The sequence below is a fragment of the Rhodococcus sp. IEGM1339 genome (genome assembly GCF_050321925.1).
In the GTDB taxonomy this organism is placed as follows: Bacteria; Actinomycetota; Actinomycetes; order Mycobacteriales; family Mycobacteriaceae; genus Rhodococcus; species Rhodococcus pyridinivorans.
In genome coordinates, this window is sequence record NZ_JBNQFT010000018.1 from 1 (window position 1) to 57671 (window position 57671).

47 protein-coding genes and 1 pseudogene (1 of these 48 running past the window's edge) are annotated in these 57671 nt (G+C 65.2%); 34 read left to right on the top strand and 14 right to left on the bottom strand.

Annotated features, from left to right (window positions below):
• Positions 1–448: cytochrome P450 (locus ACQR3U_RS16185; RefSeq protein ID WP_428692130.1), on the top strand; the 448-nt coding region annotated here is incomplete at its 5' end.
• Between the two features lie 73 nt (positions 449–521).
• Positions 522–1574, top strand: coding sequence for a GAF domain-containing protein (locus ACQR3U_RS16190; protein WP_230810928.1), 1053 nt, complete (start codon positions 522–524; stop codon positions 1572–1574).
• Positions 1575–1790: 216 nt separating this feature from the next.
• Here the strand turns inward: ACQR3U_RS16190 and ACQR3U_RS16195 are convergent, their stop codons facing one another.
• A complete protein-coding gene (locus ACQR3U_RS16195; RefSeq protein ID WP_230810929.1) occupies positions 1791–2237 on the bottom strand; it encodes a helix-turn-helix domain-containing protein in 447 nt (148 codons plus the stop codon).
• Between the two features lie 537 nt (positions 2238–2774).
• Here ACQR3U_RS16195 and ACQR3U_RS16200 point away from each other — a divergent pair.
• From ACQR3U_RS16200 to ACQR3U_RS16265, 14 genes are all read left to right on the top strand, one after another.
• The gene (locus tag ACQR3U_RS16200) at positions 2775–4049 is read left to right on the top strand and encodes an insoluble domain protein (protein ID WP_230810930.1); all 1275 of its coding nucleotides are present in this window, start codon (positions 2775–2777) and stop codon (positions 4047–4049) included.
• A gap of 26 nt (positions 4050–4075) precedes the next feature.
• Positions 4076–4834, top strand: coding sequence for a hypothetical protein (locus ACQR3U_RS16205; RefSeq protein ID WP_230810931.1), 759 nt, complete (start codon positions 4076–4078; stop codon positions 4832–4834).
• A gap of 113 nt (positions 4835–4947) precedes the next feature.
• Positions 4948–6810, top strand: a complete 1863-nt coding sequence (locus tag ACQR3U_RS16210; protein WP_269572354.1) for a cutinase family protein — start codon at positions 4948–4950, stop codon at positions 6808–6810.
• A 154-nt stretch (positions 6811–6964) separates the two neighbouring features.
• Positions 6965–8569, top strand: coding sequence for a peptidoglycan DD-metalloendopeptidase family protein (locus ACQR3U_RS16215; RefSeq protein ID WP_230810933.1), 1605 nt, complete (start codon positions 6965–6967; stop codon positions 8567–8569).
• 135 nt (positions 8570–8704) lie between these two features.
• Entirely contained in the window at positions 8705–9280 is a 576-nt protein-coding gene (locus ACQR3U_RS16220; RefSeq protein WP_230810934.1) for a hypothetical protein, read from the top strand.
• Positions 9277–9876, top strand: coding sequence for a hypothetical protein (locus ACQR3U_RS16225; protein ID WP_230810935.1), 600 nt, complete (start codon positions 9277–9279; stop codon positions 9874–9876). The genes ACQR3U_RS16220 and ACQR3U_RS16225 overlap by 4 nt, the downstream gene beginning before the upstream one ends.
• A gap of 10 nt (positions 9877–9886) precedes the next feature.
• The gene (locus ACQR3U_RS16230; RefSeq protein WP_269065823.1) at positions 9887–11401 is read left to right on the top strand and encodes an AAA family ATPase; all 1515 of its coding nucleotides are present in this window, start codon (positions 9887–9889) and stop codon (positions 11399–11401) included.
• A 106-nt stretch (positions 11402–11507) separates the two neighbouring features.
• Positions 11508–11825, top strand: a complete 318-nt coding sequence (locus ACQR3U_RS16235) for a hypothetical protein (RefSeq protein ID WP_225623901.1) — start codon at positions 11508–11510, stop codon at positions 11823–11825.
• A 33-nt stretch (positions 11826–11858) separates the two neighbouring features.
• Positions 11859–12611: a hypothetical protein gene (locus ACQR3U_RS16240; protein WP_230810936.1), complete on the top strand. Its 753-nt coding sequence runs from the start codon at positions 11859–11861 to the stop codon at positions 12609–12611.
• Between the two features lie 2 nt (positions 12612–12613).
• The gene (locus ACQR3U_RS16245; RefSeq protein WP_230810937.1) at positions 12614–14743 is read left to right on the top strand and encodes a hypothetical protein; all 2130 of its coding nucleotides are present in this window, start codon (positions 12614–12616) and stop codon (positions 14741–14743) included.
• Complete coding sequence (locus ACQR3U_RS16250) at positions 14743–16335, top strand: hypothetical protein (RefSeq protein WP_230810938.1); 1593 nt, start codon at positions 14743–14745, stop codon at positions 16333–16335. Before ACQR3U_RS16245 ends, ACQR3U_RS16250 begins: the two co-directional genes overlap by 1 nt.
• A gap of 155 nt (positions 16336–16490) precedes the next feature.
• The gene (locus ACQR3U_RS16255) at positions 16491–17834 is read left to right on the top strand and encodes an ATP/GTP-binding protein (RefSeq protein WP_033098666.1); all 1344 of its coding nucleotides are present in this window, start codon (positions 16491–16493) and stop codon (positions 17832–17834) included.
• Positions 17831–19642, top strand: a complete 1812-nt coding sequence (locus ACQR3U_RS16260) for a type IV secretory system conjugative DNA transfer family protein (RefSeq protein WP_230810939.1) — start codon at positions 17831–17833, stop codon at positions 19640–19642. Before ACQR3U_RS16255 ends, ACQR3U_RS16260 begins: the two co-directional genes overlap by 4 nt.
• Positions 19639–20259 (top strand): hypothetical protein, encoded by a 621-nt coding sequence (locus tag ACQR3U_RS16265; RefSeq protein ID WP_230810940.1) that lies wholly within the window; start codon positions 19639–19641, stop codon positions 20257–20259. Before ACQR3U_RS16260 ends, ACQR3U_RS16265 begins: the two co-directional genes overlap by 4 nt.
• Before the next feature lie 234 nt (positions 20260–20493).
• Here the strand turns inward: ACQR3U_RS16265 and ACQR3U_RS16270 are convergent, their stop codons facing one another.
• The 4 genes from ACQR3U_RS16270 to mobF all read right to left on the bottom strand — a co-directional run bounded on the left by ACQR3U_RS16270 (position 20494) and on the right by mobF (position 27143).
• Positions 20494–20949, bottom strand: a complete 456-nt coding sequence (locus tag ACQR3U_RS16270) for a hypothetical protein (protein WP_230810941.1) — start codon at positions 20947–20949, stop codon at positions 20494–20496.
• Positions 20950–21168: 219 nt separating this feature from the next.
• Positions 21169–21834, bottom strand: a complete 666-nt coding sequence (locus ACQR3U_RS16275; RefSeq protein ID WP_230810942.1) for a transcriptional regulator — start codon at positions 21832–21834, stop codon at positions 21169–21171.
• Positions 21821–22630: a TIGR04255 family protein gene (locus tag ACQR3U_RS16280; RefSeq protein WP_230810943.1), complete on the bottom strand. Its 810-nt coding sequence runs from the start codon at positions 22628–22630 to the stop codon at positions 21821–21823. Before ACQR3U_RS16280 ends, ACQR3U_RS16275 begins: the two co-directional genes overlap by 14 nt.
• 85 nt (positions 22631–22715) lie before the next feature.
• Entirely contained in the window at positions 22716–27143 is a 4428-nt protein-coding gene (gene mobF, locus ACQR3U_RS16285; RefSeq protein ID WP_230810951.1) for a MobF family relaxase, read from the bottom strand.
• A 229-nt stretch (positions 27144–27372) separates the two neighbouring features.
• Here mobF and ACQR3U_RS16290 point away from each other — a divergent pair, with 229 nt between their 5' ends.
• Both ACQR3U_RS16290 and ACQR3U_RS16295 read left to right on the top strand, forming a co-directional pair.
• On the top strand, positions 27373–27828 hold the full coding sequence (locus ACQR3U_RS16290) for a hypothetical protein (RefSeq protein ID WP_230810944.1): 456 nt from the start codon (positions 27373–27375) through the stop codon (positions 27826–27828).
• A gap of 655 nt (positions 27829–28483) precedes the next feature.
• Positions 28484–28648, top strand: a complete 165-nt coding sequence (locus ACQR3U_RS16295) for a hypothetical protein (protein ID WP_230810945.1) — start codon at positions 28484–28486, stop codon at positions 28646–28648.
• Positions 28649–28876: 228 nt separating this feature from the next.
• Here the strand turns inward: ACQR3U_RS16295 and ACQR3U_RS16300 are convergent, their stop codons facing one another.
• Entirely contained in the window at positions 28877–29881 is a 1005-nt protein-coding gene (locus ACQR3U_RS16300; RefSeq protein WP_230810946.1) for a DUF4192 family protein, read from the bottom strand.
• A 208-nt stretch (positions 29882–30089) separates the two neighbouring features.
• Positions 30090–30479, bottom strand: a complete 390-nt coding sequence (locus tag ACQR3U_RS16305) for a heavy metal-responsive transcriptional regulator (protein WP_007928756.1) — start codon at positions 30477–30479, stop codon at positions 30090–30092.
• 105 nt (positions 30480–30584) lie between these two features.
• Here ACQR3U_RS16305 and merA point away from each other — a divergent pair, with 105 nt between their 5' ends.
• The 4 genes from merA to ACQR3U_RS16325 all read left to right on the top strand — a co-directional run bounded on the left by merA (position 30585) and on the right by ACQR3U_RS16325 (position 35001).
• Positions 30585–31985: a mercury(II) reductase gene (gene merA, locus ACQR3U_RS16310; RefSeq protein WP_017838447.1), complete on the top strand. Its 1401-nt coding sequence runs from the start codon at positions 30585–30587 to the stop codon at positions 31983–31985.
• A gap of 220 nt (positions 31986–32205) precedes the next feature.
• On the top strand, positions 32206–32808 hold the full coding sequence (locus ACQR3U_RS16315) for a recombinase family protein (protein WP_094364518.1): 603 nt from the start codon (positions 32206–32208) through the stop codon (positions 32806–32808).
• Between the two features lies 1 nt (position 32809).
• Entirely contained in the window at positions 32810–34189 is a 1380-nt protein-coding gene (locus ACQR3U_RS16320; RefSeq protein ID WP_163376769.1) for a Mu transposase C-terminal domain-containing protein, read from the top strand.
• 2 nt (positions 34190–34191) lie between these two features.
• Positions 34192–35001 carry an AAA family ATPase gene (locus tag ACQR3U_RS16325; RefSeq protein WP_163376768.1) on the top strand — a complete coding sequence of 270 codons (810 nt, stop codon included), beginning with the start codon at positions 34192–34194 and terminating at the stop codon, positions 34999–35001.
• A 221-nt stretch (positions 35002–35222) separates the two neighbouring features.
• Here the strand turns inward: ACQR3U_RS16325 and ACQR3U_RS16330 are convergent.
• A pseudogene (locus tag ACQR3U_RS16330) lies at positions 35223–35350 on the bottom strand (acyl-CoA desaturase); the annotation flags it as partial.
• A gap of 1684 nt (positions 35351–37034) precedes the next feature.
• Here ACQR3U_RS16330 and ACQR3U_RS16335 point away from each other — a divergent pair.
• On the top strand, positions 37035–37400 hold the full coding sequence (locus tag ACQR3U_RS16335; RefSeq protein ID WP_372477653.1) for a MerR family transcriptional regulator: 366 nt from the start codon (positions 37035–37037) through the stop codon (positions 37398–37400).
• 290 nt (positions 37401–37690) lie between these two features.
• The gene (locus ACQR3U_RS16340) at positions 37691–38143 is read left to right on the top strand and encodes a response regulator (RefSeq protein ID WP_230810890.1); all 453 of its coding nucleotides are present in this window, start codon (positions 37691–37693) and stop codon (positions 38141–38143) included.
• 49 nt (positions 38144–38192) lie between these two features.
• On the opposite strand, the gene ACQR3U_RS16345 is transcribed toward ACQR3U_RS16340, so the two are convergent.
• Positions 38193–38396, bottom strand: coding sequence for a cold-shock protein (locus ACQR3U_RS16345; RefSeq protein WP_230810948.1), 204 nt, complete (start codon positions 38394–38396; stop codon positions 38193–38195).
• 371 nt (positions 38397–38767) lie between these two features.
• Positions 38768–39511: a GAF and ANTAR domain-containing protein gene (locus ACQR3U_RS16350; protein ID WP_230810891.1), complete on the bottom strand. Its 744-nt coding sequence runs from the start codon at positions 39509–39511 to the stop codon at positions 38768–38770.
• 2894 nt (positions 39512–42405) lie between these two features.
• On the opposite strand from ACQR3U_RS16350, the gene ACQR3U_RS16355 reads away from it, so the two are divergent.
• Positions 42406–42867 (top strand): DUF5994 family protein, encoded by a 462-nt coding sequence (locus ACQR3U_RS16355; RefSeq protein WP_230810892.1) that lies wholly within the window; start codon positions 42406–42408, stop codon positions 42865–42867.
• Between the two features lie 294 nt (positions 42868–43161).
• Here ACQR3U_RS16355 and ACQR3U_RS16360 read toward each other — a convergent pair whose 3' ends face one another.
• A complete protein-coding gene (locus ACQR3U_RS16360; protein WP_230810893.1) occupies positions 43162–43398 on the bottom strand; it encodes a hypothetical protein in 237 nt (78 codons plus the stop codon).
• A gap of 773 nt (positions 43399–44171) precedes the next feature.
• Between ACQR3U_RS16360 and ACQR3U_RS16365 the strand changes: the two genes are divergently transcribed.
• The 8 genes from ACQR3U_RS16365 to ACQR3U_RS16400 all read left to right on the top strand — a co-directional run bounded on the left by ACQR3U_RS16365 (position 44172) and on the right by ACQR3U_RS16400 (position 54525).
• Positions 44172–45332 (top strand): tyrosine-type recombinase/integrase, encoded by a 1161-nt coding sequence (locus ACQR3U_RS16365; protein ID WP_269065827.1) that lies wholly within the window; start codon positions 44172–44174, stop codon positions 45330–45332.
• Between the two features lie 177 nt (positions 45333–45509).
• Positions 45510–46634, top strand: coding sequence for a tyrosine-type recombinase/integrase (locus ACQR3U_RS16370; protein WP_230810895.1), 1125 nt, complete (start codon positions 45510–45512; stop codon positions 46632–46634).
• Positions 46634–46960: a helix-turn-helix domain-containing protein gene (locus tag ACQR3U_RS16375; RefSeq protein WP_138846091.1), complete on the top strand. Its 327-nt coding sequence runs from the start codon at positions 46634–46636 to the stop codon at positions 46958–46960. The genes ACQR3U_RS16370 and ACQR3U_RS16375 overlap by 1 nt, the downstream gene beginning before the upstream one ends.
• The gene (locus ACQR3U_RS16380; RefSeq protein WP_230810896.1) at positions 46957–49065 is read left to right on the top strand and encodes a hypothetical protein; all 2109 of its coding nucleotides are present in this window, start codon (positions 46957–46959) and stop codon (positions 49063–49065) included. The genes ACQR3U_RS16375 and ACQR3U_RS16380 overlap by 4 nt, the downstream gene beginning before the upstream one ends.
• Positions 49062–50117, top strand: coding sequence for a hypothetical protein (locus ACQR3U_RS16385; protein ID WP_230810897.1), 1056 nt, complete (start codon positions 49062–49064; stop codon positions 50115–50117). The genes ACQR3U_RS16380 and ACQR3U_RS16385 overlap by 4 nt, the downstream gene beginning before the upstream one ends.
• A 322-nt stretch (positions 50118–50439) precedes the next feature.
• Complete coding sequence (locus ACQR3U_RS16390; protein ID WP_230810898.1) at positions 50440–51132, top strand: hypothetical protein; 693 nt, start codon at positions 50440–50442, stop codon at positions 51130–51132.
• Positions 51125–52246 (top strand): XRE family transcriptional regulator, encoded by a 1122-nt coding sequence (locus ACQR3U_RS16395; RefSeq protein ID WP_230810899.1) that lies wholly within the window; start codon positions 51125–51127, stop codon positions 52244–52246. The genes ACQR3U_RS16390 and ACQR3U_RS16395 overlap by 8 nt, the downstream gene beginning before the upstream one ends.
• 305 nt (positions 52247–52551) lie before the next feature.
• A complete protein-coding gene (locus ACQR3U_RS16400; protein WP_230810900.1) occupies positions 52552–54525 on the top strand; it encodes an ATP-dependent nuclease in 1974 nt (657 codons plus the stop codon).
• 232 nt (positions 54526–54757) lie between these two features.
• Here ACQR3U_RS16400 and ACQR3U_RS16405 read toward each other — a convergent pair whose 3' ends face one another.
• Positions 54758–55798: a DUF4062 domain-containing protein gene (locus tag ACQR3U_RS16405; RefSeq protein WP_230810901.1), complete on the bottom strand. Its 1041-nt coding sequence runs from the start codon at positions 55796–55798 to the stop codon at positions 54758–54760.
• A 651-nt stretch (positions 55799–56449) separates the two neighbouring features.
• Between ACQR3U_RS16405 and ACQR3U_RS16410 the strand changes: the two genes are divergently transcribed.
• Positions 56450–56788 (top strand): hypothetical protein, encoded by a 339-nt coding sequence (locus ACQR3U_RS16410; protein WP_230810902.1) that lies wholly within the window; start codon positions 56450–56452, stop codon positions 56786–56788.
• Between the two features lie 12 nt (positions 56789–56800).
• Here ACQR3U_RS16410 and ACQR3U_RS16415 read toward each other — a convergent pair whose 3' ends face one another.
• Together ACQR3U_RS16415 and ACQR3U_RS16420 are read right to left on the bottom strand one after the other, a co-directional pair.
• Positions 56801–57259 carry a very short patch repair endonuclease gene (locus tag ACQR3U_RS16415; RefSeq protein ID WP_269065818.1) on the bottom strand — a complete coding sequence of 153 codons (459 nt, stop codon included), beginning with the start codon at positions 57257–57259 and terminating at the stop codon, positions 56801–56803.
• Between the two features lie 223 nt (positions 57260–57482).
• Positions 57483–57671, bottom strand: partial view of a DNA cytosine methyltransferase gene (locus ACQR3U_RS16420; RefSeq protein WP_230810903.1) — the 3' end only. It continues 978 nt past the right edge of the window; only the last 189 of its 1167 coding nucleotides appear in the window; its start codon lies beyond the right edge, outside the window; its stop codon occupies positions 57483–57485.

Sequence of the window (57671 nt, forward strand, 5' to 3'; positions counted from 1 at the left end):
CGGGTACGAGCAGGTCGCCAAGCTGCGGTATGTGCGGCGGGTGGTGGACGAGACGCTGCGGTTGTGGCCGGCCGCCCCGGGTTATTTCCGCAAGGTACGTGGTGAGACCACCCTCGGCGGACGGACGCTGCCGAAGGGTTCGTGGGTGTTCGTGCTGTTGCCGCAACTGCACCGCGACCCGCTGTGGGGCGACGATCCCGAGCGGTTCGACCCGGATCGATTCGAGCCCGCGGCCGTGCGCAAACGGCCGGCGCACATCTTCAAACCGTGGGGCACCGGCATCCGGGCGTGCATCGGTCGGCAGTTCGCGTTGCACGAGGCGGTGCTCACGCTCGCGTCGCTGATCCGGCGGTACGACTTCGCTCCGGAACCGGGTTACGAGCTCGACGTGCACGAGGCGATCACTCTCAAACCGCGGGGGTTGAAGGTCAAGCTCTCGCGTCAGTGACGGAGGCGGCCGACAGGTAAGTTCCCCCTGGGCAGCCGTACTGTGCCCACGGTTCGGGGGAGGTTATACGTCAATGGTTCTCAACGAGTGGCATTTGGTCGAGACGTTGGTCGACGGCGAGATGTCCGTTGTCAGCTGCGGCGGCGTAGTCAAGGATTGGGCGTCGGTGACCCGGCATGTTCAGCCGGCCCCGGATCTTCCGGTCACGCGGATCATCGACGAGGTGATCCGCACTCGTCGGCCGGTGTCGATCGATCTGCGCTCGCGTAAGGGGGCGCAGAAGGCGTTTCACATCGAGGCGCTGCCCGTTCTCGGCCCCAGCGGGGATGCGCACGGTGTCCAGGTATGGGTGGGGGAGCCCGGCCGGGTTCCCACCCCACCTCGTATCGCAGCTGGGATTGCGTGGAGTCTCGAGCGGATGGTGATCGGCCAGACGGTCGAAGCCTCGATGATGTCCGGGGTGCTTCCTGAAGAGCACGTTCCGGAGCGAACTCCTGCGGAGTACATCGCCAAGGCGGTGAAGTTCGACGATTCGGCGTCGTTGTTCGAGCTGGGCATCGATCCGGTGCACGGTCGCCGGTGGGAGGCTCCCATGTCGGTTCTGCACGCCGACGGTCGGGTGATGCGCTGGTACTGCTGGGGCAAGGGCCGTACTGATCCGGGCAACGTGGGATTGCGGCTGCTGTGGCACGACGTCTCCGATACGACGTCACCGGAGTTGCCGACGTTGAGCGAGCTGGGAATGCAGGAGATGCTCCGGTCAGCGGGGGTCTACACCGGCGTCTTCGCCGCCGACCTCGCCGTTCTGACGATGTGGCTGCCGGATGCTCCACCGTGGGTATTCTGGCGAAACATCAAGGGCGGAAACGAAATCGTGCATCCCGACGATCGGTATGTGCTGGCCGATGCGCTGGCAACGTTTTGCTCGGGGGATACCGCGCCTCGGTGTGTCGCTGCTCGTCTGCGTTCGGAATCTGGCTGGCGGGCAGCTGAATTGTCGATCAGCCCGTATCCCGGTCCTCTCAGCGACCGCCTGGTGCTCGTTCAGATTTCAACGATTGCCGACGAATTCGATGCGGCCACAGAGGATGTGCAGGGATCCGATCGGGGGGTGCGAGGCGGGTAGGTTGGTCCCGGACTATCGGCCGTGATCTGATAGTTTGTCTTCCGCGTCCCCGCCCGTGGGGATTTCCCGGGGCTTGTCCACTCGGCCTCGGATGTAGCACAGCCGGTTTCGGCCGCTTCCGCATGTCCGCGTGAGGCAGGCTGCTATCTCCGCGGGGGGAGCTCAGACGTGGTTATCCGTATTTGTCGTGCGTCGACACACAGTGTGTCGCGCGTGTCAGACGGGTGTGCCCGGCGGTCGGGTTCGGGCCCGTTCGTAGGCGGCGCGGACCTCGGCTGTGTCCACTCCCAGAGCTCGAGCCAGTCGTTCGGCTACCGTCTCTCGCAGCGAGGTTTCCCCCAGCTCGAGGCTGCTGAGCGAGGCCGTGGAAATGCCTGCTTGCAGCGCCAGCTGGGGCTGGGTCAGGCCGGCCTGGACGCGCAGATCGCCCAGATACCGGTCGTGCGGGGATATCCGCACCAGCTCGGACATCGGAACGTCGAGGGCGGCAGCGACACGGGCCAGACGGTCCACCTGCGGGGTCGCCTGCCCGGACTCCCAAGCTCGCACGGCCGCCACGCTCACTTCGGCGAACCTCGCCAGGTCACCACGGGTGTAACCCTTCTCCATCCGCAGATCGATCAACCTCTCCCGGTCGAATCCCCGAAGAGGCCGTCTCGTCATGCCCGAAACCTTTCCACGAGCCATAACACTGCCCTACAGGAATGGCTTGCGTCATCTTCCACTGGAATAAATTTTGCTGTAATGTTCCGGAATAGAGTTTCAATGAAGGGTTTTGCAGCGAAGGAGGTAACGATCGGCTGAGCCGAGGGAAGCGTCTGGCCGGCAACCAGCGCGAGCCACGGTGAGGCCACCGGAAAAAGGGAAAACCCCGGACACGTGTCAGTGATTGGCGTCGGTGTCACGTATCCGGGGTTGAACCACCTACGTACCAACCCGTCCGGGCTGACTACGCAAGCTCGGGCACCAGGTCACTGCGGACGAGAGCCCACTTCCTTGTCGGGCGCTGCTGTTCTGGCGTTACTCGACTGTGCGCGCCAGCAGCAGCGTTCCCGCACCTAGTCGGCGCTACCGACACGTGCACAAGCGGACTACCTCCCTGTGGTGACCACCCGATCTTCTCGGCCCTGACGGATCTCTTTCTCGCTCAGGTCCTTCACGCATTCGGGACTCGATTCATTCGCAGGAAAGGCGATGTACATGTCCGTATCCAACGAAGATCAGCTGGTTTCCGGCACCGGCAGGCACCGGCGCCGCCGAACGACCAGTGCGGTGCTCAGCACCGCGACTCTGGCGCCGGCGGCAGCAGGGTTGCTCCTTGCCTTTGCGCCGACGGCAGCAGCAGCGCCGACCGGCGACTCCGGCGGCGGGCAGGCAGGGATCACGTCCCCGCCGCAGTCCGGTGGTGGGCAGGCGGGCATCACCTCCACGCCCCCCTCGACTTCTGCTCCTGCACCCTCGGCCCCTGATCCGCAGCCCGCCGAGAACTTCTGGGTAGCGCCTCCGGCCGAGTACAACCGCGGCACCCGCGCCTACAACCCGCAGACCGGCGGCGGTGTGTCGATGGCGCAGTACAACGGCTATTCGGGCGGCGACAACTCCGGCTACTCCGGTTACAGCGTTCCTGCTCCGCAGGCGCCGGTCGTGGTGGAAGGCCCGACCCTGCCGATCGAGGCTCCGGTCAACAAGATGCGTTTCGGCCGGGTGATCTTCGACCAGCCGAACTGGGTCTCGGACGTCGATGCCGACAAGACCAACCGCACGACCGCAGTGGTCGAGGCGATGGTCACCGACTACCACCGGTCGACCGGCATGGAGACCGAAGAGGCCGAAAAGATCGCCTCGGCCCAGGTTGCAGGCACGGCCGTAGGTGCAGCGACCGGCTTCGGCACCGGCTGCCTCGCGGCTGGTGTCCCGACCGCACTGGCAGTGAGCACGGTCGCGGGCATCGTCGGGGCTGGAGCAGGCACGATGGTGCCTCTGCCGATTCCGGGGGTTGCTTCCGTGACCTCGGGCGTTGCCGCTACCGCCGCTGGTGCGGCGGCCGGATTCGGAGTCGGATGCGCGGTCGGTGGTGGACTGGGCGCACTCGGCGGCGGTCTGGCCGGGTACGGGGTCGGCACGGCTTACGGCGCGGGCGAGGATGCCACGCCGATCGAAACCGAGGTGCCCGACATCGAGGCCGAACAGGTCACAGAACAGGTCGACACCACGCTCGCGCAGTGGTCAGAGGATCCCATCGGTGCGGCTGCGGTCGACGCTGTGCAGACCTTCGCCACCGAGACCGCACCTGCAATCGATGAGCAGGTCCGCGACTTCGTTCAGGCACAGCCCGGCGGTGAGCAGGTCATCGAGCAGGTCGACCAGGCACTCGACTCGTTCTTCACCGACGCGACGCCGGGGCTGGCATCGCGCCTGGTCAGCGAGGCGGTCGGTCTGGGTCTCGGCGCGCCCGCTCCGGCAGTCGACGCCTGAGTCCAGTCGAAGAGGGAGACGAACCGATGAAGCGGAACGACCGAGCGGGCTCACCTCGGGTGTTCGATGCGACCGCACCTCGCACCCGCATGGTTCGGGAGTCGGTGCCGGTGCCGGTGTCGGTACCGGTGGCCGAAGAGCGCTTTTCCTCCGGGAGAACCGCGTCCGCCCGTGAGTCGGCGTCTCGAGTGGTCGCGGCGGCCGATGCCGGTCGCCGCGCCACTCACCCGACCACGCAGGTGACCGCGCGCCGCCCTGTCGGGAAGGGACTGACCTATGCCGGTCTCGGCCTCGCGGCCGTGGTCGTCGTGGGACTGGCCGGCTGGGGCATCACCGCTCTCGTCGGCGGCGGTGACGACGACGCGGACTTCGGTGGCCTGGTCCCGGACACCGCAACCGCTGCGCCGACCGCGGCAGCGGCAGCGGCAGCGGCAGCGGCAGATGATCCGTGCTCCCCTGGCGAGGGTGACCAACTCTCCGGCGAAGGGGTGATCGCGGCGCTCGAACACCGCTATTACCTGCTGCGTTCGGGTGAGTCGGTGCGGGAGTTGATGGCCCCTGATGCACCGTTGCCCGACGCGGCAATGATCCAGCAGGGCATCGACACCGTGCCGCTGGGGACCACGCACTGCCTCGAGGTCACGGCCATCGGGCCGAACACCTACAGCGCGCAGATCACCGAGGTCCGCCCGGATCGGCGCAACGAGTTCAAACAGCGCATCACAACGACCACGGCCGAGGACGGCCGAGTGATGATCCGCTCCATCGAAGAGGTCGGGTCATGAGGAAAGCAAGTCTCGCTCTGGCAGCGGCAGCAGTGCTTACCGCGGCCGCGGTAAGCACACCGACGGTTGCTCATGCAGCGGAAACGAATGTGTGTGCGCGCACGATCGCGCTGATGATTCCCGGCACGACGGAAACGTCCGCTCATGCTGATCCGACCGTGCCGACGGGCATGCTCGCGGCGGTCGGTGACGCACTCGAGCAACGGTTCGGCAAGAACCTCGACGTGGTGTACGTGCCGTATCCGGGCGAGGCGTTCTTCAACGGCACGTCCTATGCCGAATCGAAGTCGCGGGGCGACAAAGCGGCAGCGGAGTTGATGGAGCGGTGCCCGTCGTCGACGTACCTCATCGCCGGGTACAGCCAGGGCGCGCAGATCGGCAACGATCTGGCCGTCAACATCGGCCACGGTCTCGGCCCCGTCACTCCGCAGCAGGTCAAGGCGGTGATTCTGCTCGCCAATCCGAAGCGGGGCACCGAGGGCGCAACGTTGATCGGCCCGCCCCTGAGCGGTCAGGGCATCGCGGGGCCGGCCCCGGAAGGGTTCGGCAAGCTCGCGGGCAAGGTGTTCGACATCTGCCACCCGGACGATGCGTACTGCAACACCGATGGTCAGTCGACGCCGTTCCTGGCGTCTCTGGGCCGGATCATCGCCAATCCGCCGGGAGCGGTCGATGTCTCTGCCGAACTCGCCTCGACTGCATCACCCCAGACTCCGACGATCACCGGCACGTCGACAGTGGCGCAATCCTCCCTGGTCGATGAGCTGTCCTCACCGGGGACCTGGCGCAACGCGGATCTGTCGGCGGTGTTCGGGGCAGCCTCGCAACTGGCCGAGTCGGTGTCTTCGCTCGAGGCCGCTGGTCCGACGTCGACCACCTCAGCGGCGAACATCGCCCGCATGACGCAGCAGGCGCGGCTGGTGTCGGAGACTTTGACGCCGGTCGACCAGGCGCGACAGTGGATCGACAGCAATCCGGGCGCGCGTGAGACGTTCACCTCAGCTCCCGAGGGATCGCCGGAGGCGACCACGGCGGGCGTGCTCGACATGCTCGAGCAGGTCGATGTCCCGGCGGTGTTGTCGGCCGCCGAAGCGGTGACCGGGGTGAGCACGGCCTTGCTCAAGTCACGGGCCTCGGGGGAGTCGGTCGATGTGTCGACGCTGGCAGGGTCGGCAGATGCGCTGGTCGCGGGTCTGTCGCCGTTGGCGGCCTCGGGTCCGGTGGAGTTGCGGACAGCAACGCAGGTGCTTTCGGTAGCCAAGCCGACGACGATCATCAATCAACTGCTGGGCGTCGTCTCCGGCGTGACCTCGGTCGACTATCCGGCGGTGGCGGCCGGGTTGCAGCAGCTTCCGATCAAGATTGCCACCGGCGATGTGCACGGGGCGCACGCGGTCGCGGGCGATCTGAACAATCAGCTCTCCCCGCTGGTGAAGATGGCTGCCGGGGTGGATTTCAAGACACTCTCACGGCTGGTGGCGATGGTTCCGGACCCGTCCGGCACGGCCGCAATCGCCGCGCTGGTGCTTGATCTGCTCGGCAACGTCGATGTGATCCGCTTGGCCCGCAATGTCGGCGAGATTCAGGAAATCGCCTGGTCGGTGGCCGAAAGCGGGAACGTGCTCGAGCTGTCTCGGCTGATGCCGGTGGCGGTGGATCTGGCGCAGGTGGCTCTCGGCGTGCTCACCCCGGGCCAGAAGATGAGTCCCGATCAACTGCACGATGCGGGCGATCCGATCGGCTCGCTGATGTCGGTGCAGGCACAGGACAGTGATCTGGCCGGCCTGGGCCAGTCGGTGATGACGCTGGCGAGCAGTGACAGTGCGGCCGAGCTGGGGCAGCTGGTGGCCGAAGGATTCACCGCGGCGAGTTTCTACGCCTCGAATTCGCACATTGCGTATCCGAGCTGGTCCCCGGATGGGAGGGACAACGCGATCGACACGATGGTGAAGGTTTTCGCCAAGGCGATCGGCTGAGGCCGGTCGGTCCTGGTCAGCGGGTGGTGCCGCTTCCAGGACCAGGAGCCTTCCACTAACACGGCATCCGACCTCGGGCGGGCGGATGCGAAGTCACTCACGTGCATGGCCTGGGCGGGCTAGCGACAAGCACTCATGCAAAGGGGGTGAGAACGTGGCTTCTTCGACGACGAAAACTACGCTGGCAGCCAGCGTCGTGGCCCTGATGGGTGCGCTGGTGATGTGCGGCAGCGACAATCCCGATCCGGACAACTGCCTGCCGACGCAGGGACCGTCCCGGTCACCGAACAGCCTGCGTGCTGCCACCGGCAAGAAGGTGCAGCCGATGGTCACCGGCACCTACACGTTCACCTCTGGTTTCGGCCCGCGCTGGGGTACCTCGCACAACGGCATCGACCTGGCGGCGCCGATCGGTACGCCCTTCTATGCACCGATCGACGGAATCGTTGTTGCAGCAGGAGATTCCGGCGCGAGCGATGAGAACGGTTTCGACAACTGGATCATCGTCGACTCGGCCACCGCGGACGGGTCGACCATCTCGACGGTCTACGGGCACATGTTCCCGGACGGTGTTCTCGTCTCCGTCGGTGACGAGGTGCGCGCCGGGGATCTGATCGGCCTGGTCGGCAACGCCGGAGGTTCGACCGGACCGCACCTGCATTTCGAGGTCTGGCCCGGGGGCCGACTAGACGGCGGATCTCCGATCGACCCGATGCCGTGGCTGGCCGATGCGTCTGAACTCGACGCCCCGCAACAGCGTCCGACCTCGCCGAATGTGCAGCTGGTCGCGGCCGAGACTCCGCTCGGTGCCGGTTGCACCGGCCTGACGCGCCCCGGCGGACGCTCCCTCGCGCCGGGATCGGTCCCCGAGGAGTTCCGGGAGTGGATCGTCAAGGCGGCTCAGACCTGCGAGGCGATCGACGCTCCTTTGCTGGCCTCCCAGCTCTACGCCGAGAACCAGTTCCGCTACGGTCCCTCCTCGCCGGTGTCTCCGGCGGGGGCACGCGGGCCGGGGCAGTTCATGCCCGCAACCTGGGCCTCGATCGGCCAGGACTACGACGGTGACGGCGTGGCCGACGTGAATTCCATCGGTGATTCGGTGATGGCGATGGCCGCCTACGACTGCCAGATGTGGGAGCAGACGCAGCAGTGGCTCCGCGAGGGAAAAGTCTCAGGTGACGGCACCGAGTTGATGCTCTCGGCCTACAACTGCGGGCCGGGCAACACACTCGCTTCCGGCGGGGTGTGCGGCAACGCGGAGACCACGAGCTACGTCCGCAATATCCTGGCCGGCCGCGCTGACTTCGCCGGTGTCGACCAGCCTCGGCCGCCGTCGGTGAGTGGTTCGCGGGTGGTCGATGCAGCACTTGGATGGCTGGGCACCGATTACGCCTGGGGTGGCGGGGATGCCACCGGACCGACTCGCGGCATCGCCGATGGCGGTGTCGCCGATGAGCACGGCGACCACAACAAGGTCGGCTTCGACTGCTCGGGCCTGGTCGTGTACGCGGTGGCGCAGGCAACGGACGGAAGAATCGTTCTGCCACACCAGGACTCCGCTCAGGTCAACGATCCTCGAGGGACGCCTGTAACCGAGGCGGCGGACTTGCAACCCGGAGACATCGTGCAGCCCTACCCCGGCCTCGTGTGGATCTGGATGGGGGACAACAAAGTTGTCGAAGCGCCCCAGTCCGGAGAGAAGGTCCGGATCACCGAATGGACGCCCCCGAAACATGTCAGAGCCGTCCGATTTAATTGATGCACAACGGATTCCATACGCCAGAACATCGGAAACGATGACACACCAGGAAGGGAACATCACACCGTGAGTGAAGAGTGGGACAAGGCGGAATCGGCCGTCCGCACCCTCGGATCGACCCGGACAGTCCAGGCGATGACGGCCTCGGACCTGCGGGCTTGGGCTGCGGAGAACAACCTGATGACGCGCACCCAGTGGCCGAAGATCAAGCGCGAGCTCTACAAGCAGTTCGATGTGGACTACGACGCCCTGCGAGAACGCGAGCAGCGTGAACGGGCCGAAAAGCTGGCCGCAGCCGCCGCGTCGGCTCCGGTGGTGTCTTTGGCCTCGGCCGGCGACGAACGTGGCTCGTTCGCCGTCGTCGGCGATGCCGACACCAGCGATGTCGCCTGGTACGGATCGTTCCACAAGGACGATCGGATCTTCCGGCCCGGCGATCAGGACTCGGCGGATGAGGCCAGCGCCGGTAAAGCCGTGTTCCTCGCTGCGAAAGTCCGCGACCACCTCGAGGTCGAGGCGGTTCGGTTGCGTCTGCGGGTGAGCAGTGAACGCATCGACGGGGTGAAACTGGCCGATCTCGCGGCGAAAAAGCAGGTCATTCTTGATCTCGAGGTGACGCCGACCGGCAATCCGGCCGAGCAGTGGTGCCTCGAACCGGGCTACGGCGAATGGCGGGCGATCCGCCTGTCGGATCTGGTGGTGGCCGAATGATCCGCCGACTGGCACTGATCGGTGTCCTCGCCGGAGCCCTAACGGTGGCCGGATGCAGCTCCGAGACCGACCAGGATCAGACCACTACGAACTCGTCGGCACAGCCGTCGTCGACGGAGGCATGGCCTCCCACCGAACCGGCTGCGCCCATCGAGCAGTCCACCCCCGTTCCGGCGGCACCGAGTGTGGACACTTCCGATCCGGGCGAACTCGGCCGCACGGTCGTCGAGACCTGGTTCTCCTATGACACCCGTACCGACACCAATCGCAACGACGCGCCGGTGCGGGCCGCCGATCTGGGCGTGCTGACCGGCGAACTCGACGCGCAGGTCCGCGCCGATGTGCAGATCCCGGTCAAGGCCAGCGGTGAGTGGGCACAGTGGGCGTCGCAGGGCGCGACGGTCACCGCCGTGGCGGTGGAGGTCCCCAACCAAGGACAGGCCAATACCGCGACGAAGTATCACGGCATGTACGAGGTGACCAGCACGGTCACCGATTCCAGCGGCACCGAGATCGGCACAGACGTGCAGTACGTCGCCGTGGTGCTGACCGACAACGGCGACGGATGGCGCGTTTCGTCCGTCACCACCCTGTGAGGTGAGCGTGATGGCTGACATCGCTGACTACAACCACGAACCGACCATCGACCCGCGTCGGCTGCGGCTACGCCCGAACCGTCCCGCTGTCGAACCCGAACCGGCCCCGGCTCCTGAGCCTGTAACCGAGGACATCGCCGATCCGTACGGGGTCGGAGTAGATGCTCTCGCGGCCGTCGACGAGCCGATCGCGCCGACAGCAATGCCGTCTACCGGGCACGGCGCACTGTTCGACGAGGCCGCCTCACCGGCACTTTCTCAGCCTGCTCAGTGGGGTTGGCGGGGTCGGATCAATGCAGCTCTGGGAACGAAACTGGCCCCGAAAGCGGCATCGGCAGAGACCGGCCACCGGGCGGCGGTCGAAGCGATCCAGCGAACGCTGCCGGGTTCGGGCACGGTCGCTGTGGTCAACACCAAGGGCGGAGCCGGCAAAACTCCGACGTCGATTGCGCTGGCAGCGATGCTCGGTAAGCATCGCGGCCGCGGGGTCGTGGCAGTGGATATGAGCGAGGCCGGCGGCACCCTCGGCATTCGCGCAGCGCGCACCGCACCCATCGAACGCACGGTGTGGGATGTCCTCGACAACGCATCGCGGCTGATGTCGGCCGACGTCGAGGCGGGGGAGCTGGCGGCGTATCTGCGGCTCCAGCCCACCCACGACGAGATCCTGGCCGGGGACACCGATTCTTCCTACGACGACATGCTCGGCGAGGACGAGTGCGCGGCGTTGGGCGCGGTGCTTCGTCGCCATCGCGACCTGTTGATTATCGACACAGCCACCACTCCGCAGGCCGGGGCATGGCAGTGGGCGGTGCGCCACGCCGACGTGCTGGTGGTGCCGCTGCCGATGCGCCGGGACATGGCGCAGCACGCCTACGCGATGCTCGACGGCCTCCGTAAGCGGGGGTTCGAGCATCTGGTGCGCTCTGCGATCGTGCTGCTGTGCGCGACACCGGGGTCCGATCCGAACCTCGAAACTGCGATTGTCGACGAGTTCGACTCTCTCGGTGTGCAGACCTACGTTCGGGTCCCATTCGAGCCGGTCTTCGCCACCGGTGAGCGGATCACGCTCGAGGCGTTGTCGCAGAGTTCGATCATCGCGTGGACGAATGTCGCGGCGATGGTGACCGATGCGCTAGCCGAGGCCATCGTCGAGCGGCAGGCCGGACTCCGGCAACAGGGAGTACCGGCTCCGGCGGTCGCCCCGGAACCGGCTCCGCCGACATTCGCGGCGGACGTTCCGAGCTTCGTAGCGCCCCAGCCGGCCCCGGCTCCCGAGTCGGTTCCCGCAGCTGAGCCGCCCCCGGCCCCGGTAGTGGAACCCGCTGCCGCTCCTGCTGACCGGGTGCCTGAGACGGACCCGGCCAGGGACCTGCCCCTGGACTACCGGCCCACCGCCGAGGCGGCGGAAGCGGCCCCCGAACCGGACGCCTCGAGCGAATCCGCTGCTGAGGTGCACCATCCGCCGGCCCCGGCCCGACGGCCGCAACCACCGAAGCCGTCGAGCTTCGATCCCTACGCCTGACCTTCTGTGTGAAAGGACCCCTGTGATGTCTCGCAATACCTCGATGCGGTCGCTACCTCGTAGTGTGGCCCGTGCTGCGTCCCTGCTGTCGGCCACGATCGGCACGGTGTTGCTCACCGCCGGTACCGCCTCGGCTCAGACCGACAATCCACTCGACGGAATCTCCCCTGATCTGGGGGTGTTCGGTCCTACGTTCCAGAGCACCTGGTCGCGGATTGCGGGCGGTATCTGGGGTGCGGTCCTGGCGGTATCCGCAGTCAACCTGATCATTTCGCTCTACAAGATCCGTAAGGCTCGCGCCGGGGGCTACCAGAGCGAATTGAGCGATTCGATGGATTCGGCCAAGACCGCTGGTGTGGCGTTCGGTTGCGTGGCCGGAGCCGGGATCATCGTCGGCGCCATCTTGTTCGTCGTCAACGGCTGATAGCCGATCTACCAGCACTGTTAGGAGAATCAGATGGCACCAGATTTCAGCTCGATCAAGCCGGGCTCCCAGCAATCGCCCTCGGCAACAGCAGCACCGACGCCGACATCCTCGGCGAAGACGGCAGAGACCAAAGGATGGAAGGCAGCGTTCGACAGACTGCCCTCATGGTTCAAGTACGGCCTGGTGATCCTGCTCGTGGTGACGATCCTCGGGATCATTCTCGCGGGGCTGGACGGCGGTAGCTCGGAGTCCGACACGGTGCGGACCGGGCACGGTCCCAACTCGATCACCAACGGGATTCCGCATGGCTATGACCGCACCGAAGCCGGAGCACAGACCGCAGCAACGAACTTCGTGCAGGCCGCAAACCAGGTCTCTCTCGGTCGAATCTCTGCCGAGGAAGCCAAATCGGCCCTCGTCGGTAGCAATGCCAGCGATGTGCTGCTGGCAGTCCTTGACGAGAGCGTAACTCAGGCCGAGGGCACGGTGATGAACGTCCTTCCCGCCCTGGTCAACGTCACGGACTACTCGGATGACCGTGCGGTGGTGTCGGTGTGGGCAGTCTCGGCGAGCCAGAACGATCTGAGCGGCACGGGCAAGGTCAGCGTCCTTACTGTCTGGTCCACGACCACGGTGACCTTGGAGTGGGAGAACGGGGATTGGAAGGCCGTGGATTGGACGTTCCGGTCCGGTCCCGAGCCCGAAGAGGTCTCGTTCCCCGAAGGGGATTCCACTCTCGCCGAGTTCGGCGCGAACGGCCTCTACACCTTCTTCGTGGAGTAATCATGCGATCCCTTGTCCGTACTTTGCTTGCGGTGCTGCTGGCGGTGCTCGCGTTGGCCTCGAGTGCGACGCCTGCGTGGGCGCAGCCGCTCAGTGGCGCTGCCGAAGGGTGGCCTGCTGGGATGCCAGACGAGCTCAAGGAGTTCTTTCCCGGTCACCCGGAGTTCGAGGCGGCCGGGTGGTCGACCGATCCGGCGTGTGCGGACAAGGGTGGCGACTTCGGGCAGTACCTCGCGCAGTACCTCCGCTTCGACCAGCAAATTCTCTACTGGGCGTCCCCTGTGACGCAGCGAATCGCGCAGTACGCCGAACTGATGGGTGTTTCAGAGGATGAAGCGAAGCAAGCGGTGCTCGATGGCAAGGCTCCGACCACCTGGCCGGCATCCTTCCCTGGTGGCGACCCGGAGTTCTCGCCCTCGGCCAAGGTATGCGCTGCGGATCTGGCGAAGTGGTCGGAGCCCAGCGGGAACCACTGGGGATTTACCTGGGCGGCAGCACCCGACGCCGGTTCGATCGCAGTGATGAAGCAACAGAAGTGGGTCGATAACCTGCCGGACGACATTTTCGAGAATCCGTGCAGCGATCACGAGATGCTTTGCAACAGGGCTTATTTCCTCGACTGCGACAAGGGCACCAACATCAGCGAGATCAACCAGTGCCGGGGCTGGAACGCACAGGTCGGAGCGATGTTCGGTGGCATCTGGAACTGGAAAGAGCAGAACAAGGACTTCGCTGACCGGTTCCTTGATCTCGCCAGAGTCGGTGGTGTGGTCCTCAAGGCCGCCACGCCGCTTCAGATCCAGCTCGGCGTCGGCCTCGGTATGGCGGCCGTGGACAAGGCCGGTGATGTGGTCGCGTTCATCGCTGATCCGGGCAGCGTGATCGACGACTGGGCCAACAGCACCAAGGAAAGCGCGGTATCGCTGACCACCTCGGTCCTTGAGGGCTTGGCGAACATCCACGAGTTCAACCCGCGGGATGAAGGTTTCCTGCGGTGGTACGCGGTCAGTTGTGGAATCGGGGTGTTCGTCATGTCGATCACCGCACTGTTCACGATCTACCGAACCTCCGCACAGAAATCGACACGAATGGAACTGGCGCACAGCCTGATCGGGTACGCCCCGTTGGGTGTGCTGTCGATGATGTTCGCCCCGGCCGCCGCCGAAATGTTGGTCCAGCTCTCGCACGCGCTGACCACCTCCCTGTCCGGACTGCTCAAGCAGGACTTGGAGCAGGCGGTGGTGTCAGTATCGGCAATGCTTGGAGGCATCACGAGCGACACCGTCGTCGGTGGCTCTCTGACTGGCATCGTGTTCTTCGGGTTGTTGTTTCTCGGGTCGCTGGCGTTGTTCTTCGGCATGTTGATGCACGCCGCTGCCTTGCCGATCCTCGCCGGCCTGACAGGTGTCGCGTTCGGATTGTGGGTGCATCCGAACCTGCGGAAGAAGGCGATGCGCCCGATCTTCGTATTCATCTCGATCGTGTTTTCCAAGCCGGTGATCTTCCTCGGTCTGGGGTTCTTGGCCACGGTGCTGATCGACAGCAGCGCCGGGGCTTACGTCGACGGTGACCTCGCATCGCTTGGCGCCTTGGCGATGTCGGCGGTGTGCATCGGACTGGTCGGACTCGCTCCGTGGTCGCTGCTCAAGTACGCCCCGTTCATGCCGTCCAGTGAAGATTCGGAAGGCTTCGGCGATACCGGATCGGCGACCGGACAAGGGCTGGGCGGCACTTTGCAGACCGCGCAGATGGCAATGATGGCCCGCGGCGGTGGTGGCGGGGGTGAGGTCGCTGCGGCCCGCTCCGCAGGGGCGGCACACTCCCATCCTGTCGGCGGAGGGGGTGTTGGTGGGGGAGTGGCCTCCACCTCGAACGGGTCGACGTCCCATAGTTCCGCCGGGTCGACCTCCCACCAGCACTCGGGCGTTACCGCAGGTCATAGCGGTGGGGGGCGCGGTGGGGCGAGCACTCGCAAGCTCATGGGGGCAGCCAAGGGCATCTCCGGAACGGTCGCATCGGCCGGGGTGGGAGCGGCTGTCGTGGCCGGGACCGTGGGCGGCGCAGCGCTGAACAAGGCAGCCCAGGCGGCACAGAACGCTCCTGAACGAGCCGACAACATGGGAGATCAGTGATGAGTGACAGTGAGCAGCGCACCTCGATCCTCGGCTCGGAAATCGCTCGCCGAGGACTGATCCCCGTTCCCGAACCGGTGCTGTTCGCCTATGCAGCGGCGCTGATGCTCTCGATGTTCCTGTTCGTCTTCTTCGGATCGACGATCTGGACACTGGCCGGTGTCCTTGCGGTGGTGGGCGGCACGCTGTGGGCGACGACCGACATCAACGGTCGCCGGTCTTGGGCGGGGGAGAAACTGCACCGGATCCGGGATCGGCGGCGGCGAAAGCACGGTGAACACGTCTACCGGGCGCCCGGTGATGAGTTGTACGGGGTGCTCGGAGCCGATCCGGGCTGGGAGTTCCCGGTGCCGCTCGGAGATGTCGCTCCGCTGGATCTGACCGATACAGGTCTCGATGACATGTTCATCCTCGAGCACCGGACGCCTGGTGACAACAACTACTACTCGGTGGTGCTGTCGATTCAAGGGCTCGCCGAAGGACTCCGCGGCGCGGAGGAATGGGCGGTGACCTCGCAGGCGTTCTCGCGCACGCTGGCCTCGTTCGCGCGCCGATCCTCACTGCTTCGAGGGCTGGAGATGGTGCACCGCTCGGTGCCGGCCGATCTGACTCCGCACGTGGCGTGGATGGAATCGGTGGTGCGTGCGAATCCTCATGCACACCGGGTGATGCCTGCGGTCGAGTCCTACGGCCAGCTCATCGACGGTCTGGCCCCGGAGTCGGAAGAGCATCGTTGCTACGCCACGCTGATCTTCCCGAAGTCGGTCGAGTTGCTGTCGGCGGCCGGAGCGGTCGCCAAGCGTAAGGGCGTAGGGACGAAGGCCGGTATCGGCCAGGTCATCGTCGAGGAGACCATGCGGGCGGTCGGCGCGCTGACCTCGGCCCGGCTCGGGCAGGTGCAGGTGCTCGGCCAACAGCGTGCCTGTGCGGTGTTCCGCTCGATGCTCGATCCGTCCTACGCACTCGACGCCCACCGGGGCGCGAACTGGGGCAACTGCTGGCCGTCGTATGTCGGCGGAGACCTGTCGACACGGGTGTCCGACCGATGGGATACCCGAGTCGGGTTGATCCGACCCGGTTCGATCGAACCGATCCCGCTGCACGCTGAATGGCTCTCGCCGCTGTTGACCGGCGTCGACCCGGACCCCGGCGATCCTGTTGAGGGGCTTCCGGCCCAGCCCACAATCCGCACGGTGAAGGTGCGGATGGATTTCGTCGATGCAGTCAAAGCGCGCCAGGTGGCACGCAAGGACGCGACCGAGGATGCAGCACGCCAGTACAAGGAGCGAAAGAAGGGCCAGGTCACCGACGGTGCATCGGAGGTCATGGCGTCGGCGTCGCTGCGTCGCCGCGAAGACCTCAAGCCGGGATCGGGACACCACGGGGTGATCTGGTCGATGGCAGTGTCGGTCACCGCACCGGATGAGGATGCGGTGATGCGGGCGTGTGCGCGGCTCGAGCAGGCCGCCGACCAAGCCGCCATCAAAGAGTTCACCTGGTTCGACGACAGCCACGATGTCGCGCAATTCCTTACTCTGCCGCTCGGCCGTGGACTCGCGGCCACCAAGTACACCCGGGCCAAGGGGGTCTGATGCCGTCACTACGCAGCCGCAAAAAGGGCGCTGCGCCTGCGCCGACCGCTCCGGAGGTAGATCAGGCGGACACGCCGGTGGTTCCTCGTCGGCGTCCGCCGAAGCGCAACAAGTGGCTCGACCGGTGGGGATGGTACGAGCCACGCCCGGAAGGGGTGTGGTCGACAACTCGCCAGGCCGAAGCGCTGAATCTGGCGACCACCCGCAAGAACGTGCGGCACGAAGGTCTCGTGTCGGGGCGGAACCTGATGTCGAATGCGCTGGTCATCACCGATCCGTTCGCGTTGTACGGAAGTGAGATTGAGAACATCAACGTCGCGGTGGTCGGTGACATCGGCAAGGCGAAGTCCTCACTGATCAAGACCACCCTGGGACTGCGGCAGATCGCGGCCGGCCGTCAGGTCGTGGTGATCGACAAGAAGCGTCAGGGTGATCGCGGTGGTGAGTACACCGAGCTCGCCAAGTCGCTGGGGGTGCCGTCGATCAGGTTCAAGACCGGCGGTGACGGTGCGCGGTTGAACATCATGGACCCGGCGATTTCGTCGTCGGTGACCACTTCCGGTGGCATCGTGCCGGCCGGTCAAGAAGTGCTGATTGCCGCGGTACTCGAGGACACCATGCAGCGGACGTTGGTGCAGACGGAGATCGCGGCGCTGAACCTGGCGCTGAGACTGGTCAACGAACGTGCCCGCAGCGAGGGCACCGAGCCGATCCTGCGTGATGTCGCCGATCTGCTGCTATCCACGCCGGAGGAAGCGACAGTCACCTTCGGTGAGGTGTGGGAGAAGGAAGCGTGCCGGTGGGGTCGTGATCCGGGCCTGGCGCTGCGGCAGCTCTGCGAAGGAGATCTGCGAGGGTTGGTCGATCAGCCGACCTCGGCCGATGTCCGTCATGCGCTCGACCATCCGCTCGTGCACTTCGACGTGTCCGAACTGCCCAACAAGGGACCGGCGCTGCGGGTGGTGATGACGGTCATCAATACGTGGCTGTCGAATGTTCTCGCCGCTCGCGCATCCGAGCACAAGCAGACCATTCTCATCGTCGAGGAAGGCTGGCACATCGCGGAAGGCTCGACCGGGAGGGTTTTCCGCGACAACATGAAGCTCTCTCGCGGCCTGGGCCTGTCCACGGTCTCAGCGTTCCACCACATCGCCGATCTACCTGCGGATTCTCCGGCCAGGGCGTTGATGCAGGAAGCCGGGATCGTGTTCCTGTACGGACAGGATCGGGTGGACGATGCCGAGCAGACGGTTCGCATGTACCACCTGCCCGAATACTGCGTCGATCTGCTGATGTCGATGCACAAGGGGCAGTGCCTGGTGGTGATGGGCAAGTCCGATCCGGTGCTGATGAAGCACGAGCGGTCCCCGCTCGAGATCACCCTCACCGACACCGATGAGGTCATTCGGGGTGAGGCGAGCACGCTGGTCGGGCAGACCCGGCTCCCGGACACTCTCGATGCCGAGGAACTGGCCGAGCTGGTGGGGGCGGTGCAGTGAACGAGCGGGGTCAGCAGCGGCCGACACAGCCGGTGATTCCGGTCGGTACCGGCCTGGTGGTCGTGGTGATCGGCGGGGTCCTGTGGACGGTGTACGCCGGGGGCGCGGCTGCGGGCCTGGTGACCGGGGCGGGTCCGGTGTTCCCGGAAGGGCTGTACGGCACGTTGTCGGTGTTGCGGGCGTTGGTGCTCACGCCGGGCGACCCGACGGTGGGCTGGCCCGAGGACTCGCGGCCGGGCTCGGCGATCGCGGTGTGGGTGTGCCTGATCGCAGCGATGCTGGCCTATATCGCCGTCGTGCTCGTGATTGACGGGAAAGTTTCGGCACGTCAACGCGCTAAGCGCACGCGCCAAGAAGGGTTTGCGGACCGGGCGGAGCTGCGGCAGCGCGGCCTCGATCGTAAGAGCGCAGTGAAAGCCGCGAAGACGAATCGGGCGAGCTTGGGTGATACTCCGGCCCGCAAGATCGACGCGCATCAGGTGGCGACCCGGATCGGCACGCTCTACGGCGAGCATGGCAAAGATGCCGAGGTGTTCGTCCAGTACCGGGACGGCACGCTCGTCGAGGGTCCCACCGGATCGGGCAAGAGCTGGCGGTTGGCTTGGCAGCGGATCGTCGAGTCGGTCGGGTTCGTGCTGGCCACGACCACCAAACCTGATCTGCTGTGGTCGACGGTGGGGCAACGCTTGGCGTCCGGCCCGGTCGAGGTGTTCGACCCCGAGGGCATCACGCGGTGGCCGACGCCGATGCGGTGGTCCCTGCTGGCCGGCTGCGATGACCCGGACACGGCGATCCGGCGTGCCGATGCGCTGGTGCAGGCTGTTCCCCTCGGCGATACCAAGAACAGTGGGTACTTCTCGACGAACGCAGCGAAGTACCTGCGGTGCTGTCTGTATGCGGCCGCGGTGTCCGGTGGGGATGTGACCACCTTCTATCGCTGGGCGATGCAGCGGCAGGTGCCGAAGGTCAAGGAGATTCTGGACCGGGACCTGCCGACGTGGAGCGTGGAGTATTCGCAGCTCGGCGGCTCGGGATCGGATTCGGTCGACGATGTGATGTCGACGGTCTCGACGCTGCTCGATCCCCTCGCCTCACCGAAGCTGATGGCGGCAGTCAACGTCACCGCCGACGAGTCGGTGAACCTCGCGCAACTCATCCGCGACGGCGGGACGCTGTATCTGATCTCCGAAGGCTCCTACGGCTCGAGTGCACCGATCGTCACGGCGTTGGCGGCGGAGGCATATTACCTGGCCAAAGAGATTTCGCGGGAGTACCCGGAGGAGAGAATCGACCCTCCGGTGCGGTTCGTTCTCGATGAGGTCAACAATGTCGCGCCCATCCCGGATCTGCCCGACAAGGTCTCCGACAGCGCCGGGCGAGGAATCTCGATCTGGGCGTTCTGCCACGGTCAGGAGCAGAACATCCGGCGATGGGGTCCGAGCGCGGGGAAGATGTTCACGACGAACTCGCCTGTGCGGATCATCCTGCCCGGCCTCGGTGATGTGAACGAGCTCGAGCAGATCTCCCGATTGACCGGTGAACGCGAACAGTGGTGGTCTCCGACGCAGGCTCCTCGGCAGACGAAGGTGATGACCGCTCCGGAGATTCGCGGAATGCCTGCTGACCAGGCATTGATGATCTACCGGGGTGCGGCGCCGGCGCGGGTTCATCTCCCGCTGGTGTGGGACATTCCGCACTGGAAAAAGCGGGTGCTCGACTCTCGAGAGGTCTACAACTGGGTCTGCGAGACGAGGGAGCTGCCCGATTGGGCCTGGTCCCGCACGGGCGGGGAAGTGGTGCTCGGATGAGCAAGTACACGCCGGGCCGGCTGTCGTGGCGGCATCTCGACCAGGAACAAGCACAACAGTTGTGGGACGAGTTGATCGACTGGGTGGAGTGGTTTCGCGGCTGCTACCGGCTCACCGATCGGATCAAGGGCTGCTGGTATCGGCACCCGAAGATGGTCGAGGAACTGACGGCGGCGATGTCGGCGCACAAGGTCGCCTACGAACAGCTCGGCGACGGTCAGGTGCATTCGTGGTCGCCGGGAAGCTGGCACTACCAGGTCTACCAACCGCTTCTGCAACGCCTGGCGGCCAACTCCGACGAGTTCGGCGACTGTATCGACGGGCGCTGCGAACCGCCGACCGTGCAGGTCACGCTGCTCGAGGGGGCGCGGGAGTGGATCGCGGCGGACATCGCGGCACGGCCGACCCCGATCGCGGCGGCGGTCGCCGCGACCGGATCGCTCCCGGACTCGGGCGACGGGGCGGGGCCGGCGGTGATCGACGCTGCGCGGATGGTCGACCTGATCGACACGGGTGATGCCGAACCGGTCGATCTTGATGACGAGTTCGGACCGGTCTCGTATGACGGCCACGTCTGGGAGTGGTCCGATGATACGGAGGGATACGTGCAGACCTAGAGACTGCCGGGGAACACCACCAAGCCGGACTCACCACCCGGCCGTTCCTCGGTGTGGTGGCCTGGCCACGGCAGTGCCCGCCCAGGCGCCGCGGCCCGCCACCGCGAACAACACGGAGTCGACCTGAAACCGATTAGGTCGACTCCGTGTTGCCATCGAGCTAACTGCGCGGAGCTCAGGCTTCGTGGATGGTTGCGTTGCAAACGTCGTGTGCCCTCCAACTCAGAAAAGTAACTACTGCTCGGAGTTGAGTGCAGTTATTTTTTTCAGTTTCTTCAGGTATTCTCGCATTTCACGCCTTACTCCGCTGGCCGACTGAGTATTTTTTAGTTTATCCTGCTTGCTTGGATTACCGTCTCGAATCCATTTGTCGAACTCCAGGAGTGCATCTTCTTTCGCAGGAAACTCCCCCATCCAGTCCTCTAGCAACTCCGCCTCATTGAATGGGCCGAACGTTTGATCATCATAGGTCGACGTTTTAATTGCAACTCGAGTGTTATGGTAAACCCATCGTTGCAAAAGTAGGTTGACGCCCAACTGAGAAAGGGTGGCCACACGAATTTCAGGATCTAGCGAGTCGGAATCTACAACCTGAACATTTATAAATTTTGCAACGTAGTTTTTGCCATCGCCAAATAGATCAGGTAAAGGCATTTCCGTGTACGCCTGCTTAGTCCATTTGCTTCTCACTACCCCTTCCTCGACCTCCACGACGAGCAAACGAGGATGTAGGTATGCCCCTCGACGAAGGGCGCAGGGATGCTGAACGAGCATTAAGAGACCTTCAGGGTGCTCGAAGACATCGCCCGTGAACACTGGACGAAGCGGTTCTACTTCGTCCCCTCTCGCCATATACAAGTCATCATACGATGGCGGCGTCTCCAGAAACTCGTCTTCGGACATTAGCGGTTATTGGCCTCTCGGTCGGATTCCCACGTCGCCATCAGCGTCGATGAAGGTCTCAAAATGATCGTCCACCAACTCGGTGCGCCACCGCGGGTTGAACTCGTTAAGGACATCCTCCGCCGTTGCTCCAACGCTCCCGGTTTCGCTTCGAGCAAGCTCAATCACTAGGTCATACCGGCCGCCGACCAGGAGATCCATTCGAGAAAGCGCAACCCTTTCTTGAATCGGCATCTCCAACCATGAAACAGGCTCCTTAATGAAGCAAACTTCTAAAATATCGACCATTGCCCGAAGCTTTGCGATCTTCAGCCTATTTTCACCACTGATGCCCTCACCACGACGCCACTTATTTACAGCGGGAACACTGACACCCAGAACAGCCGCCACACTTCGCCACGAAAATCCAAGATCCGCAAGATCCTCAAGAGTGTCCCGCGGGGATTCCTTTGCATGCGCTTTTGCACGCTGATCAAGATCAAGTAGCAGGACGTCGCGCCGACTATTTTGAATAGACTGGCCAAGCCCCGCCCAGTTTCGGTAGTTTTGATCGGTCGCATCCACAAGACGACCAATAGACGAGGTCGCCTGGGAACGCGTCTGGGGTAGATCAGCTAGCTTGAACCGATCATCGCCGCCCGTAGCAATGGACTTGAAGTCAGTCTGAGCCATTGAGGACCTCCTCTCGAAGCTTATCCGTGATGAGTTCTTCAAACATTTTCTTGATCGGAGAATGAAGCTCTTCGGATACATTTAAAATGTGGGACGGATCGAATTCAGGAATTTTCCCCTCCGGCTCCACCCACGCCGCGTCACTGTCTATCAGGAAGAACTGCCCGTCTCGTGGAGGCTCCTGGGGTCTACGCAAGTTATCTGAAGATTGGACTACGGCTCCCGTACCTATCCCACACCTAAGGGTGAAGGTCATCCCGGGACTAGGCATCTGAAACTGGAAGACACTTTGTTGTTCCTGAAGCCTCAACCCTAAGGACTCTACCTGTTTCCGAGGACCCAGAAGGTCTGATATTACCCAGTCCGACCAGTCGAGCACTCCGTTACTATGTGGAACTCTCACTTCATCCACATACCGGAGCCCAATGCGTTCTATGCCATCCACCGGAGCGAACTCCTGCCGAGCAAACAGTGCACGTTCGGCGACTTGCTTAAACCACTCCCAGCCGAGGTAGTCGGTCGTTTCAATGGCGACTCCGTCCGGGCGGTACGTCACTGCGGTATGCACGTCACGCGAGACGAACTTCGGCAAAATGGATTCCTTGGCGCCGATTGGCTGTCCATTCGGTGCTATTTCGAACCCCATGGTGCGCTCGACCCGCTCAATAGGGGTGTAGTCCCGCAGCGCCTCCTTGATGAGGGGAAGTGCGGGCGCAGGGAGCTCAGAGACAGGGTGTCGCACCTCAAGAAGGACCACAGCGATAGGTGGGTGACGGTACACAGCAGAGGTGGTCATAACCCCAGCTTAGCGGACCTCTAAACCGAAGCTGATACCAGATCTATAACCATTCGTGGGACCTAGTTTCACACCGTAGTCCACGCTAGATGCGACGGCCCGGCTGTTGAGCATGATCAACCTGTGGTTCGTACCCCTGTGGTTGTGACGAAAGAGGACTAGACCGCCTCCGGTCCTCGTGCAACTGGAGCAGGTCGATGCGTCTGCGTTCGACATGGTTCCAGTCGAGCGCAGCTCGGCGGTCCTTGGGCCGGCCTCCGGTGAGGGTGTCCTCGTCGGTGATGTGGTGGGTGCTGCGATAGGCAACGGCGTCCGCGATGGTGGTCCTCCACAGGGCAGCGTGATCGGGCTCGTCGGGGCAGGCGCCGAGGTTCGAGTGCGCCCAGATCGGTGCGGTGTCGTCGGTGAGCTGGTCGCGGTAGTCGCGGTGGAGTGCGGCGACGGCCTGGTAGTCCTCGCGGATCGTGGCGGCGAGTTCGGGGTCGATGGTGTCGGCGTCGGACACGGGCGCGGCGACCCATTCGGGTGCGTCGGGGTTCGCGAAGTCTCGGCCGTCGGCGGCGATGCGGTCGAGTTCGGTGAGGAGCACGGTCGCTGGGGCGGTGGCTCCGGCCCGCTCTGCCAGATCGGCGACGACTTCTTCGATGTTCGCTCCGCTGAGGCGGTGGAGGTGTTCGATGCGTCCGGCGATGGTCTGGGCGCGTTCGTCGTCGGTCTGCAACGCGAGCGTGGGCAGGTGCTTGGCGATGGTCTCTTCGTGCTCGGTGAGCCATGCGGTGTTGCGGCGGGCTATCAGTTCGGTCAGGGGCTTGGCCATGTCGGAACGCAGCGCGGCTGCGGTGGTGTCGACGCCGTTTGCGGTCAGGCGTTCGTGATGCCAGGTGAGCAGGTTGGTCGGGTCGACGCCGGCTTGGGAGGCGCGGTGGAGTTGGCGGGCGAGCAGTCGTGCGGAGGATTCCTCGGCGATGCGGGCACCGAGTTCTTCGCCGAGTGCAGCGGTGGCGAGGGTGCGAACTCTCTGTGTTTCGAGGAGTGCGGAGGTGTCGCGGTAGCGGCGGATGACCTCGCCGATGCCGGTGTCTGCGGCCGCGGCGCGGTCGGTGGTCTCGGTGTAGCGGCGGGCGCATTCGACCGCGGAGTCGTGCATTTCCGCGTCGGTGTGGAGGGGGTCGCGGATCGGTAGCGGCGGCAATGTCGGGTGTTCAGTGAACTGGCCGACGATGGCGCGGGTGCGGTGGGCGAGGACCGATCCGATGTCTTTCGCTCCGGCGAGGGGGCCTTCGGCGAGGGCGTGTCCGAGGAGTGTGCGGGTGCTGTGGCCGTGGTCGTGGGCATCGGCGAGGACCTGGCGGAGCTGTGCCCATCCTTCGGTGCCTTCGATTGTGGCGGCGATGTGTTCGGGGAGGGTGCGGCGCATCTCGGTCTCGAGTGCGTCGTCGCGGAGGCGGCGTTGGGCGGCCAGATATGCCTCGCGCAGCCGTTCCGGGTCGGTGGCGTGGGCGGCTTGTTCGGCGAGTTCTTCGGTGGCGGTGCGGTGGCCGTTGTCGGTGGCGACGACAGTTTCGAGGATCATCCGGCCGGTGGAGACGTTCTTGTCTTCGAGGTGCGGACGCTCGGTGTCGAGGTTGACGGGTACGTCGACCGGGACGTAGATCCGGTTGTCGGTGCGGGCGCGGGTGACGGCCACATACAGCCCGGAGCGGTCCATGTCGGGGGTGATGATGGCGTGGGCGGTGTCGACGGTGACGCCCTGGGCGCGGTGCACTGTGGAGGCGTAGCCGAGTTGCACGTGGGTGCTGATGTAGTCGGCCGGCAGGGTGATGACGCCGCCGTGTTCGAGGTGCCGGACGGTCAGTGCGCCGCGCTCGGAGATGACATCGAGCACTTCCCACAGGTCGCCGTTTCGCACGAACGCTCCGGCTTTCTTTCCGCCGGAGGGGTTCAGATCGCGGCGGTTGCTGCGGGTGAGCACGATATCGCCGCGGCCTGCGGTGAGTTCGTCGGCGAGGGCGACGGTGGTGGATCCGTCGCTGGTTCCGTCGTGGCGGCGTACGGCCTGGACTTGGATGTTCGCTGCCGTGACGTCCTCGCGGGTGGGCAGCATGACGATGGATTCTTTGCCGTCGGCGAGGTCGTGGAGGTAGTTCTCGACGGCCTGGCCGATCATTTCTTCGCGCGTTCCTTCGCGCACGAGATCGCGTTCGTAGATCAGGTCCAGGCCGGTGGAGTCACCGGATCGCAGCAGCATCGAGTTCTCGGCTTGGGCGGTGTCGTTGCCGAATCGGACTACGGTGTCGAGTTCGGGCGCGTCGGTGTTTTGCGCCAGATAGCGCAGCATTCCGCCGGTTTCCACAGCGTCGAGCTGGGCCGGGTCACCGAGCAGGCGGACGACTGCGCCACGTCCCTTGGCGATCTCGACGACGGCGGCGAGGTCGAGGGTGGAGGCGAGGGATGCTTCGTCGACGAGCAGCATCGTGCCTGGTTCGATGTCGATGCCGGCCGGAAGTGTGCCGGGGCGACTGCCGACGAGACCGCGCCAGGGGTAGGTCAGGGAGGCCAGGGTCAGGCCGGTGACGCCGACTTCTTCGCCGAGTGTTTCGGCGGCGACTGCGGAGGGTGCGAGGGCTATGACGCGACGGCCTTCGCTCTGCCATGCCTGCACGACGGCTTTCATGCTGGTGGTCTTGCCTGTTCCTGCGGGTCCGACACCGACGGCCAGCAGTGCCCCGGATTGCAGGAAGTGCTCGGTCAAGGTGCGCTGGCCGGCGTTGAGGTTGCGCCCGGTTTCGGCGCGCATCGTCTCGTACACCTCGTGGATCGAGGCGGTGCGGGCGGTGAAGACGGTGGGTTCGCTGGTGGCCGATACCAGCATCGTTTCGGCGTCGAGGATGCGCTGGGAGCTGTGTTTGTGGCTGCCGTGGTGGGACAGAACGAAGTCGCCGTTACGTCGGCGCAGACGCCTTGGGATCGCCGGCAGCTCGACTCGTGGGGTGGTGACCGACACTTCCACGACACGGTTGGTGAGTCGATCGACTGCCGTCCGGTAGGTGTCGAGGTCGGGGAACGTCTCACCGCCGAGGTGGGCCTGGACTGCGGAGACGATGTGTGGCAGTTGCCAGCGCGAGCGCTTGGATTCGAGCTTGGTGATCACGGCTCGGGCGTCGTCGTCGAGACTTCGATGCTGCGGCGTCGGTGCGTGATCGGCGGCGAAGGCGTCGCGGACGAGCTGGTCGACGGCCTCGTTGCCGCCGAGGATTTCGGCGGCCTTCTCGCGCCATCCTGCGCGCATCTCGGCGAGTGATTTGGCGTCGGCCTTGCCTTCGCGGGTGTCGAGGGTTGCTTGTTGATAGAGCTGATACATCGTCTTGGCGTCGGGCATCCGCTGGTACTTGGCGCGGTATTCGGCCACGAGTTCGTCGCGGCGGGCCTCGATTGCGCTGCGGCGGGAGCTGAACTTCTCGAGCATGTTGCGGGGGATGGCGGCCAGTTCGACGACGGGTTGCTTGCCCTGCTCGATCTCGCGGTGGGTCAGCTCGAGGCCGAGTTCGGTGCTCAGGCGCTGCATCACTTCGGCGTTGAATCGCTGCGAGGCGGCGACGGCGAAGCGGAACATGGTCGATCCGTCGACGGCTCGCCACTTGCCGTCTTCGGCGGCCTGGGTCTTGATCGACACGACGGCGTGGGTGTGCAGGTTGGGGTCACCGCAGCGGGAATCGAAGTGCTTGTAGAGGGTGGCAACGAAACCGTTGGTGTCGATCTGCTCCTCGCCGTTGCGGCCGACGCGGGTGAAGCAGGCGTTCTCTTCTAGCCACCGGAGGGTGTCTTTCACCGTGGCATCGACGATGCGCTCGATCTCGATGCGCGTTTCGTTCGGTGCCAGTGCCCACAGGCTCGACACGCTCTTGGGCGGTGTGAAAACCAGGTCGTGGCCGGCTACCGGGTGGCGGACTTTGCCCTTCTCGTGGGCGATCCAGTTCCGCAATTCGGCCTCGTTCGCGACTGGCCGGCCGTGCTTGTCCTGGAACATTCCTCCGGCGATGCGGTCGAGGATCGCAGCGGATTCGTCCAGGCTCGGGGCGTGTCCGTGGGTGTCGGTGTACTCGGCGATTTCGGCCGCGTGTCGATCGAGCAGCTCGACGTTGTTCTTAAAGGTCGGGAACTTCCGTCCGAGTCGAGCGAGCCGGATTGCATCCTCGGAGGGGACGCCCCGGTCGATAAGTTCGGCGATCAGGGCGTCGGCGTTCGGGTGGAGACCTTCGCCGAACAGGGACTTCATTTGCGCCTCGCTGACGACATCGCCGACGGAGATCAGGTCGGCGTTCTCAACGTGGATGTCGTCGAGAAGGTCGTTCAAACCGTCGACGCCGGAGCCGAACCATTCGCCGGGTGGTGTGCCATGCGCGGTGTAGTAGTCGGTCAGTTCTGCTCCACGTTCACGCTCGCGGTCGGCTGTGGCGACCTGACGTGTCAGGTACTCGTAGCCGTCCGCTGCGTGCAGGACGTGGAGGGTCATCACGGGCTCGATCTTAGCGGTACGAATGTGCAGGTTGGGAGCGGGATTCCCGAATGTCAGTAAAACTGCAAGAGGTGTGTCCCCTTCCTTCTGTTTCTGAAACCCCGGATACGGTGCGGGGTGGATCGGTGTAGCCGGCGGTCGCAGCCGCTCCGGCGAAGCGACCGGGTTTGGTCGGGCTGCTGGTTTAGACTCGGCGTGAGTTGTTGTAGACGGGAAGGGTGTCGCAGTGAGTGGTTCGGGGGATGCGGTGCACAACGAGACGAAGGTGATCTCGTCGCGCAGTCAGGCACGGTCGAAGTTGTCGGAACGGCGCGCTGAATTGCTCAAGCGGATCAGCGACAACCAGCGCGACCTCGAGCGCGCGTTGGCGTCGCTGGAGAAGGTGGACAAGGCCGCAGTTCGTCGTGATGCGGCGATCGCCAAGGCGAACGAGGAGTTCGAGAAGAAGAAGGCTGCGGCCGAACTCGCGGCGGGCAGGTCGCTGGCGCAGGTTGCTGGACGTGGCGAGACCGCGACCTCGATCTCCGAACTCGTCGATCTGGACGTGGCGATGGTGCGCCGGTTGGTGAAGCTGGCCGAAGAGAACAACGACTCGACGCCTCCCGCACAAGGATCGAGCAAGGGCGGCAGTGAGGCGAAGGAACCGACACCCGACGTGCCGGTAGCTGCTTCCGGCTCCTGATCGGGCAGCAAGCACCGGCGCGAGATCAGAGACGGAGCCACTGTGCGGTGGGAGCCAGGAGACGAGATCGAACGGACTCGCTTCTTCCAGCGCATGGTGTACGGATCGGACTTGGATTCTTGTCACCTCTGGGTCGGTGCGCTCGGTGACGACGGCTACGGACCGGTTCTGGATAGCTCGAGGCGGTCATCAGATCGTGGTGCGACTGCACCGTTACGCGCTCGCTGTGAGCTGGAACGTGGCCTCGACGACGACGAAGTGGCGATGCACCGGCGTTGTGACAACCCGCTGTGCGTCAACACGGGCGACGGTGATTCCTTCGCTGCCCATGTAGTGCTCGCGTCGGCCGCTGAGAACATGGCGGACATGGGGCGTAAGGGTCGCGGCGGGGGGCTGGCGGTTGTGGTTCGGTGCCGACCGCGCCGAACGTGCTCGACGCTCACGAGCGGTGCGCGATGCGGTGTTGCGATATGACTGGGATCAGCACGCGATTGAGACAGCCCTGTACGACGGGGTGCAAGGAACGCTGTGGTAGTTGGTAGGCGATCGTCTTCTGGTGTGTCGAGGCGGTTGGTTCGGTCACGGTGGGTATTCGATGATGAGAGTTGACCGTTGCACGCGAGTCGGGGCGGTTTCGGAGACGTTAGGGGTTCTTATGCAGCGCAGTGAAGCGGAAGTGGCCTTGCTCGGTGCCGTGCTTGAGGTGATGCCGATTTCGGATCTGGCCCTCGATGCGGCGGTCGCCGGCATATCGGTGTTGGACGTACCCCGCACTCGGGGCATCGACATCTGCTTCTCGGATAAGCCGGACATTCTCTGACGGCTCGCCTGAATCGCACCGTGACGATGCACGGTCGTCGCACTGCGGTTGGGTGTCGTCCCGGCACGGTGGCGCGGATCCGTGCGCGGGCTGCGGGAGAAGTCGGGCGAAGGGCTCGATGCCCTGAGATCGGCCCTGCGCGCTGCGGAGGTGCGGGCGGGTTCGTTGGTGAGTTGGAGATTGGGCGAGGCCCCGCACCGGTCGGTGCGGGGCATCGTGGTGTGTTTGTCAGTCCTCGGGGCTGAATCCGAATTCGGGGAGGACGTTTCGACCGGCATCGAGGACTTCTTGCACTCCCTTGGCGTGCAGGCCGTGGTCGACGACTTGGCGGATGAGAAGAGCGAGCTTGGGGATCTGGGTCTCGTGGGCTACTCCGTTCTCGATGGCGCCGAGGGCGACGGCGGCGCGGACTCCGTAGCCGTGTGCGTAGGCGACGGCGGCGAGGACGGACAGGATCGTAAAGCGGGCGTAGCCGGAGGTCTTGCGGGCGGCGTCGGTCAGGATGGCGACGGCGGCGACGTTGCGGGAGAAGTACAGGGCCACGTCGCGGGCGCGGGGGTTGTCGGTGAGGGTGATCGCGACGGCGACGGCTTCGGGATAGGTCAGCTCGCGGGGTGCTTCGATGGCGTCGCGCAGCGTCTCGAGGTTCGCGGCGTCGGTGATTTCGGGAGCCTGGGCGCGGGCCTGGCGCGCGTCCCACTGGCGCTCGAACAACACTCCGAGGTCTTCGGCGGGTGCGAGTTCGGCGGCGAGGGCGTCGCGGCTGGGGGCAATGGGTGCGCGGCCGTCGATGACTCCGAGGACAGCAACGGTGCTCGTGAGGATGTCGCCGAGTTCGCCGGATTCGGCGCTGGGGAAGTTGAAGAAGGTCTCACCGGCGGTGTACTCGGGCAGGACGGCGGCGATGGGCACGGCCAGACCGAGTATGTAGGCGTGGCGGGTGGCGGCGAGAAGGGTTTCCTCTGCGGTGTCGCCGTTGGGGTGGATGCTGACCAGCGCGGCGATGGTGGCGTTGAAGTCGGCGGATTCGGCGGCGGCCATGAGCTTGTCGAGAGCGACAACGGCGGTGGCGTTGTCGTGGTCGAGACGGGCGAAGGGGCCGGTCGTTCCCTGGGGATCGATCAGGGCGATGACGAGGGATTCGTTCGGGACCATGCCGAGGAAGGCGGGGATGCCTTCGATGAACTGGGCGGTGTTGAGGCGGGTAACGGGGGCGTTCTCGTTGTTGTTCATGCCTCTAGTTTACATCTGTTTTGATGCTTTTTCGATGTTTTTTTGGTGTTGTTCCGGTGCTTTTCTGGTGATGCTGGTCACACGTTTTTAGGCTCTGACCTGTGGTTCTTCGGGTGTATCGGTGTGGCTTTCGCCGTTATATGGCGGGGTTCTGTCGACGCTCTGTGGCGGCATCTGCTCATGGCGATACACGCGAGCACCGGTCTGGTCACAGATAGCGGCAGACGGTCGTGGTGTCGCATTTGGTGGGGTCGCTGGTGGTGGCACTGTGGTGAAGGTGCGCGACGGTGTGTCGCAGTGCTTGCAGGTCGGCGATTTGGCGGTCCAGGTCGCCCAGGTGGGCTTCGAGCAGGGCGTGCACGTGCTGGCAGGGTGCGACTCCGGCGTCGCGGATGTCGAGGATCTCGCGAATCTGGGCCAGGGTGAGCCCAGCGGTGCGGCCGCGGCGAACGAAGTCCAGGCGCGCCAGGGCCGCAGGGGTGTAGTCGCGGTATCCGTTGGCGGTGCGCTCAGGCGCAGGTAGTAGGCCAGCTTCTTCGTAGAAGCGCAGCGTCTTGGTTGTGGTGCCGCTGGCCACGGCCAACTCACCGATGCGCACAGTGGCCCCTTTCTCGGCTCTCGTCCATGTTCGCCTTGACCTTCCCCTGCGCTGGAACGTCCACTATGGACGCTGAAGAGGGGTCACGCGAAGGAAGGTGGGCAAATGGGTGTGGACTACGACGTCGATCTGGCCGTGATCGGCTCAGGAGGCGCGGCGATGTCCGCCGCCATCGCGGCCAGCCAGGCCGGTAAGAGCGTCGTGCTGGTTGAGCGCGGTGTTCTGGGCGGGACGTGCGTGAACATCGGCTGCGTGCCGTCCAAGACGCTCCTGGCGGCCGCCGGGGCCCGGCACGCCGCGCTCACCAATCCCTTCAAAGGTGCCCCAACGTCAGCCGCACCGGTGAACCTCGGCGATCTGGTGGCCCAGAAGGACGCACTCATCGAGCGCCTGCGTGATGCGAAGTACGCCGATGTGGCCGCTGCCTACGGCTTCCAGGTCCGCCCAGGCCAGGCCAGCTTCCTGGACGGGGACACCCTGGCCGTCGACGGCCAGGCGCTGCGGGCCCGGGCCTATCTGGTCGCCACCGGTGCCACCCCCGCCATCCCGGAGGTGGTCGGTCTCGACTCTGTGGACCGGCTGACGTCCACCACCGCGATGCAGCTGACCGAGCTGCCTGAGTCCCTGGTCGTTATCGGTGGCGGGTACGTCGGGATGGAGCAGGCCCAGCTGTTCGCTCACCTCGGCACCCGGGTCTCTGTGGTCGGGCGTCTGGCGCCGCACGCCGAGCCGGAGCTGGCCCAGAGACTTCGGGAAGTCTTCACCGACGACGGCATCACCGTGGTCGAAGAGCGCGCGACCACTGTGGCCCGCGAACCAGGCCCCGCAGGAGAGGTGGTGGTGACCACGGACTCGGGCGAACAGGTGCGCGGCGCGCAGGTCCTGGTGGCCACCGGACGCCTGCCCCGCACCGACGGCCTGAACCTGGCCGCTGCCGGTGTGGACGTGGACGAGCGCGGCTTCGTCGTGGTCGACCAGACCCAGCGCACCTCCAACCCGCGCGTCTGGGCCGCCGGTGACGTCTCGGGGGCTCCCCAGTACGTCTACGCCGCCGCCGCCGGCGGTCGGGCCGCCGCGCTCAACGCCCTGACCGAGGACAGGTACCCGCCGGCAGCTCGGGTCGACTACGCCGGCTTTCCTGCGGTCGTGTTCACCCGGCCCCAGCTGGCCTCGGCGGGGTTGACCGAGGACGAGGCCCTCACCCGAGGACACGCGTGCGACTGCCGCGTCCTGGACCTGTCCGATGTCCCCCGGGCGCTCGTCCAGCACGACACCCGCGGGGCGGTGAAGCTCGTCGCCGACGCCGTGAGCGGCAAGGTTCTGGGCGTGCACGCTCTGGCGGACGGGGCCGGGGAGATCATGCTGGCGGCCACCTACGCCATCAAAAGCGGCATGACCGTCGACGATCTGGCCGACACCTGGGCGCCGTACCTGACCATGAGCGAAAGCCTGCGCATCGTGGCCGGCCTCTTCCGAAACCAGATGCCGACGTCATGCTGCGCCTGAAACCCGCGGCCCCAGCGGGGTGGACGAGGGCTCCCGCGGCGGCCCGCCTGGCGCCGTGAATGTGCCTTAAAAACCTACAGTCTTATGAGACACCAGGCGGGGACCGGACGCCGAGACCGCTTCATGGGCCGATGGGCACCTTCTGCCTCTCGCGAAGTCGTCTCACCGTGAACTGTCGCAGGGTGGTGCTCGGTAGGGGTTTGTGAGTCATAATCATGTCATGAGGCTCTTGGGGTACACCCGCGTGAGCACTGCGAGTCAGGACGCGCAGTTGCAGTTGGATGCACTCGTGGATTCCGGGGTGCAGAAGCGGGATGTGTTCGCGGATGTGACCTCGGGTAGCCGGACCGCGATCGAACGCCCGGGGATGAAGCGCCTGTTGGACTATGCCGAGTCCGGCGACACGGTCGTGGTGTGGCGCATCGACCGGCTCGGCCGATCCTTGATCGATGTCCTCAACACCGTGAACCTGATGCGCGACAAGGGCGTAAAGATCAAGTCGCTTTCGGACGGCATCGACCCGGAGACCACTTCCGGCCGGTTAATGCTGGGCATGCTGGCCACGCTGGCCGAGTACGAGCGCGAGCTGATCACCGAGCGAGTCAATGCCGGCATCGCTGCGGCGAAGCAGAGCGGTACCCGGTTCGGTCGGCCGCCTGTTGACCCGGCGGTGATTGCGGAGAAACTCGACATCGCTCGGGACGCCCGCGCCAAGGGTCGCACCGCCGAGGAAGCCGCCCGATTGGTCGGATGGTCTCGCGCCACGCTGTACCGGCACCAACAGGCTGCCCGCGACCGCGACATGGTCTCCCAGCAGGTGTGACATGGACGGGCCGCAGCGGTGGCGAATCCTCCGGCTTCACGTCGAGGACGGCATCTCGCTGACGACCCTGGCCCGTGACACCGGCACCGGGCTGCGGACACTGCAACGCTGGCACCAGCTTTACAAGACCGGCGGCATCGCGGCGTTGGAGCCGCGGCCACGACGCGACACGGGATCTCGACGCACTCCGGCGGAACTGGTCACGTTTCTCGAGCACCTCGCGCTGACCCGCCCACGCCCGAGCACCGCTGCATTGCACCGGCTCACCACGGCCGAAGCGGGTCGCTTGGGGCTGACGGCCCCGAGCTATGCCACGGTCCGCGCCATCGTCCACGCTTTGGACCCGGCCCTGGTGACGCTTGCTCTGGAGGGGCCGGCAGCATATCGGGACCGCTATGAACTGGTGTTCCGCCATCGCGCCGAACGGCCGAATGTGACGTGGCAAGCCGATCACACCGAACTCGACATCCTCATCACCGGCGCCAGCGGCACCCCCGACCGGCCCTGGCTGACGGTGGTGATGGACGACTACTCCCGCGCGGTCTGCGGGTACATGGTCTTCACCGGGGCGCCATCGGCGATGAACACCGCGCTGGTGCTACGACAGGCGATCTGGCGCAAGACCGAACCGGCCTGGGCGATGTGCGGACTACCCGACGTCCTCTATATCGATCACGGCAGCGACTTCACCAGCCGCCACCTCGAGTACACCGCGGTCTCACTGAAAATCCGCCTCATCTTCTCCACCGTCGGTCGCCCGCAAGGCCGAGGCAAGATCGAGCGGTTCTTCGGCACAGTCAACACCGAGCTCCTGGCCACCCTGCCCGGACATCTGGCACCAGGGGCCAAGACACCTCCATCTCTGGATCTACCTGCGCTCGATCAGGCGATCGCCGGTTTCATCGCCACCTACAACGAGCGGACCCACCGGGAGATCGGGACGAGCCCGAAGAAGGCGTGGATCGGTGACGGGTGGTTGCCACGCATGCCCGAATCCCTCGATGAACTCGACGGACTGCTGCTGACGGTGCCCAAGCACCGCACCGTGCAGCGTGACGGCATCCACTTCCAAGGCCGGCGCTACCTCGCGCCAACTCTGGCACCGTTCGTTGGCCGCCCGGTGACGATCCGCTACGACCCGCGTGACATCTCCGAGGTTCGCGTATACGACCGCGACACCTTCCTCTGCGTGGCCATCGATGAGGCGCACCCGAACCAACGGGTAAGCCTGCAAGAAGTCGAGACCGCACGCCGAGCCCGCCGGCGCCAACTGCGCAAAGACATCAACGACCGCATCCCGCGTATCGCCGATCGGGCCGAACCGCGCACCGCCGCCCCCGGAGCGCGGCCAACCAAGCTGCGCACCTACGAAGAGGACTAAGGATGGCCAAGGACTTCATCATCACCAAGGAACATCGCCGGTTCACCGAGTTCGCCACCGCGGTACGCAAGGAACGCACCATCGGCATCTGTCACGGCGACGCCGGCATCGGCAAGACCCAATCGGCACGCCGATACGCCCACTGGGACACCGTGGAACCGTTCATCACCGAATGGGGGCCGCGCACCGAAGACGACGCCAAGCTTTATGCAACTGCGAACCGGTGCCGGACCGTGTTCTACACCCCCGAGGTGCTCCCCAGGCCCAAAATCCTCATGCACGAGATCGCGCACCTGCAGACAAAGCTCGGCATCTGCATCGACGAACACCAGCGCAACATCGGCAAAGTCACCGGCGCCCACTCAGGTCACACCAACAAGTGGGTCGAGCTGCTCATCATCGATGAAGCCGAACGACTGGCCCCGACCGCACTCGAACTCCTCCGTGATGAACACGACCGCTACGACCTGGCGATCATCCTCATCGGCATGCCTGGCATTGACCAGCGGTTTCGCCACTACCCTCAGCTCTACAGCCGCCTCGGATTTTCACACCGATACCGGGCACTAGGACGCGAGGAACTGCTCTTCGTCCTCGATCGCCATTGGAAACGCCTCGGCCGCACTCTTGACCCAGACGACTTCACCGACGCTCAAGCGATCGCCGCGATCGAACGCATCACCCGGGGCAACTTCCGCCTCCTCGAACGCCTCTTCCCTCAGATCGCCCGAGTGCTCAAGATCAACCAACTCGAGACCATCACCGACGACGTCATAGAATCCGCCGCCAGCATCCTCGTGATCGGAAACTAACGCCCCCAAGCGATCACAGAAAACCGCCGCAAAGCACTCAAACCCACAGACACGATCGAGTGCCGGACCGTTTCGGGGTGTGCTGTTTGAGGATTGGCCGGAGGAATCGAACTCGTTCCGAAAACGGTCGTTTATGGAACGGCCCTTAACCGGTTGGATGATGGGCAGCTGTGATCTTTGGCGATAAATGGCAGCTTTTTCCCAGGGCTAGAAGACGGTGCTATGTACCGAGCGTCACGGATGCCGCGGGATTGTTCGACGTCGCGTCGGATCTCGTCCGGTTCCCGCCCGAGACGTCGATGTCGGCATCGGTGAGATGAGCGAACTCGTTGATATCGGTGATGGCCACCGAGGGTCCTCCGTAGGAAAGATAGGTTCACCGGCACCAACTATCGGCGCAGGTTACTGGCTAGATACAAGGTTCCGGAACCTTGGCATCGGTCGCGGTGCGACCGAACCGACAAGGACCTGCCGGTGCAGCGCGTCGAACACCCGCCTTGACCAGATGGTGACGCGGCGATGCTCGGTCGGACCGCTGACCCGAGCGACAGTGGCCGGTGCCGCCAGGCGCAGCCCGTGGGTGGGCACGTAGACCACGGGTGAACACCACCTGATCATCGAGCGCTGCTCGGCCGCACCCTGTAGCCGAGCGCGGAATCGGGCAGTAGCGGTTCGACGCGAACCCCATCCCCAGTGTTCCGTATGTGCGCAGCTCTTAGGCTGATTCGGCTTTGGGGAGTAGAATTCCGATGTGACCGACCTTCGGAGAAGCCTGGCTTCTCCTCACCCGGTATCGCCAGGTGAGTACGGAGGCCGGTCACCTGCATTCCGCGGGGTGCCCTGTACACGCCGGTGACTGTGTATCAGCATGTCGCGTTCCCGAAGCGACCGCGCTGGCCAGGGCACTTTCGGTGTTGGCGGGTTTCTCCAGGTCGATGATCCGTCGCGCGTCCCCTCGTGCCGCATGCCATCGCGGCCTCACCTGAGCGGCCCGGAAAACCACGAACACTATATCGGCCAGCTGCCACGGTACGAGGTCGAGACGAGCGGTGACCACGTTGTCTGGTGGCGACTGTCGGCGACCATAGGCTTGAGTCGACCGCGTTTTTGTTGCCGAGGGCGGTGTTACGTGGTGCGCTGACCCGCCGGATCGTCGGTCGCCAGCGGTCTTTCCCTTAAGGGTCTGCGCCCGAATCTTGTTCGAGAGCAAGGTGATCGCTCTAGGAATGCCGTTGCATTTGCGCCATCGCACCTTCCTGAAGGACTGGACGACGACCCACAGAGAATGTGGCAGTCGGAGCGCGATGCGGTGACGAAGTCGGGGCTGGGCCTGCAGGAAGGTGCATTGGGTCCTGCCCTCGGGATGTCATCGAAAAGCACTGTGTGCGCCGTCTACCGGGTGGCGTCGGCATCGACCACGCACACGCACTCCGACCGCTCGGCCTGAAGTCCGCCGCGTACCGACGCTCGAGACTCCCACACCCCCCAGAAATTCATGCCTGAGCTCGAAACCGTTCGGGGATCGCTTCCAGCTCTGCCGTTTGCTCGGGGTCGGGAGTCGCGGAGCACCGTTGCGGCGCACCCCACTCAGTGCGAATTCTGCAGCCGAAACTATAGATATTCGGAAGGATGTGTTGTAACTTATCTTCCGTACAGGAGAGAAGGTCCAGGAGACGGGGCAGAGGACGAACTGCCCGCATGAATGTGTGAACTGTTGCGGGGCGGGACACGTCGAAGATGTGACGATCGACTCGGCGTTGTCCCGCCCCTGCCGGACACATCGACACCGGCGCGGTGTCGGACCGGGACGGTGCCGAGGTGGGCTGTCCCGGATCGGGGAGGAGCTACGACCAGGAGGTGGTGCACGGTCAGTTGTCATTCGAACGCGTCCCGTCGACCGCGGCCGGACGCTATGACGCAGGCCGATCCGTGCCTGTGAAGTTCCTTGTAGATGAACATCCGTTCCAGGCCCCGGCGCCGCGCAGGCGCCGGGGCCTTCGTCCGCCGATCGGGAAGGCCTGCTCGTACCGTCTGTGACTTCGCATCAGCACCGCCCGCACGACAACCTCGACGATGAGGACTTCCCGGCCTACAGCATGGGACGCGCCGCCGAACTGCTCGGCGTCACCCCCGCATTCCTCCGGAGCCTGGACACTGCCGAACTCATCATCCCGACGCGATCGCCGGGCGGGCACCGCCGCTACTCCCGCTACCAGCTACGTCTGGCCGCCCGCGCCCGCGAACTGATCGATCAGGGCACCGCACTCGAGGCGGCCTGCCGCATCATCATCCTCGAAGACCAACTCGCCGACGCCCAGCGCATCAACGCCGAACTGCGCCGAGCACACCGACACCCGACGACCGGGCAGGGCGCCCCACCCGAGAACACCACCGAGTAACCGCCTCGATCCGGACCTCGTCACCCGGCGTGGGTTATCGGCGCCCGCAAGGGTTATCCCCCGGGTGGCCGGCCGGTGGTGACTGCCAGCGACCCCCGGCCGGTCAGGTACTGCCGGTTCAGCAGCGCAGCCGGCAGTACCGCCCAGACGACGTCGCCGCCGTGCCCATCGGCCGCGCCCCCGCGAAGCCATCCCCGAGCCGGGCACCGGCACGGGGGAGTCAAGGGGGCACCGGCGTAGCGTCGAACGGGTTCGAAGACTATGCACTCTGAATCCCGGGAGAACGCACGATGACCGACTTTGCGCAGCCCGTCGTCGTTCTGCTCGTCGAGGACGACCCCGCCGACGAACTGTTGACCGCCGAAGCCCTGGGCGAGCACAAGATCACCAACCGTGTGCATGTGGTGCGGGACGGGTATCAGGCTCTGCGCTTTCTGCACCGGCACGGCCCGTACAGCGAGGCGCCCCGCCCGGATCTGATCCTCCTCGATGTGCACCTGCCCCGGTCCAGCGGAATCGAGGTGTTGGACCGGATCCGGCTCGATCCGGATCTGCGGGACATTCCCGTGGTGATGCTCACCGCCTCGGTCGCCGAGGAAGATCTTCTGCGCAGCCGCCGGCTGCCGGCCGACGCCTACATCGTCAAACCGGTCGATCTTGCGCAACTTGCTGCGGTGGTCCGCCGCATCGACGACTTCTTCTTCCAGGTCGTCCACGCCCCCACCTCCGCTGATCACCGCTGATCACCGCTGAGACAGCGGAATCGAGCAGAGCGGCGCTTCGGGTCGTCACTCACAGCCGACGTACCCGGCGGGCGTGGCGCCCTTTCGGGCCCACACCCACGTCGAATTGCACCTCGTGGCCGTCCTGGAAGACGGGGACGTTGCTGCATTCGATGTCGGTGTGCTCGACGAACAGGTCGCCGCCGCCGTCGTCGGGAGCGATGAAACCGAAGCCCTTCTCACCGTTGAACCACTTGATCACCCCGCGTGCCACCGCCACCCCGCCCTTCCTCGATACCACCGAGGTCGATGCCTGATTGTGTCATCGCTCGGTTCGATGAGCGGTGGCATTCGACGAGGACGCGAGGACCTTCAGCACGGCAGGGCCGCCGCGAGGGCGGGGCGGGACCGATTCTCCGGGTCAGTCGCAGGGTGGTCCCTGGATGTAACGCTAGAGGCGAAAGTCCATATGTGTTTGTCGGCAGTCCCCGCTTTTCTCCCTCCTCGGAGTGACGGGGCCGCTCGGTCCGCGCATTCCTCCCCCGTGTGCGTGGATCGGCGGGAAGCCCGGTGGTGCACACCCGGGGTTTCCGCGCCGCTGTCGGCGGTGCTGCGGACCGCCGACCGGTCGCTTTCGCGAAACGATCAGGGATTGTGGGCGCGGCCGTGCCGCTCGAGCATGGTGCGGGCCAGGTCGGCGACTTTGAGGTTCATCTGCTGGGAGGTGCGGCGCAGTGCGTCGAAGGCCTCGTCGGCGGTCATCTTCTCCAGTCCCATCAGCAGCCCGACGGCGGTGCCGATCTCGCGGTTGCTGAGCAGCCCGGCCCGCAAAGACGCGATGTCCTGATCACGGCTGACCGCGGTCGCGGTCACCGACGCGAAGGCAGCAAGCACACCGGCCTGGGCGGCGGCCTCGGTGGTGAACGCGCCCGCAGTGGTGGAGAACAGGTTCAGGGCACCGACCTTGTGCTGGTCGATGGCCAACCGGAAACCCATCACTGCGCGCACCGGGGTGGTCTCGACCACCGCGCGGGCGAGTTCGGGCCACTGGGAGGCGGTGCGCAGATCGGCGTCGATCTGCGGGATGTTCTCGATGATCGCATCGACGCACGGGCCCTGTCCGAGCCGCCGCTCCAATGCGTCGATGCCGGCGGCGATGTCATCGGTGGCGGCGACGGTGACGTACTGTCCGCGCTGCTGCAACATCACGCTGGCGTGGTCACAGCCCGGCACCAGCAGGGTAGCGGCGACGCAGATCGCCGCATACACCTCGCTCGCATCGGAGCCGCTGTACAAGATCTCGGCCAGCGCGGAGAACACCGTGGCCGGATCCGCCCGGGTCGGCTCGGGGATCAACGGGAACTCGGCCACCGCGTCCTTGTCGGTCATCACATAAGGATTTCACGCCCCAGATGGCAGCCGGCACCGGGGATTACCCGCACGGTAACCACCACGAACTTGAAGGCGCCCACCGGAGCGTCCATCCGCAGTACGGACGGTGCCATCACTGTCCTACCGCAGATGCGGCACGACCCGGGAGCTGCCGCATGGCACGCCCATCCGGCATTGCGCCCCTGCTCGCGATCGTCGTCGAGCGGCGGCGGGACCTTACGTGGGTCACGTTCGGATGATGCGGCCGAGGTAAGAGCGCCGATCACCGACTCCGCGATCTACCCGATGATCAGCCAGGGAACCCAATTCACGGGAGAGACGATGATCCGAACCGAAGCAGGCTTACCGAATGGTAAGTAGGACCCATGGCTTCACCCGGCCGGGAGCACATCCGCCGAGGATAGTGGCACCGTCAGCTGCGCTGCTGAACCGACGGCACCCTCACCGTGCCGACCCAGGAGCCGACGACGACTCCACGCTACGCCTCTGCCCGGGTGTTCTATTCCCAGCGTCGCCGAGCCGCAGTGCGATCAGTGCCTTCCGGCGGGTACGGACGATCCGGCGTCCCGTGAGGGAATGGCACCCGCGCGATGCTCGCGCATCACTCTGGGGCGGAGCCGATGCGAACCCGGAGTTTGTTTACTCCTGCAAATCCGGACGCATACTCGAATAACCCCTTCCCCAAGGGTGGATGACCGGCCGACACTGGCGTCCAGGAAGGGTCGGCCGGTGGGCACGGTCGGATCCTACAGAAAGTCCACTTCTGCGGGGTTCGCCCGGCTCGACTCCCGGACGCGGCCCCGTCTGGCTGTGCCCACTTCTGAGCCGGGGGAACGCTGGGAGGAGGGTCCTACCTGGCACGAAGGCCAGAATCCGACACGTCCCCGAGGAACCGGTGTCCTGCGCCATTCGACCTGAGGCACGAAGAGGCCACTGACCAGCAGTGCCTCAACAAGGTGGCAAAGCGGCGCCGTGGCGTTTCTGCCACATTGGTGAGGCAAGTCCTTGGCCGGCTCTCGGGACATATGCTGCTCGACGGGCACAGGCGCTCGCGTGACCAACGATCCCTGGCGATCGTGAGGCGTTGCGCAACGGTTACGACGAAGACGCACTGCTGCATGCCAAGAACCAACCCCGGTGACCGGCAAAGCACATTCTTCGAGGACCAGAATGCGCAGCACGGCATCGACAATTGCACACGTACGCAGCATCGCGGGCACTACGGTGCTCACCACGCCGCGGCGGAACGATGCCGCTGTCCCAGTCGTTCCTATCGATGTATTGCAGATCCGATCGATGTATTACAGATCCGACCCTTTTTGTCTGCGCGTAGCCCGATAAACTGATCGGCACCACCGGCACCCCCTGCGCGGTGGTCGAGACCCCGCCGACGTGGCTTCCGCCCGGCCGGTGGGGTTTCTCGTCGATGTGAACACACAGCTATCGCTGGGGTCGGAATGGTGGGACGCTGGACAGAGCCGGATCGGATGCGCCCCGCAGGGGGCTGCGCAGCCGTTCCGGTCACCACTGGCAGATTCGTTCGATGACAGAAGAACGCGTACGTTTCGGTTCCACCGCGAAGGGGGCACACGGTCGGTACCCAGGCCGGTCTATCCGGAGAGCTCAGCTCGGGGAGGCATCGCCAGTTCAACCCAGCAGCTGGCGATGCCGTCTTCGCACTCGTGCACCCGCACCGGCCTCCTCGAAACCTGAAAAGCGAACGTGAACTGCCGCGTCCATTCCGACCAGGACGATGAGCAACAGCACCGTGCGAGCTTTTCCGCGAATTCAGGAGATCATGGCTCACTGCTGCACGTGGTCTCGGCTGATCGGCGAGGCTTCCACGACAGAGGATTCGCTCGTACCACTCTCCTTGGTGGTGGGCACCGATGCAGTTCGGAGTCGGAGCCCGTTCCACGGAAGTCCCGATGGATCCGGAGATGTTCCACCGACGAGGAGAGACCATGAGTTTGGCGTACTACACCCTTCCCGACGGTCGTGAAGCCGGCTACGGAGTCGCCGCCGAGTGCGACGATTCCCAGTGCCATCAGCTGATCGACCGTGGGCGCGGGTATCTGTGCGGGGACAATCCCCTCGGGCGTAAGGAGGACGACGAAGCGGGGTGCGGCAACTACTTCTGCCTCGTGCATCTGCCCGACCACCGGTGCCCGGTGCCGGGATGCGATATGCCCTGCGATGACGCGTTGCCGTGTTCGCTGGTGCGTGGTCACGATCGGCCGCACCGGAACACCACCGCCCGGCCAGGCACGCGTACGCGTCGACGCTCACCCCCGAGACGCCCGTGACCACCTCACACACCGGCGCTTGTCCCACCTCGATACCTGGGGGCGGTGCCCACACACCGGATCGGAGAATTCGGCGGGCCGCATCCAGCGCCGAGACGGCCGTCGCAGGCGCGGGCCGTCGGCCGTCGCTACGGTCATTCCGCCGGTGGCGTCGTCCCGGGACGGGCAGGTCCCACCGAGGGATGCGACCTGGCCGGCTCTCCTGCAGGCCGACGCCGCGCCTTGGCGGTCTGTGCGCTGGCCGCCACGTGGGCTCTCTCGCGGTGTGCCAGGGCCACGGTGTGCCGATTGCCGACCACGTGACTGTGGGAACAGTAGGCTGGAGGTGCCGGGGCCTGAAGTGCGAGACCATGCCCGGTCTCGTCGGCGCCGTCGACATGAGCAGGCCGCCCTGCGGCCCAGTCAGGAGCGTCGCGATGACGCTGCACCACACCCGGATCCGCTCGGATCGCTCCTTTTCTCGTCTTCCCGCCGGACCTCGGCGACTGCGCGGTGATTGCCGCGAGTACCAGGTCCGGTGGACAGCCGCCACGGACCTCGGATGCCGGCACCGGCCTCCATCCGGACCCGACACGAGGGTATGACATGAGCAGACTTCCGCGGCGCCTGTTCACCAACGGTGACCTGGGGCTTTTTCACGCCGCCGCCGACGGTGGACAGCCCTTCGACGTGCCGACCCGCACGGTGCGGCTGCTTCTGCGCGACCCCGACGAGCACTCCGCCGGCGTCGACGGCGCCTGGTGGCCGCGGGGCGACAATGTCACCGCCGAACTCCACAACCTGGTCTCCGCACTGACCTCCCGCCTGGGACGAACCGAACGGATCGCCTTCGACTGGAATGCCCTGAGCATCTCCCAGCGAGGTATCGATCCTCCGGACGGTCTCGACTTCGTCGGACCGGCACCGGATCAGCCACACAACCAGATGTACGTTTTCGGCCGAGACGGAACCTGCCTCCGGTTGTTGATCATCGAGCCCATGCTCGATGCCGACCGAGCGTACGAAGACATGCAGAAGGCCGTGGCACCGAATACCGAACAAGTCTGAGCAACCTAGTTGTTCGGGTCATCGACAGACCCTCGCGGTGCTGCCGTGTCACCACGACAGGCCTGAATGTGCGTAGCTTTCATCCGGTCCCACCAGTTCCCAGCAGAGGATCACACCCGCACACCGAAGACCACCGGGGGATTCGGACCCGCGACGAACCCATCCGCCTCCAGGCGAGGATCTGCACAACTGAAGGAAAGGCGCCGGACGATACCCATGCTCCCCATGATCGAGGCAGTGCTGCGGACCCACTACCGCCTCCTCCGAGTCCCGCTGGCGGTATTCGAGCAACACCTATCTCGTCCTGCCGGGCAGGGCTCTGCCGTGCATTCGGCCTGCCGACAAGTACTGATCACGTGTGACCGCACGGCCGCGCACGTTCTGCGTGACGGGACGGCCGGCCATGCCGCCGACTGGGCCGAACAGCGCCACACCGCCGACCGCCACGCTCACGCCCGGAAACAACACGACCGAGACCTGCGGGACGCAGCAGTACTCGACGAGCACCGCCGTCGATTCCTCGACAGCCACTACCAGGCTGGACACACCTCGCCACCGGCCCATTCATCGAAGACACCACCGAAAGCCGCCGACGGTAGCGTTGAACAACGATGATCCATGATATTCGGATGTGCGCTCCGGGGGCCTCCCGCGCCGAGAACCGCCAAACGATCTGAAGGAATGCGCAGACGAGGGGATCTCCCGTCACGAGATACGGGCAGTGCACCTCATCCTAAAATCCACAAATAGGCTGTAGGTTCTCGCCCAACTTGTCAGTCGGGCAGCGCGTGGACCTGCGGCGTTCCAATTTCGTGTCCGTCAGTGATTCTCGCGAACTTGTCGGAGGCCTCAGGAATTCCGACCCCGTCTCGCTGCGCGCCTGCCCTGAACTGGGGAAACGCGGAGATGAGGGCGTCCTACCTGAGAGGCCGCGCAAGAATGTCAGCGGTAAGCAGCATGGAGATGTCACCAACCGACGACATATACGTTCGACATCTCCCCAGCTCAACCACCGACCCCTGCCCCGGACGCTGCTGACATTCCGTGCGGCCTGCTGCTGACATTGAGTGACGTTTCGCCAGGTCGACCTGCTGGCAATTTCGTGCGGCCTCTCACCTACACCGCTGAGCGAAACCGCACGATAAGGCGACCCGATCCCTTGTCACTCACGGTTTGTGTGAAGTCAGTGATGATAATTGTCATTAGCGCACCATCTCGCCCGAAACCCCTGTTGAGCGCGTTTTCCGGTGGAAACCTGTCCGGGCAGGGCGGTAGGCTCTGGTTTCGTGCCCGACGACCTGCTGATGCGCCATCCGGACCCCTCCGACGCCTCTGTGTCGACCGCCGCGGAGCCCGCCACGCCGTCCGTGCCGGCTCTGTCGGTCGAGACGATCACGCAGGTGGCCGGGACGGCGGCGCGGTCGCGGTCCGAGTCGACCCGCCGCAACTACGCCGCCGACTGGGACCGGTTCACCGCCTGGTGCCAGCGCGAAGGGCATGTGGCGTTGCCGGCGCATCCGCTCACCGTCGCCGCCTACCTCCTCAAGGCCGCCGCCACGGTGACGGAGGCGGGGGAGCGGGCCTACTCCCCGGCCACCCTGGCCCGCTGGGTCGCCGGCATCGGCTACCACCACCGCCGCGCCGGCCATCCCGCCCCCGGGGCGGACGAGATCGTGGCCGCGACCTTGTCCGGGATCCGCCGCGACTACGCGGCGGCGGGACAGCGGCCGCGCACCCCGCGGGCACCGCTGCTCACCGCCGACATCGTCACCATCATCGACAAGGCACGCGCCGACTGCGACGGCTGGGCCGCCGAGGTCCTCGAACGCCGCGACAGTGCCATCCTGCTGCTCGGCTTCGCCGGGGCGTTCCGCCGCAGCGAACTCGTCGCCCTCACCTGCAGCGACGTGTCCGTGCACCGGCTCGACGGGCTGCACATCAAACTCCGCAAATCGAAGACCGATCAGGAGGGGCGGGGGAGTATCCGGGCGCTGCCGTTCACCCACTCGCATGCGAGTTGCCCGCCGTGTGCGTGGCTGCGGTGGGCGCAGATCGTCGCCGCCTCCGACTCCGGGGGCCGCCCCGCCGTCATCCGGCTGCTCCGCACCGCCGAACCGTTCGAGACGCACGTGTGCCGCGGATCGCGGCCGCGCATGGTGCCGAGCTCGCCGTGGTTGCGGTCGATCCGCAAGAACGGCAACCTCTCCGACACCGCCCTGTCGGGCGCGGCGGTGCACAAGGCGATCCGCCGCCGCGCCGAACAGGCCGGCTACGACCCCGAGACCGTCCAGCAGCTCGGTGGGCATTCATTGCGGGCCGGATTCGTCACCCAGGCCTTCCGCAACGGCGCGAGTGCGCACGCGATCATGCGCCAGACCGGGCACAGCACCCCCGCCATGCTCGAGACCTACGCCCGCGAACACGCCCCGCTCATCGGCAACGCCGTCACGAATCTCGGACTGTGACCGCGAAACCGGGCGGAATTGCATCGGATGCAACACTGCGCAAGTGGGGGAGAAGTGCTCGACGTGCGGCGAAGGGGGCGTGCCCGTGCGTCGAGTATCCGGCCTGCGTGGGCCGTGACCTGGCAGAACACCTCGTTTCGGCCACGCAATTCAACAATGTTGTGTTCAATGCAACATATGGAGTCGGTGGTCGATCCGCCCGGTGCGGCGCATCTGGTGCTGGCCGATGCGGTGGTGCACCTGGATCCGCAGCAGGCGGTATTCGAGGCGATGCTCGCCGGGTGGCAGCGACAGCAACGCACCCGGTTTCTGAGCGAGTCCGGCACGATCGGTCCGCGGGTGGCGGTGGTGCGGCGAATGGCCGAGTTCACCAATTCGTATCCGTGGCAGTGGGAACCGGCCGACGGGGAAGATTTCATCACGCATCTGCGTTCGGAACTGCGGGCGCGACCGATCGTGGTGTCCACGGCGCGCAGCTACGAGATGGCGATCGCGTTGTTCGTCGAGTACGTCACCGATCGTCGGTACGGGTGGCCTGCGGTGTGCGAGCAACGGTTCTCGCAGGTGCCACAGCGAATCTTCCATGAAGGCAACACCATCGCGCATGTCGCCGACGTCGAGGGACAGCCGGGGCGGCGCCCGTTGACCTACGACGAGGTCCAAGCATTGTTCGATGCCGCCGACGCCCGGGTGGGACAGATCCGCGGGCGGGGTCGCAAGGGGGCGCTGACGGCGCTGCGGGACGCGGCGCTGCTCAAGACCGTGTACGCCTACGGCCTGCGCCGCCGGGAGGCGTACGGGCTGGACCTGGCGGATCGGCGGCACAGTCCCACCGCGGCGCAGTACGGCCGCTACGGGGCGTGGTTCGTGCGCTGGGGTAAAGCGTCGAAGGGTGGTCCGCCCAAGCGTCGCACCGTGATCACGGTGCCGGAGATGGACTGGATCGTCGAGGTGCTCGAGCACTGGGTCACCGAGGTGCGTCCGTTGCTGCATCCGGGTCCGCTGGCAGCGGTGTGGGTCAACGAACGGGCCGGGCGGATGTCGATGCGCAGCATCAACGAGGCCTTCGCCTCGGCTCGGCAGGCGGCCGGGTTGCCGACCGAGTTGGATCTGCACTGTCTGCGTCATTCCTACGTCACTCATCTGGTCGAGTTCGATTACCCGGAACGGTTCGTCTCCGAGCAGGTCGGGCACCGCTACGCGTCGACGACGGCGCTCTACACGGGGGTCTCGGACGAGTACCGGCGCCGGCTGATCCGGCGCGCCTTGCAGGACCGTACCGAACTGTGGGAGCAGCGCTGATGATCAAGAAGATGGGCTACCGCTGGAATCTGCGCCGACGCATGGCCGAGCAGGACATGTTCGCCACCACCGACCTGGTGCCGCTGTTGGCCGAGCGTGGCATCCACCTCTCGCGCGAGCAGGTCTACCGGCTGGTCACCGCACCCCCACAGCGACTGTCGATGGACACCCTCGCCGCCCTGTGCGACATCCTCGCCTGCACCCCGAACGATCTGATCGAGATCGATGTGGTCAACACCCCCGTCGCCAAGACCGGCGGCCCGGCCGAACGAGTTGCCCCGCCGCAGGTTCGGCGCACCACCATCCGTCGGCCGAGGTCGACATGACCGCCGCCCGGGCCCGCCGGGAACGGCGGCAGACGGTGCTCGACCGGGCCGCTGCCCGGCTCTGCGCGATGGTGCCCGACCTCGACCCCACCGCCGCTGCGCGATTCGTCGAGCGTGCCACCGCCGCGCACACCCTGCGACGCCTCGAGACGCACCTGGCCGAGCATCCGCACGCGCTGATCTCCGGGTCGTCGGACGCGCCCCTCGCGGTGCAACGGCTGGCCGGGTTGCTGGCCGACGCCGGCCACACCACAGTCGTCGTCCCCGGCTGCCTGCGCTGCGGTCGGCTCGTGCTGTTGCCGCACCTCGTCGACGGCGGCCGAGTCTGCGACAACTGCCGCCGCTTCTACCATCGCGCACCCTGCGGACGTTGCGGGCACGATCGCCCGATCGCCACCCACACCGACCGTGGTGATCCCTTGTGCCGCTCGTGCATCCCCTGCAGGCGCGAACCCTGCGGCACCTGCGGACGGGTGCTGCGGGTGCAGACTCGGCGCGCCGACGGCGCCGCGGTGTGCCCCAACTGCTATCGCACCCCGCAGCGGCGCTGTTGTCGCTGCGAGCACACCGCCTCGACCTACGCCCACACCGCTGACGGTCCGATCTGCAAGTCCTGCTACCGCCGGCCTCTGCGCCGTTGCGGCGCCTGTGGTGAGCAGCGACGCATCGACCGCCGCGCCACGGCAACCAGCCCGGATCTCTGCATCCGCTGCCGGACCCGACGCCTGCGGTCGTGCACCGTCTGCGGCACCGCGTATCCGGCCCATCCACGTGCGCAGCATCCGGTGTGTTTGCCGTGCCGGGACGCCGGCCACATCCTCGAACCCGAGCTGACCGAATCACCCGGCCGGGTCCGTCGGCGTCGAGATGAAACCGGCCACGACGCCCTGATCACCACCCTGCACGCTGTGATCGCCGATCCGCAGCGGGGCATCGCCGCTCAACTCACCGTGCTCGACGAGGTTTTCCGCACGGTGCCCAACCCCGAGATCACCCGGTATTGGCTGCGCCGCCGGCGTGGCGGTGCTGCTCTGCTGCACCAGATAGCCCTACGCGCTCACGACGAACCGATCACCCATCAGCTGCTCGACAGCGTCCCCCACAGCGCAGCCCTACCCCGGTTGCGCGATTTGTTCGTCCACGCCGGGATCCTGCCCGACCGCACCGACCTGATCGAACGGATCGGACCCTGGCTCGACGAGATCCTCGAGCGCCACCCCGCCCACCACGGTGAACTGGTGCGCCCCTTCGCGCATTGGCACGTGTTACGGCGAGCCCGCCGCCGCGCTCGAAACCGCCCGGTCACCGACAGTGCCGCCGCCTACGCTCGCAGCCAGATCTCCCTCGCCCTGGACTTTCTGTCCTGGCTCGACGAACACGACACCACCTTGACCACCGTCACCCAAGCCGACCTCGATCGCTGGCTCGACGGCGGCAGTCGCTACCGATACTTCCTGGCCAACTTCATCACCTGGGCGACCACCCACCACCGGTGCACCGACCTGGTCGTGCCGAACCCTCACAGCGGCGAACCATCACACATCCTCGCCGACGACGACCGCTGGGCAATGCTCGCTCGCTGTCTGCACGACGAGACGCTGCCCCTGCACGTGCGAGCAAGCGGCGCGCTGGTACTGCTCTACGGACGTACCATCACCAGCATCGCCGATCTCACCACCAGCGACATCATCGATACCGATACCGATGCCTACCTCCGAATCGGCAACGGCACCGTCCCGCTCCCTCCAGCCCTCGCCACGCTCGTGCACAGTCTCGCCGACGACGCCGATGGCCGTGCCCCCTTCCCGCGTCCCGGCGATACGACCCGCTTCCTCTTCCATGGAAGAAGGATCGGCAAGCCCACCACACCGAAAGTGCTGGCCCGCAACCTTCGAACCTGTGGGATCGACCCCCGGCCCGCTCGACACGCAGCCCGAGCTGCCTGGGCCCGGGAGATCCCCGCCCCCATCGCCGCGGACGTGCTCGGCATCCACATCACCACCGCCACCCGATGGGCGGGCCGCACACGACGGGACTGGACCCACTACCTTGCCATCCGAACCGACACCGCAGGACACACCCATGACCACCCCGGGAAGACATGACGAATACCGCATCCACCGAATACCGTCACTCCGCCAGTCTGACCAGCACCGCCCGAGAAGCTACTCGCCACAACGATGTTCACGATGCCGACCTGGGCCTGTGGATCCCAATCCGCTACCGCCACGACTGGGCGCTGTTCGCCGACTGGTGCGCCGCCGCCGACCACCGGCCGATTCCCGCCACGCCCGACACCCTGGCGCTGTTCCTGCATGAGCATCCCGCCGCGACTTCGACGCAGCGGCGCCGGCTCTCGGCGATCAACGCCGTCCACACCGGGCACGGCTACCCAGCCCCGGGGCGGACCGAGACGGTGCGCCGGCACCTCGACACCACCCGTGCTTCGCGTGTCGAGCGGCTCGGACAACTACTGCTGCAGCGCGCCGCGGAGCTGCCCACCACCGGCTGGCCCAGCGGACTGTTCGGCCGCCGCGACGCCCTGCTGCTGGTCCTCGCCGCCACCGGCATGACCTTCACCGACCTCACCCGCCTGCGCCGCCGCGACCTCCGCCTCGACAGCGACACCCTGGTGGTCACCACCCGCGCTGGTGAACGCTTCCGTCTCGCACCGGATCCCGAGACCGGGGACAACCCCGCCGCCGCGATCTATCAGCGCTGGGCGCAGATCCAGGCGTTCCTCGACCAGCACCCCGGCACGCATCTGCTGCGCCATCACCTCACCGAAGCAACGACGGTCGTCGCCGACCCGCTCGATGCGGAACAGGCCCGCCAACCGCTGTTGTGTCCGATCGACCGCTGGGGCCACCTCCCACACGCGCAATCGATGACGCCGCAGTCGGTGTCGGTGCTGGTGCGGGCACACCTGTCCGGGCGGGCCCCGGTACGGAAGGCTCTTCCCGTTCCCCCGCAGGGCGACATCGGTGCGTTGGTCGAGTCCGACGTCATCCTCGATTCCGGCTACTACGAGCGCGGCATCACAGCTCGGCGCCGCGACCACGAGGCACTCGAAGACCTCACCGATGTCTTCGGGGAGATCGAACAGCGGGCCGACGCGCTGTTGGATGAGCTGCTCGCTGTACTGGAAAATCTGTAATCGGCAGTTGTGGGAATCTTCCGCAGCGCCCGCAAGCAACACAAGCCTCCCGCAACCGCTGCGCCACGGCAGCCGGCCGTGGCGCCCACTCGGTGACCGATTCCGGTCCCACCCCGAAGATGCGCACCCCGGTGCTCGTCCAGCAGCATTCTCGTGACTAAGCCAAGTCTGACAGGGGGCCAGCTCTCCACAGAATCCCCGCGATCGCGAGACGTGACATACCGACGCGCACGCCTAAAGCGATACTGCGCGAACCATGTGTCAGAATGAAGTTGATCCTGGCCGAATCCGCGGCTCCGGACGAGGATTCAGGAGGTTCCCCATGGTCCCGGAATCACCCACCGACGCTCTTGGCTCTGGCGCTGCCGGTGTTCGCGATCTGGTTGTCGAGGTTGTGCGATCCAGGCACGGTCTTTTCGCGGAGGCGCACCAAGTGTCGGGAACCCGGTACGCGATGGGGTTCGGCAGCCAATGGCGCGACCTCCTGGATGACACCCATGACGCGCTGACGGGACGGGGTTTCCAGTCGTACAAACTGACCCCGGCGGGCTACAAGCTCCCCATCGTCAACAACTGCTTGGTGTACGTGTGGCGCGTCCCGGAGGGCGTGGACGCGATCTCCAGGTTCGCGTCGAGCCCGACGAAGAAAAGTGGTTTCACTGCACCGCCGCCCGATCCGATGTTGTTCGAGCCGGGTTTCGCGGACGAGGGCGACCCGGCGGCTGACATTCTCGAAAGGGACGAACTCACGAGCACGATGGAGGCTGTCGGCGACACGATGCCGTTAGTGCTCGTCATGGTCCAGTCGTCGCCGTGGCAGCTGCAGTCGATTACATGGGCGATCGCCGTCCTCGACGACTCCGGCAAGGTCAGGCTGCGCGGGCAGGAGATCATCTGGGAGCCTGCATCGACCCTCGGCGAGGCGGCGTCTGATGTCGAGGCGTTCGACAGCGGCACACCCCATGGCCCCACCCTCGAACCACAGAAGCAGGAGGGAACCCGACCGGATGAGTGAGGACACCCCGAGCCTCTTCGGTCCGCCCAGTTCCTGGCAGACACACAGCCGCTTCGAGCCGGCACGGCTGACTCAAGCCCGTGTCCGTTTCGGCATCAGCAAGTCAGACCTGGCCACCGAGGTGGGCGTCTCGCCCGCTGCGATCGGGCAGTACGAGGCCGGAGTCAACTCGCCGCGGCCCGAAGTCCTCGACCGGTTGGCGCAAGCCCTGAAGGTGCGCCCGGGATTCTTCAGTGTGGGCCGTCCGTTGGCGCGCATCGACACGGTCAACGCGCACTTCCGGAGCCTGCGGTCAGCGCGCGTGAGCGACCGCCAGAAGGCGTTGGCCATGACTACCTTGGTGTGGGAGCTGACCTTTGCCCTTGAACGGTATGTCAAGCTCCCAGAGGTCGATCTGCCCGCTGTGCATGCCGGGACCTCTCCTTCGAACGCCGCCGAGCTCCTGCGGAGGCACTGGAACCTGCCCGACGGACCGGTCAAGCATCTGGTCGCCACGGCGGAGTCCCGGGGCATCGTGATCGCAGTGCGCCCGCTCGGCGAGATCGACGCGGTGGATGCCTTCTCCGTCGTGATCGTGGACCGCCCCATCATCGTGACGACGCCGCGCCGCAGCGAGAACGTCTTTCGGCACCGGTTTTCCATCGCGCACGAGATCGGTCACCTGCTACTGCATGCCGAGTCCGGCGAACACAACGCGGCCATCGAACGCGAAGCCGACGAGTTCGCCGCCGCGTTCCTCACCCCTGCGTCGTCGATGGATGCGGCCCTCCCTCAACGGCTCGATCTGGCAGCTCTGGACCGGCTGGGTAGGACGTGGGGAGTCTCACCACATTCACTGGTCCGTCGGATGGTCGAGCGCGGCCGCACCACCGAATCGTCTGCTCGACGGGCATACCAGCGCCTTGCCATGGTCCACGACCCGACCGCTGACCCGACGGGCGCGTTCCCGGGGGAAGTGCCAACTCTTCTGGAGAAGGCTGCCGCGCTGGCTGCGGACCACGGTGCAGGCGTGCCCGTCCTCGCCGAAGTCCTCAAGATCAGCCCCAGGCAGGTACGCGACCTGATCGGAGTGGCCGATCAGCGCCCCACGCTGCGTCTCGTCGCCGGCGAATGACGACGGCAGAACTGGTTGTTGGTGTCCATCGCTTCCGAGAGGGATCGATTCGGACCAGCTCGCTTGCGGTGGTGTCGGCGATCCCGCTCGACCCGTCGGACGAATGACTCGAAGGCCGACGCTATCTCGGCCTCGACGTGCTGACTCGATTCCGTCTGAACACCGTCGCCGATACCGACAGTGAGATGTGAGCGGATACCATGCCTGCACTCAGCACCTGAGACCTACGGGTTACACAGCGCTACAACACTTCTGGGACTGGACCCAAAGTCCCTGGCGTCTGCAGTGACTGAACGATTCTCGGCTTGAGCACCCATCTCCTGACTATGTGCTCAGGTGTTCATGCAGACGACCGCTTGTCGAATGGTGGTCCGTCCACAAGGACATGCTCGATAGCACAACGCGCGGCGTCATTGAGATCCCCGCCTGAGTGCAATCCCCCCCGTAGGTTGAGCTTCGTGCATATAGATCGTGTAGACGTCGAACGATTCCTGGGATTCGAGCAGCTGAGCATCGAAGTCGATCCTCGGCTGCAGCTGATCGCTGGACCGAACAACGCCGGCAAGTCGTCACTCCTCCGCGTGCTCGAGGCGTTCTTCTCCGACCCGTCGAGCGAGGACCTCCAGGGGTTGAAGCCGTTGCACGAGTACTACGTCTACGGCGGTCCACGCATGCTGTCGAGCATCCAGGTCCAGTTCAGCGGCCTGACCGAACAAGAAGCGCAGTTTTTCGCGGATGCGGTCGTGAGAAATGGGACGTTCTGGGTCAAGATCTCGTGCACTCGAAGCGGAAAGATCAGTTATCACGCGAGCCGCAAGTCTTCCCGGGCGCGGGAGCTCTACGAGCGGGTGCTCGAGTCCTTCAGCTTCGTGAAGATCCCGTCAGTACGCGTAAGCGAGACCGGCGACGGCCAGAACGACCAGTCACTGCTCCGCCTGCACGAGACCCTCGAAGGGGTGCTGGTGCGGTCGGGCGGCTCGCGGAAGACGCAGTTGCAGAAGGAATTCGAGGAGGCGATCGCCCCGGTCGAGGAACTTGTCCACAGGGTGCTGAGCGAGTCGGTGGAGGCGGTCGCCGCGGAGTTGCCCTTCCGTGAGCGAGACCTAGGCATCAAGCTGCCTGACTCGCGGCACGCCTTGCGCGGCATGCTCCAGAACGCCGTCATCACCAGCAAGGACGAGATCGAGGTCTCGATCGCTGAGCGCGGCACCGGATTCCAGTCCGCGATGGTGCTCGGGGTCCTCCGATATGTTGCATCTCGGAGCAAGCAGACGGCGGGGAAGGTCGTGTTCGTGATTGAGGAGCCCGAGGCCTTCCTTCACCCTCAGACCCAGCGGGCGATGGCGAAGATCCTCAGGGACATCTCCGCCGACGCGCAGCTCGTCGTGACGACCCACAGCCCAGTCCTGGTGGACTCGTTCTCCGTCCGCCAGATCGTCCGACTGCCTCTGAGCCCGTCCGGGATGACGTACACGGCGAAGCGCCACCAGCTGTCCGACGCCGACGAAGGTCGCCTGTCGAGGTACTGCGACGCGACCAACAGCGAGCTGATGTTCGCAAGTGCGGTCATCCTCGTCGAGGGGCACGGCGACAAGCTCCTGATCGACTACCTGCTCGAGCGGATCACCGGCGGGGCAGGCGGCCACTACGCCCTGGGCATCGCCGTCATCGAGGCGTCGAGCATCGACAACATCCCTCATCTCATCCGGCTCGCTCAGCTCTTCGGTGTGCGCGCCTACGTCATCACGGACAAGGACGGAGTGCACAAGGCCGGCGGCAATGGCAAACGCAAGCTGCTGGAAATACTGAAGGTAAAGGAGCCGGGTCCGTCGCAAGCGGACCTTGCGCAGATCCGTGCATTGGCCGACGCCGAGGTGGCGAACCTGAAAGCCGCGCTCTCGCAGCAGGCCGACCTGAATGCGGTACTCGAGCCCTGGGACGCCTTCGTACTCGCATCCGACCTCGAAGGCCTGCTCATCGACACAGTCGGGCAGAAGAACCTCGTCGAGATGCTCGGTCCCTCCGGTGAGAAGCAACTAGACCGCGCGACCGCGGAGAAATACGCAAAGGGACCTCAGGGGAAAGAGGAACTCGCGTCCTGGTTGGGTTCGAAGGGTTGGAACTCACTGCGGAAGACCTCCAACAAGACAAAGCCCCACCTCCCGTCGGCTTTGCTACGAGAGCACCTGAGTTCCCGACCATCTCTCCCTCAAGCCGTTCGTCCGCTCGACGACTGGCTCCGAGGCATCGTCAGGGAGCACCAGCGGTCGCCTCTGTGAGCGGTGACCCTCTCGCTCTGCAGCCCCGCCGAACATCGCGTTCCAGACGCTGACTACATCGACTCTTCAATAGTCGAACTCGCCTTCGCCGATTAAGCATTGGTCGATGCATCGGACATGGAAAACACAACATCGCCTGGATCGCCGCATACGTCGATCGAGGATGTATGCGCTGATCGGCAGACCCGCGCCGTGCAGGAGACTGGCATCTAATCACGGCGCGCCTTCGACGCTAGATGTCGACCTTGGTGACTGTGCTGGGAATCGCGCGAAGTGACACCAAGTACTGGTCACCGGCCGGAGTGAGCTTCCAGTAGACGGACTTGTCGCTGACGGTGCGCTTCTTCGTGCCCGTGGTGATCAGACCCAGCGCCCTCAGCTGCACGATGATCGCGCCCCACGCTTTGTCGGAAATCTCTGCAGACTCGTGATACCAGCCCCTCGACCAAATGACGCCGCCGTCGTTCTGGATCTCGCGCAGCATGTGATTGTTGAACGTCTTTCGCAGCACCGGCTCCGGTGCCTCGTCGATCATGAACGGACCAAGCACCTCGACGATCTCGTCCCAGGTATAGGTGAGATCACCGTCCTCCATGCGATCTCCGTTGAGGAACCCCTTGTGGGCGAGCTCCAGTTCGATCTTGTCGTCACCGTACGCGAAACGCTCGTCGAGCTGCGTCGGCTCTGCCGCCGAGGTCTCGGCTTCCTCCTTCTCGAACTGGGCGATCTTCGCCTTCAGCTCGGCGATCTCCGCCCGCGTCTCCGGGGTCATCGCCTGGTTGCCGCGCACCCACCCCGGCCGTGGGTTGGTCCTGATCAGGTGCATCAGACCGCGGGTGACCTTGGAGCCGAGGTCCTCGGCGTTCTTCCAGTCCTTCGTCATCTTCAGCTGGACCTTCTTGCGAAACTCTGCGAGCTTCTTTGCGGCCGCATCGCTCCGGTCGGTCTTGCCGACAGGGATCTCGCCCGGTTCTGCTGGGACAAAGCCCATCACCGGGATGCCGATCTCGACTGCGTAGTCGTACTCCTTCTCGGTGTAACTGATCCCTTCCTCGGTGGTTGACCCGTACCGGCCGCCCAGGATCACCAGGTAGTAGTCACTCTGCTCGATGACACCTTTGATGAGCGTCCACTGGTCGGTGTCGGCGGCGGGGAACAGCTCCATGCCGGCCGGGAGGCAGTCCATCTCCAGCAGGGCCTGCATGACCTCGCGGCGCTCATCGACAAGGTCGGTGAACGTTGAGCTGATGAAGACCTGGTAGCGCCTTTCCATGATCGCGATGCTATCGAGGAGCGGATCGTGCGGCTCGCCGTCGACACACTGGAGCGGGGCGTGTCAGGGACGAGATCTCGGCGATGCCCGGCCCTGCAACCATCACGACACGTGTGGAGGACCTTATGAGTTCCCGGAGCAGCTCGGCGGTTGGGAACGCCCTCGGCGGCAGCCGACAACCGAACCAGCTGAGTGACGATCCGTTGGGAGGGACGGGAGGGGACGGAACGAACGTCAGGCTCCTAGTCCGTTGGAAGCGCGGGCTCGGCACGGAAATCGCCGCAGCCTTGGTGCGTTGGCGCCGCCCATATCTAGCGGCGTGGCTCACCGCGGGCTCCGACCGGGCGGCAACTGTCCCGATCGGAGCTTTGAGGTGATGTGCTGTTGGTCGATCGCAGAGGCAGACCCTTTCGCTGTTAACGTCGCTGCCATGCCGGCATTCGTGGTTGTACCAACAATCGTCGAATTCGAAGGTGTCGTCGATCTTCTGAGTCTTGCCGTTGAAGGACACTTCGTCGGTTGTTGGTAGCGTCAGCCGATCGGCGACGTCCTGTCGGTAAGTTCCTGTAAGAACTCATGAGGTTCGGGACGCGTGAATTTGGCTCCCGCCGAATGGGTTTGACCTTGGCTTAGGAGGATGGATTAAGCACAATGGACGATTACCGGAAGGCAATGGAGTACGGGATGCTGCAGTACGCGGACGTTTTCACTCTCCTTACGGAGAACGGTTTCCAGGCGAGCTTCACGCAGACCGGTGGAATGTGCGCCGCCATAGAGATCTATGTTGATGATGAGCGCTTTGCTCTGATTACGGAGAACGACGGGCCTTTAGAGTGGGAGCGGGCCGAACATCATGGGTGGGCCGTGGGGGTGTACGAGAGGGCGGATACGTCTGACGCGGTGATACTAGAGACCGTTTCGGATAGTTCGTCCGATTCGTTGCTGAATTTGCTCGCCTCGGTCCGAACATCGCTTAAGTCCGAGCAATAGGTAGTCCCACCTTCAGTGGTCCAGGGTGGCCCTGACGAGGGCGAGCGCGTCGCTGGTAGGCACATGCTCCCAGATGCGCAGCACCTGCCATCCTGCGCTCTCGAGCAGGCGGGTTTGCTCACGGTCGCGCTCAGCGTTACGGCGCAGTTTTGGTGACCAGTAATTTTCGTTGACTCCTGGTGTTCGGCCGTGCTCAGGGCATGAATGCCAGAAACAACCGTCTACGAATACAGCGATTTTGCGGCGGGTGAAGGCGATATCGGGGCGGAGCAGCTTTCCGTCGAGGCGGATGGGAAAGTCCTTCCGGTACCTAAATCCCAGGGCGTGCAGTGCTGAGCGCAGGCGGACTTCGGGTTTGGTGTCGGTCCGCCGGATCGCTCGCATAATGCGTGATCGGCCCGGTGAGGTGACATACTCTCCGGCTGTGGCCTCGCAGCCGTCACTCACGGGAGTGCTGCGGTCGGATTCCATGTACGCAGGTTAGCGACAGACGCTCAGGTGGGGGCTTGACCAGAACCCCACCTCGTGGATGTCCGTTGACGACTGGGCAGGAACTGGCGGGGGGCACGCTCATGTCCTACCCATGTGACCACACCCACGGACTGCTCCCCCGGGGGGTGAAACCGATTCCTCGGTTCCACTCTCCCCCAGGGAACAGTCCGTTGAGCCTCGGGGTTCTCTTTTTCTGCTCTGCTCAGATCAGTACGAGTTCATGCTCTGGCTCAGCCACGATCTCCTTGCTCGATGTGGGCAGCAACGTATCAGCTACGGCTGCGGCGACCTGGTAGGCGAGTCTCGGCGGCACGGCGTTACCGATCTGCCTAAAGCGAGCCGATTGTGCACCTTGCCACGGAACATCCTTCGGGAACGTCTGGATCGCGGC

Coding starts and splice junctions, on each gene's coding strand:
- ACQR3U_RS16190 (WP_230810928.1), top strand. CDS start 522: ATGGTTCTCAACGAGTGGCATTTGGTCGAGACGTTGGTCGACGGCGAG.
- ACQR3U_RS16195 (WP_230810929.1), bottom strand. CDS start 2,237: ATGACGAGACGGCCTCTTCGGGGATTCGACCGGGAGAGGTTGATCGAT.
- ACQR3U_RS16200 (WP_230810930.1), top strand. CDS start 2,775: ATGTCCGTATCCAACGAAGATCAGCTGGTTTCCGGCACCGGCAGGCAC.
- ACQR3U_RS16205 (WP_230810931.1), top strand. CDS start 4,076: ATGAAGCGGAACGACCGAGCGGGCTCACCTCGGGTGTTCGATGCGACC.
- ACQR3U_RS16210 (WP_269572354.1), top strand. CDS start 4,948: ATGATTCCCGGCACGACGGAAACGTCCGCTCATGCTGATCCGACCGTG.
- ACQR3U_RS16220 (WP_230810934.1), top strand. CDS start 8,705: ATGACGGCCTCGGACCTGCGGGCTTGGGCTGCGGAGAACAACCTGATG.
- ACQR3U_RS16225 (WP_230810935.1), top strand. CDS start 9,277: ATGATCCGCCGACTGGCACTGATCGGTGTCCTCGCCGGAGCCCTAACG.
- ACQR3U_RS16230 (WP_269065823.1), top strand. CDS start 9,887: ATGGCTGACATCGCTGACTACAACCACGAACCGACCATCGACCCGCGT.
- ACQR3U_RS16240 (WP_230810936.1), top strand. CDS start 11,859: ATGGCACCAGATTTCAGCTCGATCAAGCCGGGCTCCCAGCAATCGCCC.
- ACQR3U_RS16245 (WP_230810937.1), top strand. CDS start 12,614: ATGCGATCCCTTGTCCGTACTTTGCTTGCGGTGCTGCTGGCGGTGCTC.
- ACQR3U_RS16250 (WP_230810938.1), top strand. CDS start 14,743: ATGAGTGACAGTGAGCAGCGCACCTCGATCCTCGGCTCGGAAATCGCT.
- ACQR3U_RS16265 (WP_230810940.1), top strand. CDS start 19,639: ATGAGCAAGTACACGCCGGGCCGGCTGTCGTGGCGGCATCTCGACCAG.
- ACQR3U_RS16275 (WP_230810942.1), bottom strand. CDS start 21,834: ATGGCTCAGACTGACTTCAAGTCCATTGCTACGGGCGGCGATGATCGG.
- ACQR3U_RS16280 (WP_230810943.1), bottom strand. CDS start 22,630: ATGACCACCTCTGCTGTGTACCGTCACCCACCTATCGCTGTGGTCCTT.
- mobF (WP_230810951.1), bottom strand. CDS start 27,143: ATGACCCTCCACGTCCTGCACGCAGCGGACGGCTACGAGTACCTGACA.
- ACQR3U_RS16295 (WP_230810945.1), top strand. CDS start 28,484: ATGCAGCGCAGTGAAGCGGAAGTGGCCTTGCTCGGTGCCGTGCTTGAG.
- ACQR3U_RS16300 (WP_230810946.1), bottom strand. CDS start 29,881: ATGAACAACAACGAGAACGCCCCCGTTACCCGCCTCAACACCGCCCAG.
- merA (WP_017838447.1), top strand. CDS start 30,585: ATGGGTGTGGACTACGACGTCGATCTGGCCGTGATCGGCTCAGGAGGC.
- ACQR3U_RS16315 (WP_094364518.1), top strand. CDS start 32,206: ATGAGGCTCTTGGGGTACACCCGCGTGAGCACTGCGAGTCAGGACGCG.
- ACQR3U_RS16320 (WP_163376769.1), top strand. CDS start 32,810: ATGGACGGGCCGCAGCGGTGGCGAATCCTCCGGCTTCACGTCGAGGAC.
- ACQR3U_RS16325 (WP_163376768.1), top strand. CDS start 34,192: ATGGCCAAGGACTTCATCATCACCAAGGAACATCGCCGGTTCACCGAG.
- ACQR3U_RS16340 (WP_230810890.1), top strand. CDS start 37,691: ATGACCGACTTTGCGCAGCCCGTCGTCGTTCTGCTCGTCGAGGACGAC.
- ACQR3U_RS16350 (WP_230810891.1), bottom strand. CDS start 39,511: ATGACCGACAAGGACGCGGTGGCCGAGTTCCCGTTGATCCCCGAGCCG.
- ACQR3U_RS16355 (WP_230810892.1), top strand. CDS start 42,406: ATGAGCAGACTTCCGCGGCGCCTGTTCACCAACGGTGACCTGGGGCTT.
- ACQR3U_RS16365 (WP_269065827.1), top strand. CDS start 44,172: ATGCGCCATCCGGACCCCTCCGACGCCTCTGTGTCGACCGCCGCGGAG.
- ACQR3U_RS16370 (WP_230810895.1), top strand. CDS start 45,510: ATGGAGTCGGTGGTCGATCCGCCCGGTGCGGCGCATCTGGTGCTGGCC.
- ACQR3U_RS16375 (WP_138846091.1), top strand. CDS start 46,634: ATGATCAAGAAGATGGGCTACCGCTGGAATCTGCGCCGACGCATGGCC.
- ACQR3U_RS16380 (WP_230810896.1), top strand. CDS start 46,957: ATGACCGCCGCCCGGGCCCGCCGGGAACGGCGGCAGACGGTGCTCGAC.
- ACQR3U_RS16385 (WP_230810897.1), top strand. CDS start 49,062: ATGACGAATACCGCATCCACCGAATACCGTCACTCCGCCAGTCTGACC.
- ACQR3U_RS16390 (WP_230810898.1), top strand. CDS start 50,440: ATGGTCCCGGAATCACCCACCGACGCTCTTGGCTCTGGCGCTGCCGGT.
- ACQR3U_RS16395 (WP_230810899.1), top strand. CDS start 51,125: ATGAGTGAGGACACCCCGAGCCTCTTCGGTCCGCCCAGTTCCTGGCAG.
- ACQR3U_RS16405 (WP_230810901.1), bottom strand. CDS start 55,798: ATGGAAAGGCGCTACCAGGTCTTCATCAGCTCAACGTTCACCGACCTT.
- ACQR3U_RS16410 (WP_230810902.1), top strand. CDS start 56,450: ATGGACGATTACCGGAAGGCAATGGAGTACGGGATGCTGCAGTACGCG.
- ACQR3U_RS16415 (WP_269065818.1), bottom strand. CDS start 57,259: ATGGAATCCGACCGCAGCACTCCCGTGAGTGACGGCTGCGAGGCCACA.